The 57,671-nt window shown below is 36.9% G+C and carries 56 protein-coding genes and 1 tRNA gene (2 of these 57 cut by a window edge); 30 read left to right on the forward strand and 27 right to left on the reverse strand.

Going from position 1 to position 57,671, the window contains the following annotated elements:
* A protein-coding gene (locus tag LB465_RS06040) for a hypothetical protein (protein WP_224468187.1) crosses the window boundary here: on the reverse strand, positions 1-170 show its 5' portion. Its footprint begins 7 nt before the window's first position; only the first 170 of its 177 coding nucleotides appear in the window; the start codon lies at positions 168-170; its stop codon lies off the left edge, out of view.
* A gap of 181 nt (positions 171-351) precedes the next feature.
* Between LB465_RS06040 and fumC the strand changes: the two genes are divergently transcribed.
* Positions 352-1,749 (forward strand): class II fumarate hydratase, encoded by a 1,398-nt coding sequence (fumC, locus tag LB465_RS06045; protein ID WP_224468189.1) that lies wholly within the window; start codon positions 352-354, stop codon positions 1,747-1,749.
* A gap of 169 nt (positions 1,750-1,918) precedes the next feature.
* Here the strand turns inward: fumC and ccsA are convergent, their stop codons facing one another.
* Positions 1,919-5,107, reverse strand: coding sequence for a cytochrome c biogenesis protein CcsA (gene ccsA, locus LB465_RS06050; protein WP_224468191.1), 3,189 nt, complete (start codon positions 5,105-5,107; stop codon positions 1,919-1,921).
* 123 nt (positions 5,108-5,230) lie between these two features.
* Here ccsA and LB465_RS06055 point away from each other — a divergent pair, with 123 nt between their 5' ends.
* From LB465_RS06055 to LB465_RS06095, 9 genes are all read left to right on the forward strand, one after another.
* Positions 5,231-5,992, forward strand: coding sequence for a Rossmann-like and DUF2520 domain-containing protein (locus LB465_RS06055; RefSeq protein WP_224468194.1), 762 nt, complete (start codon positions 5,231-5,233; stop codon positions 5,990-5,992).
* Positions 5,976-6,488, forward strand: a complete 513-nt coding sequence (locus LB465_RS06060; RefSeq protein WP_224468198.1) for a KdsC family phosphatase — start codon at positions 5,976-5,978, stop codon at positions 6,486-6,488. Before LB465_RS06055 ends, LB465_RS06060 begins: the two co-directional genes overlap by 17 nt.
* Positions 6,489-6,815 (forward strand): DMT family transporter, encoded by a 327-nt coding sequence (locus LB465_RS06065; protein WP_224468201.1) that lies wholly within the window; start codon positions 6,489-6,491, stop codon positions 6,813-6,815.
* A gap of 8 nt (positions 6,816-6,823) precedes the next feature.
* On the forward strand, positions 6,824-7,738 hold the full coding sequence (locus LB465_RS06070; protein WP_224468203.1) for a geranylgeranylglycerol-phosphate geranylgeranyltransferase: 915 nt from the start codon (positions 6,824-6,826) through the stop codon (positions 7,736-7,738).
* A 72-nt stretch (positions 7,739-7,810) separates the two neighbouring features.
* Complete coding sequence (locus tag LB465_RS06075; RefSeq protein ID WP_224468206.1) at positions 7,811-8,401, forward strand: Maf-like protein; 591 nt, start codon at positions 7,811-7,813, stop codon at positions 8,399-8,401.
* A gap of 151 nt (positions 8,402-8,552) precedes the next feature.
* Positions 8,553-9,092 carry a mechanosensitive ion channel domain-containing protein gene (locus tag LB465_RS06080; protein ID WP_224468208.1) on the forward strand — a complete coding sequence of 180 codons (540 nt, stop codon included), beginning with the start codon at positions 8,553-8,555 and terminating at the stop codon, positions 9,090-9,092.
* A gap of 168 nt (positions 9,093-9,260) precedes the next feature.
* A complete protein-coding gene (locus LB465_RS06085; RefSeq protein WP_224468211.1) occupies positions 9,261-11,747 on the forward strand; it encodes a PIG-L family deacetylase in 2,487 nt (828 codons plus the stop codon).
* Between the two features lie 108 nt (positions 11,748-11,855).
* Positions 11,856-13,562 carry a sodium:solute symporter gene (locus LB465_RS06090; RefSeq protein ID WP_224468214.1) on the forward strand — a complete coding sequence of 569 codons (1,707 nt, stop codon included), beginning with the start codon at positions 11,856-11,858 and terminating at the stop codon, positions 13,560-13,562.
* 77 nt (positions 13,563-13,639) lie between these two features.
* A complete protein-coding gene (locus LB465_RS06095; RefSeq protein WP_224468216.1) occupies positions 13,640-14,608 on the forward strand; it encodes a Gfo/Idh/MocA family protein in 969 nt (322 codons plus the stop codon).
* A gap of 159 nt (positions 14,609-14,767) precedes the next feature.
* Here the strand turns inward: LB465_RS06095 and trxB are convergent, their stop codons facing one another.
* Positions 14,768-15,760, reverse strand: a complete 993-nt coding sequence (gene trxB, locus LB465_RS06100) for a thioredoxin-disulfide reductase (protein ID WP_224468218.1) — start codon at positions 15,758-15,760, stop codon at positions 14,768-14,770.
* Positions 15,761-16,012: 252 nt separating this feature from the next.
* Between trxB and LB465_RS06105 the strand changes: the two genes are divergently transcribed.
* Positions 16,013-16,639, forward strand: coding sequence for a trimeric intracellular cation channel family protein (locus LB465_RS06105; RefSeq protein WP_224468220.1), 627 nt, complete (start codon positions 16,013-16,015; stop codon positions 16,637-16,639).
* A gap of 35 nt (positions 16,640-16,674) precedes the next feature.
* On the opposite strand, the gene LB465_RS06110 is transcribed toward LB465_RS06105, so the two are convergent.
* The 9 genes from LB465_RS06110 to LB465_RS06150 all read right to left on the reverse strand — a co-directional run bounded on the left by LB465_RS06110 (position 16,675) and on the right by LB465_RS06150 (position 24,933).
* Positions 16,675-17,088 (reverse strand): DUF6691 family protein, encoded by a 414-nt coding sequence (locus tag LB465_RS06110; protein WP_224468223.1) that lies wholly within the window; start codon positions 17,086-17,088, stop codon positions 16,675-16,677.
* Between the two features lie 9 nt (positions 17,089-17,097).
* The gene (locus LB465_RS06115) at positions 17,098-17,655 is read right to left on the reverse strand and encodes a YeeE/YedE family protein (protein ID WP_224468225.1); all 558 of its coding nucleotides are present in this window, start codon (positions 17,653-17,655) and stop codon (positions 17,098-17,100) included.
* A 201-nt stretch (positions 17,656-17,856) separates the two neighbouring features.
* Complete coding sequence (locus LB465_RS06120; RefSeq protein ID WP_224468227.1) at positions 17,857-18,759, reverse strand: NAD(P)-dependent oxidoreductase; 903 nt, start codon at positions 18,757-18,759, stop codon at positions 17,857-17,859.
* Entirely contained in the window at positions 18,750-18,890 is a 141-nt protein-coding gene (locus LB465_RS06125; protein ID WP_224468230.1) for a hypothetical protein, read from the reverse strand. The genes LB465_RS06120 and LB465_RS06125 overlap by 10 nt, the downstream gene beginning before the upstream one ends.
* 53 nt (positions 18,891-18,943) lie before the next feature.
* Positions 18,944-20,485: an acyl-CoA carboxylase subunit beta gene (locus LB465_RS06130; protein WP_224468232.1), complete on the reverse strand. Its 1,542-nt coding sequence runs from the start codon at positions 20,483-20,485 to the stop codon at positions 18,944-18,946.
* A gap of 37 nt (positions 20,486-20,522) precedes the next feature.
* Positions 20,523-21,965 carry an acetyl-CoA carboxylase biotin carboxylase subunit gene (gene accC, locus LB465_RS06135; protein ID WP_224468234.1) on the reverse strand — a complete coding sequence of 481 codons (1,443 nt, stop codon included), beginning with the start codon at positions 21,963-21,965 and terminating at the stop codon, positions 20,523-20,525.
* Between the two features lie 49 nt (positions 21,966-22,014).
* Positions 22,015-22,500, reverse strand: a complete 486-nt coding sequence (locus tag LB465_RS06140) for an acetyl-CoA carboxylase biotin carboxyl carrier protein subunit (protein WP_224468236.1) — start codon at positions 22,498-22,500, stop codon at positions 22,015-22,017.
* Positions 22,501-22,682: 182 nt separating this feature from the next.
* Complete coding sequence (locus tag LB465_RS06145; RefSeq protein WP_224468239.1) at positions 22,683-24,023, reverse strand: MBL fold metallo-hydrolase; 1,341 nt, start codon at positions 24,021-24,023, stop codon at positions 22,683-22,685.
* Positions 24,004-24,933, reverse strand: a complete 930-nt coding sequence (locus LB465_RS06150) for a sterol desaturase family protein (RefSeq protein ID WP_224468241.1) — start codon at positions 24,931-24,933, stop codon at positions 24,004-24,006. Before LB465_RS06150 ends, LB465_RS06145 begins: the two co-directional genes overlap by 20 nt.
* A 223-nt stretch (positions 24,934-25,156) precedes the next feature.
* On the opposite strand from LB465_RS06150, the gene LB465_RS06155 reads away from it, so the two are divergent.
* Positions 25,157-26,149, forward strand: a complete 993-nt coding sequence (locus LB465_RS06155) for an aldo/keto reductase (RefSeq protein WP_224468244.1) — start codon at positions 25,157-25,159, stop codon at positions 26,147-26,149.
* A gap of 177 nt (positions 26,150-26,326) precedes the next feature.
* Here LB465_RS06155 and LB465_RS06160 read toward each other — a convergent pair whose 3' ends face one another.
* Both LB465_RS06160 and LB465_RS06165 read right to left on the reverse strand, forming a co-directional pair.
* Positions 26,327-27,565: an MFS transporter gene (locus LB465_RS06160; protein WP_224468247.1), complete on the reverse strand. Its 1,239-nt coding sequence runs from the start codon at positions 27,563-27,565 to the stop codon at positions 26,327-26,329.
* Between the two features lie 17 nt (positions 27,566-27,582).
* Complete coding sequence (locus tag LB465_RS06165; RefSeq protein WP_224468249.1) at positions 27,583-28,953, reverse strand: hypothetical protein; 1,371 nt, start codon at positions 28,951-28,953, stop codon at positions 27,583-27,585.
* Positions 28,954-29,094: 141 nt separating this feature from the next.
* Here LB465_RS06165 and LB465_RS06170 point away from each other — a divergent pair, with 141 nt between their 5' ends.
* From LB465_RS06170 to LB465_RS06190, 5 genes are all read left to right on the forward strand, one after another.
* Positions 29,095-29,451 carry a hypothetical protein gene (locus LB465_RS06170; RefSeq protein ID WP_224468252.1) on the forward strand — a complete coding sequence of 119 codons (357 nt, stop codon included), beginning with the start codon at positions 29,095-29,097 and terminating at the stop codon, positions 29,449-29,451.
* A 61-nt stretch (positions 29,452-29,512) separates the two neighbouring features.
* Positions 29,513-29,920: a DoxX family protein gene (locus tag LB465_RS06175; protein ID WP_224468255.1), complete on the forward strand. Its 408-nt coding sequence runs from the start codon at positions 29,513-29,515 to the stop codon at positions 29,918-29,920.
* A gap of 30 nt (positions 29,921-29,950) precedes the next feature.
* Entirely contained in the window at positions 29,951-30,367 is a 417-nt protein-coding gene (locus LB465_RS06180; protein WP_224468257.1) for a DsrE family protein, read from the forward strand.
* A 10-nt stretch (positions 30,368-30,377) separates the two neighbouring features.
* On the forward strand, positions 30,378-30,797 hold the full coding sequence (locus tag LB465_RS06185; protein WP_224468260.1) for a sulfur reduction protein DsrE: 420 nt from the start codon (positions 30,378-30,380) through the stop codon (positions 30,795-30,797).
* A gap of 10 nt (positions 30,798-30,807) precedes the next feature.
* Positions 30,808-32,457, forward strand: coding sequence for a bifunctional metallophosphatase/5'-nucleotidase (locus tag LB465_RS06190; RefSeq protein WP_224468262.1), 1,650 nt, complete (start codon positions 30,808-30,810; stop codon positions 32,455-32,457).
* 59 nt (positions 32,458-32,516) lie between these two features.
* On the opposite strand, the gene LB465_RS06195 is transcribed toward LB465_RS06190, so the two are convergent.
* From LB465_RS06195 to trhA, 8 genes are all read right to left on the reverse strand, one after another.
* Positions 32,517-33,134: a class I SAM-dependent methyltransferase gene (locus LB465_RS06195; RefSeq protein ID WP_224468264.1), complete on the reverse strand. Its 618-nt coding sequence runs from the start codon at positions 33,132-33,134 to the stop codon at positions 32,517-32,519.
* A 6-nt stretch (positions 33,135-33,140) separates the two neighbouring features.
* Positions 33,141-33,755, reverse strand: coding sequence for a class I SAM-dependent methyltransferase (locus tag LB465_RS06200; protein ID WP_224468266.1), 615 nt, complete (start codon positions 33,753-33,755; stop codon positions 33,141-33,143).
* A 2-nt stretch (positions 33,756-33,757) separates the two neighbouring features.
* Positions 33,758-34,789, reverse strand: a complete 1,032-nt coding sequence (locus LB465_RS06205) for a cytochrome d ubiquinol oxidase subunit II (RefSeq protein WP_224468268.1) — start codon at positions 34,787-34,789, stop codon at positions 33,758-33,760.
* Between the two features lie 68 nt (positions 34,790-34,857).
* A complete protein-coding gene (locus LB465_RS06210; RefSeq protein WP_224468271.1) occupies positions 34,858-36,177 on the reverse strand; it encodes a cytochrome ubiquinol oxidase subunit I in 1,320 nt (439 codons plus the stop codon).
* A 55-nt stretch (positions 36,178-36,232) separates the two neighbouring features.
* Positions 36,233-36,685 carry a methyltransferase family protein gene (locus tag LB465_RS06215; protein WP_224468274.1) on the reverse strand — a complete coding sequence of 151 codons (453 nt, stop codon included), beginning with the start codon at positions 36,683-36,685 and terminating at the stop codon, positions 36,233-36,235.
* Between the two features lie 25 nt (positions 36,686-36,710).
* Positions 36,711-37,508, reverse strand: coding sequence for a sulfite exporter TauE/SafE family protein (locus tag LB465_RS06220; RefSeq protein WP_224468276.1), 798 nt, complete (start codon positions 37,506-37,508; stop codon positions 36,711-36,713).
* Between the two features lie 70 nt (positions 37,509-37,578).
* Positions 37,579-38,211, reverse strand: coding sequence for a Crp/Fnr family transcriptional regulator (locus tag LB465_RS06225; RefSeq protein ID WP_224468279.1), 633 nt, complete (start codon positions 38,209-38,211; stop codon positions 37,579-37,581).
* 95 nt (positions 38,212-38,306) lie between these two features.
* The gene (trhA, locus tag LB465_RS06230; protein ID WP_224468283.1) at positions 38,307-38,948 is read right to left on the reverse strand and encodes a PAQR family membrane homeostasis protein TrhA; all 642 of its coding nucleotides are present in this window, start codon (positions 38,946-38,948) and stop codon (positions 38,307-38,309) included.
* Positions 38,949-39,135: 187 nt separating this feature from the next.
* Between trhA and LB465_RS06235 the strand changes: the two genes are divergently transcribed.
* Both LB465_RS06235 and LB465_RS06240 read left to right on the forward strand, forming a co-directional pair.
* Positions 39,136-40,353: an exonuclease SbcCD subunit D C-terminal domain-containing protein gene (locus tag LB465_RS06235; protein WP_224468286.1), complete on the forward strand. Its 1,218-nt coding sequence runs from the start codon at positions 39,136-39,138 to the stop codon at positions 40,351-40,353.
* Positions 40,354-40,356: 3 nt separating this feature from the next.
* Positions 40,357-43,380 carry an SbcC/MukB-like Walker B domain-containing protein gene (locus LB465_RS06240; protein ID WP_224468288.1) on the forward strand — a complete coding sequence of 1,008 codons (3,024 nt, stop codon included), beginning with the start codon at positions 40,357-40,359 and terminating at the stop codon, positions 43,378-43,380.
* A gap of 70 nt (positions 43,381-43,450) precedes the next feature.
* On the opposite strand, the gene LB465_RS06245 is transcribed toward LB465_RS06240, so the two are convergent.
* Positions 43,451-44,326, reverse strand: a complete 876-nt coding sequence (locus tag LB465_RS06245) for a cation diffusion facilitator family transporter (protein WP_224468290.1) — start codon at positions 44,324-44,326, stop codon at positions 43,451-43,453.
* Positions 44,327-44,494: 168 nt separating this feature from the next.
* Between LB465_RS06245 and LB465_RS06250 the strand changes: the two genes are divergently transcribed.
* The 11 genes from LB465_RS06250 (at position 44,495) to LB465_RS06300 (ending at position 53,919) form a co-directional block, all read left to right on the forward strand.
* Positions 44,495-45,757, forward strand: coding sequence for a carboxypeptidase-like regulatory domain-containing protein (locus tag LB465_RS06250; protein ID WP_224468292.1), 1,263 nt, complete (start codon positions 44,495-44,497; stop codon positions 45,755-45,757).
* Positions 45,758-46,109: 352 nt separating this feature from the next.
* A tRNA-Pro gene (locus tag LB465_RS06255) sits at positions 46,110-46,186 on the forward strand.
* Positions 46,187-46,399: 213 nt separating this feature from the next.
* Positions 46,400-47,074: a hypothetical protein gene (locus LB465_RS06260; protein ID WP_224468294.1), complete on the forward strand. Its 675-nt coding sequence runs from the start codon at positions 46,400-46,402 to the stop codon at positions 47,072-47,074.
* A gap of 124 nt (positions 47,075-47,198) precedes the next feature.
* Positions 47,199-47,489, forward strand: a complete 291-nt coding sequence (locus LB465_RS06265; protein WP_224468296.1) for a helix-turn-helix transcriptional regulator — start codon at positions 47,199-47,201, stop codon at positions 47,487-47,489.
* A gap of 33 nt (positions 47,490-47,522) precedes the next feature.
* Positions 47,523-47,678: a hypothetical protein gene (locus LB465_RS06270; protein WP_224468299.1), complete on the forward strand. Its 156-nt coding sequence runs from the start codon at positions 47,523-47,525 to the stop codon at positions 47,676-47,678.
* The gene (locus tag LB465_RS06275) at positions 47,665-48,849 is read left to right on the forward strand and encodes a virulence-associated E family protein (RefSeq protein ID WP_224468301.1); all 1,185 of its coding nucleotides are present in this window, start codon (positions 47,665-47,667) and stop codon (positions 48,847-48,849) included. Before LB465_RS06270 ends, LB465_RS06275 begins: the two co-directional genes overlap by 14 nt.
* 195 nt (positions 48,850-49,044) lie before the next feature.
* The gene (locus LB465_RS06280; RefSeq protein ID WP_224468303.1) at positions 49,045-49,914 is read left to right on the forward strand and encodes a toprim domain-containing protein; all 870 of its coding nucleotides are present in this window, start codon (positions 49,045-49,047) and stop codon (positions 49,912-49,914) included.
* Between the two features lie 125 nt (positions 49,915-50,039).
* On the forward strand, positions 50,040-50,336 hold the full coding sequence (gene mbpA / locus LB465_RS06285; protein WP_224468305.1) for a mobilization protein MbpA: 297 nt from the start codon (positions 50,040-50,042) through the stop codon (positions 50,334-50,336).
* Positions 50,333-51,205, forward strand: coding sequence for a relaxase/mobilization nuclease domain-containing protein (locus LB465_RS06290; RefSeq protein ID WP_224468307.1), 873 nt, complete (start codon positions 50,333-50,335; stop codon positions 51,203-51,205). The genes mbpA and LB465_RS06290 overlap by 4 nt, the downstream gene beginning before the upstream one ends.
* An 11-nt stretch (positions 51,206-51,216) precedes the next feature.
* Positions 51,217-51,675: a DUF6730 family protein gene (locus LB465_RS06295; protein ID WP_224468309.1), complete on the forward strand. Its 459-nt coding sequence runs from the start codon at positions 51,217-51,219 to the stop codon at positions 51,673-51,675.
* 666 nt (positions 51,676-52,341) lie between these two features.
* The gene (locus LB465_RS06300) at positions 52,342-53,919 is read left to right on the forward strand and encodes a SulP family inorganic anion transporter (RefSeq protein WP_224468311.1); all 1,578 of its coding nucleotides are present in this window, start codon (positions 52,342-52,344) and stop codon (positions 53,917-53,919) included.
* Positions 53,920-53,990: 71 nt separating this feature from the next.
* Here the strand turns inward: LB465_RS06300 and LB465_RS06305 are convergent, their stop codons facing one another.
* The 4 genes in view from LB465_RS06305 to LB465_RS06320 are tightly spaced (at most 21 nt apart) and all read right to left on the reverse strand, a layout consistent with a single transcriptional unit that may run on beyond the window.
* Positions 53,991-55,415 carry a TonB-dependent receptor gene (locus LB465_RS06305; RefSeq protein ID WP_224468313.1) on the reverse strand — a complete coding sequence of 475 codons (1,425 nt, stop codon included), beginning with the start codon at positions 55,413-55,415 and terminating at the stop codon, positions 53,991-53,993.
* Positions 55,416-55,432: 17 nt separating this feature from the next.
* Complete coding sequence (locus tag LB465_RS06310; protein WP_224468315.1) at positions 55,433-57,019, reverse strand: peptide chain release factor 3; 1,587 nt, start codon at positions 57,017-57,019, stop codon at positions 55,433-55,435.
* A gap of 21 nt (positions 57,020-57,040) precedes the next feature.
* The gene (locus LB465_RS06315; protein ID WP_224468318.1) at positions 57,041-57,655 is read right to left on the reverse strand and encodes a class I SAM-dependent methyltransferase; all 615 of its coding nucleotides are present in this window, start codon (positions 57,653-57,655) and stop codon (positions 57,041-57,043) included.
* Positions 57,652-57,671: the final stretch of a HelD family protein gene (locus LB465_RS06320; protein WP_224468320.1), read on the reverse strand. The gene runs 2,035 nt beyond the window's last position; only the last 20 of its 2,055 coding nucleotides appear in the window; its start codon lies off the right edge, out of view — the gene reads right to left on this strand; the stop codon is at positions 57,652-57,654. The genes LB465_RS06315 and LB465_RS06320 overlap by 4 nt, the downstream gene beginning before the upstream one ends.

Consider the following 57,671-nt stretch of genomic DNA (forward strand, 5'->3'; position numbering starts at 1 on the left):
TTTTCTTGTTTGGCCTTTTTTCTTGCTTCTTTCTTTTCTTTAAGCAGTTCAGCGACCGAACCGCCTATCCAATAGGGTAAAATAGCCATTAGGAAAATCATAAGCCAGAATCCCATGGTAATAATAACCAGGAAAGCCAGAAAACCGAGGTATTGATCGAATTCGAACATAATATCAAAATTTTTTGATCTGGTCAAATATACTAAGCTTTGATGGCTTATCACAATTTAATTTTAAGAAATTCATAACTCACTGAGTAAAATCAGAAAAATTATCGGCTAAATTCTTCGTATTTATACTTTTAAAAAGCCGCTAACTTGTAAATTTGTGTCACAACTAATAATAAACTTTATGGATTATAGAATAGAGAAAGATACAATTGGAGATGTAAAGGTGTCGGCTGATAAACTCTGGGGTGCTCAAACCGAACGTTCCCGCAATAACTTTAAAATTGGACCTGCCGGAAGCATGCCGCTGGAAATAGTTTACGGTTTTGCCTACCTTAAAAAGGCTGCGGCTTATACTAATTGTGAATTAGGTGTTTTGCCAGTAGATAAAAGAGATTATATTGCCCAGGTTTGTGATGAAATTCTTGAAGGCAAACACGACGACCAATTTCCATTGGTAATTTGGCAAACCGGAAGCGGTACCCAAAGCAATATGAATGTAAACGAAGTTATTGCTAACCGTGCACATCAACTTGCAGGTAAAACCTTAGGTGAAGGCGATAAAACACTTCAGGCGAATGACGATGTAAATAAATCACAATCATCTAACGACACCTTTCCTACAGGAATGCATATCGCGGCATATCAAAAAATCATAAAAGTGACACTTCCGGGCGTGAGACAACTTCGTGATACTTTAAAGAAAAAGTCTGAAGAATTTAAAGAAGTGGTGAAAATTGGACGTACGCATTTTATGGATGCCACTCCCCTAACGCTCGGGCAGGAATTTAGTGGCTATGTTTCTCAACTTGACCACGGGATTAATGCCCTTGAAAATACGCTTCCGCATTTAGCCGAATTAGCACTTGGTGGGACCGCAGTAGGAACCGGATTAAATACGCCAAAAGGATATTCAAAACGAGTATCAGAATTCATCGCAAAATTCACTGAATTACCTTTTATTTCCGCAGGAAATAAATTTGAAGCGCTCGCTGCACACGATGCGTTTGTTGAAACCCACGGAGCCTTAAAACAATTAGCGGTTTCCTTAAATAAAATAGGGAATGATATTAGAATGCTTTCTTCTGGACCACGAAGTGGGATTGGTGAGATCAATATTCCTGCAAACGAGCCTGGATCTTCTATTATGCCCGGCAAAGTAAATCCTACGCAATGTGAAGCTTTAACTATGGTTTGCGCACAGGTAATGGGTAATGATGTAGCAATTGGAGTTGGTGGAATGCAGGGGCAATTTGAATTGAACGTTTTTAAACCGGTTATGGCAGCTAACTTATTACAAAGCGCCGAACTTATTGGTGATGCCTGTGTATCCTTTGATGTTAACTGCGCTCGCGGAATTGAAGCAAATACCCCGAGAATCAAGGAACATTTAAATAATTCCCTGATGCTGGTTACTGCTTTAAATACCAAGATTGGCTACTACAAAGCTGCTGAAATTGCGAATAAAGCACACGAAGACGGAACTACACTGAAAGAAGCTGCCGTTGAATTAGGCCACCTCACTGAAGAACAATTTGATGAGTGGGTTCAACCTAAAGATATGGTGGGGAATATTAAGTAGTTTTAATATTTCTAAGAATTAAAAAGGGCTGTTTGAGAAGTTTTGAAATCGTCATCCTGAACTTGTTTCAGTATCTAAGTTGTTAAGCAAACAATTAGAAGCTAAACCAGGTTCAGCTTGACGAAAACGAAATATTTTTAAACAGCCCTTTTTCTTTTAATTCAATAACTTATTTCTCTATTTTCTTCTTGCTTTTCTTCGCATAAAATTTCTGGAATCTCCAGTAAGAAACTGCTCCCAGCACGGCTACTACAGCAATGGCGTAATAAATAAATGTTGGAGTAATTACTTTATCTCCGCTAGCATAAGAATGTAAACCAGCTAAATAGAAGTTTACTCCAAAGTAGGTCATCATAATACTTGCAAAAGAGACTACAGCCATTAAGTTAAAGAACCATCTGCTACGTAATCCAGGAACCAGTCGCATATGTATCACAAAGGCATAAACCATAATACTAATTAAAGCCCAGGTTTCTTTAGGATCCCAGCCCCAGTAGCGTCCCCAGCTTTCATTAGCCCATTGGCCTCCAAGGAAGTTTCCAATAGTTAACATTACCAAACCAACAGTTAAAGCCATTTCAGTAATAATGGTGATCTCTTTAATATTGAGATCCATCTTCTTTTTATTTTTTTCCGTAGTAAAAATCATTAAAAGTAATGCCACAGCTCCCAGGATCATTCCGAGGGTAAATGGACCATAACTTCCAACAATTACAGAAACGTGTATCATTAACCAATACGAATCTAATACTGGCTGTAGGTTTGCGATTGATGGATCCATCCAGTTCCAGTGCGCGATCATTAAAATCATTGAAGTTACAAAAGCAGTAGAGGCAATGGTTAAAGTACTTTTTCTTCCAAAAGCCAACCCAAAGAACATCGTAGCCCAGGCAACATATATCATAGACTCATAGGCATCACTCCACGGCGCGTGGCCAGAAATATACCACCTGGCAATTAAACCTAAAGTATGTAAAACAAAAAGGACTATTATTACTCCGGCACTAATTTTAACCAGCCAGTTAATGATAGTATTTTCTTTAAAAATCTTCACAATTACAATAACCAGCATAAAGAGGCCGGCTACCATGTACATCCAAAACAGGTTCCTGAAAATATCGTATTTGTTATAAGTGATCTCTGCGTTAATTTTATCTTTGGAAGGCAATACTTCTGACCCGAATTTCTTCTGAAATCCTTTTATACTTTCAAGAAACTGGTTGGCTTTCGAGTAATCTCCGGTCTCGGTTGCGTCAGAAAGTGACGTCATATACAACGGAAGGATCTGTTTAGTGTACACCGAATCCATTCCTTTGAAAGCACCTGCTTCGTCCTCTAATTCAGGATAAGAAACCCATTTATTATTTTCTTGCTCCGGAATTGGGAAAATTCTTAGAATCTTACCCTGAAGCGCACGGTATAATAAATTCACCTTTTTATCGGTATTTATAAAATCCTTCTGAAATTTATTGGGAACAGCTGCCTGGTAGGCCTCTTCCAAAAGAGGAGCAAGTTTATAATTCCCCATATCGTCAAAGAAACTACTTAATGTGAGGTATTTTTTCCCTTGTTCTACGCCAAGAAGATTATGCAAACTGTCATTATGTTTCTCAACATATATAATTGGCACATTATACCAAATCATCGGGTTTTGAGTCAAAGAAACTAAAACCTGATCTGAACTTAAACCTTCGTAAGAATCAGATTTACTTAATTTCCGAAGCAATTCTGAAGAATAGGTATTAGCGGGCTTCATTCTTCCGCCGGCATCCTGAATTACCAACCGGCCAAATTTAGCTGCGTGTTCTTCGCTTATGGCGTTGCTTTTAATAATGGAATCTACTTCCCTTTTAGCCGATTCAGCGTGTTCGTGCTCATCGTCCGGCATTTGGGCAAACATAGAACCTGCAGCCATAAAGAAAATAAGTACCGTAGATAACTTTTTCTTTTTTTCTTTTACTTTCTCCAGCATATCCTTAAGGTTTCCAAACCGCGAGCCTTTATCAAATAAAATGAGCATCAAGCCTAAATAGAGCAGAAAGTAACCTATATAAGTGACCCAAGTTCCCCAGAAATCGTGATTTACAGAAAGTACTGTACCGCTTTCATCTGGCATAAAACTAGCCTGGAAAAACCTAAAACCTTTGTGATCTAATACATGGTTCATATAAATTTCATAAGGAAAATTCTCTTTTCCTTCTTCCACAATTTCCACCTTACTTTTAAAAGAGGAATAACTATTTTCAGTCCCGGGATATCTATCGGCAATAAAATCGTTGAGTTTTATGGCAAAAGGCAATTCTATCTCTTTACTTCCATAGTTTAAATAAAATTCAAGTCCGGCAAGTTCTACTTTTTGTGGTTCGCTGGGTATTCCCTGCCCTCCCATTATGGTTACTGTTTCAGATTCTCCTTGAGAAGAAACCTTTACAGTTAGTGCATCGCTTTGTCCATCGGTTTTTTCTGGTGTTCTTATAATATCGTATTTTCCTTTAACTACCGGCTCAGGAATTACAAATTGCATCGTACCTATATTATAAAGAGAACGCAGCATCAGGTTCTGTGTAGAATCTTTAAGCAAATTTCCTTTCTCCTGGTCGGCCATTCGCATATAATCTCCCTCAAATGGAGAGTTTATAGTATATTTCCCACTTTCTTCGTCATAATTAATATTAATCGCACCCTCTGTAGGTTCATTCAGCGCAAATAAAACATTATGAATATTTTGAACTTCTCCTTCCTTTAAATAATGATCGTGACGCCCACCGCCTCCAGCTTCAACGAGTTTAAGATGATTTTCTCCATCTTCAGCAGGTACTAATTCTTCTTTAGCACCATAAATAAAGTTGGTAGCTTCAATAGTAACCGGCTGCCCGTTATAATCGGTATTCAGTACGTAATCATTCTCGGTTTCCGGAGCAAAAAGTACTGGTTCTTCTAAAACCCTTCGGCGAGGTTCGCCATCAATTTCACCGTCTATAAAGGCTGTGAAATAGGTCTTTTCTGAAAGCATGATATTGGTAGTTTCACCTTCAGTAATAGGCATCACCCCTTCGTAACTAATATACCGGGTAATAAACGCACCCACTAAAATTAAAACAAACGATAAATGGATTAAAAGTGAAGACCATTTTTCGCGCTTATGAAGATTGTAACGTTTAATATTTCCGGCGAAATTGATTACAAAAAACACCATAATGGCTTCAAACCACCAGGCGTTATAAATTAACACTCTCGCGGTTTCAATACTATACCAACTTTCTATAAATGTCCCGAACGCCATGGCTATTGAAAAAACCACAAATAAGACTGCCATTATACGTGTAGAAAATATGACAGAGGCTATTTTATCCTGCATGAAGTAACTCTTTTTACGGCTGCAAATTTAAGGAATTTTAACGGTTTCATACCTTAAAAACTGAGACATTCTCCTACACGAATGTTAATTTTATTGCCTGATTATTTTTAATAATTTAGCCGAATGAAAGAAGTGGTAATTTTAGGTGCCGGGAATGTAGCTTTCCACCTTTTCAAGGCGTTTTCTGAAGCGGAAAATACCAGGGTAATCCAGGTATATAATCATCGGGAAGAAAGCTTGAAGTATTTTGAAGAATTCACCGATACCACAATTAATATAAGCGACTTAAAACCTGCCGATTTCTATTTACTCGCTTTAAAAGATGATGTGATTTCTGAAATTGCCGATAATTTAAATGATCTTCCGGGTATTGTTTTACATACTTCGGGTGCGGTAAGTATAAATGCTCTGGAACGGTTGGATAATTTCGGGGTGTTTTATCCGCTGCAAACTTTTTCAAAAAACAAATCGGTAAGTTTTGCTAAAATTCCGGTTTGCATCGAAGCAAATTCAGCTAAAAATCTAGAAAAAATAAAAAATCTGGCTTCAGAAATCACAGAAGATGTTCGCGTGATTAATTCTGAACAACGCAAAGCTTTACACCTGGCTGCGGTTTTTGTGAATAATTTCAGTAATCATCTATATAATATCGGAGCTGAAATTTGTGAAAAACACAAGGTAGATTTCAGCATTTTAAAGCCACTTATAAAGGAAACGGCTTCAAAAATTGAAAGTTTATCACCACAGAATGCACAAACCGGCCCGGCTTTAAGAAATGACCAACAAACAATCGAAGCACATTTAGCACTTTTGTCAACTAATTATAAAGATATTTACAGCCTTTTAACTCAATCTATTCAGGATTTCCATGGAAAAAAATTATAAAGAATACCTAAACCAGATCAACACTTTTGTATTTGATGTCGACGGCGTTTTGACCGATGGTAGTATACAAATTAGCTCCGAAGGCGCTCTCTTACGAACAATGAACATAAAAGATGGGTATGCGCTTAAAGCAGCAAAAAATGCCGGTTATACTGTTTGTATAATTTCCGGCGGAAAAAACGAAGGCGTTCGTAAAAGGCTTAGAGATCTTGGAATTACCGATATTTATCTGGGTATTCACGATAAAGTAGAACAAATGGATGAATTCTTCGATATATATGAAATAAACGCCGAAGACGTTCTCTATATGGGAGACGATATTCCCGATTATTACCCAATGAAACTAGTTGGTTTACCTTGTTGCCCGCAAGACGCTGTTGCCGAAGTAAAAGAGCTATCAAAATATGTTTCGCATAGAAAAGGCGGTAAAGGTTGTGTTCGCGACGTGATTGAGCAGGTAATGAAAGTGCAGGGAAAATGGATTGATAAAGAATAAATGAACTGGATAATACTTATTCTCGCCGGACTTTTTGAAGTAGGATTCGCTTTTTGTTTGGGAAAAATGAAAGTGACTTCCGGTAGCAGTTCTAACCTTTGGTTTGTTGGTTTCTTATTTTCCCTCACTATAAGTATGCTCTTGCTTTACAAAGCCACCCAAACTCTGCCAATAGGTACGGCTTATGCAGTTTGGACGGGAATTGGTGCTGTAGGCACTGTACTCCTGGGAATTTTTGTTTTTAAGGAACCAGCGCATTTCTGGCGTATCTTTTTTTTAAGCACCTTAATTATTTCCATTGTAGGATTAAAATTTGTTTCTGAATAATTATAAATATGATAGCATATCTAAAACTAATAAGGTGGCCCAACCTTATTTTTATAGCGCTCACCTTAATCCTGATTAAATTTTCATTTTTTGAGAAATTTGGCGCTGCTATTATGCTCAGCACTTTTGGCTATGCTTTGCTTATCCTCGCCACGCTTTGTATCGCGGCTTCAGGATATGTGATTAATGATATTTACGATGTGCAGGCCGATAAAATAAACAAACCTGAGAAGCTGATTTTAGGTAATAAAATTTCAGAGAAAAAAGCGAATAATTTATTTATTATCCTGAATATTATCGGAGTGGGAATTGGTTTTTATTTGGCCAATTTACTCGGAAAACCGGGTTTTGTTGCAATTTTTATTTTTTCTTCGGCATTATTGTATTTGTATGCCAGTTACTTAAAGCAAATTCCTGTACTCGGGAATATTTTAATCAGTTTACTTGTAGGCTTTGTGGTGCTCTTACCATCAATTTTCGATCTTTTTCCCGCAATTAATGCTCAAAATAAACAAATTCAGTCTCTCTTATTTTCAATTTTACTCGATTATGCAATTTTCGCCTTTTTGGTAAATTTATTACGGGAAATGGTGAAAGATCAGGAAGATGTAAAAGGAGATTACAATGCCGGAATACAAACGCTACCCATTATTCTTGGTCATAGTCGTACTAACAAGATCATTTTTGGGATTGGTATTTTACCGATAGCTGCAATTGTTTATTATAGTTACAATTACCTGTTTGAGAATAGCTTTCTGGTAATTTACACCTTGATTTTTATTCTTGCTCCACTACTCTATTTCCAGGTTCGAATTTGGGAAGCAAAAAAGAAAAAAGACTATTCGCACTTGAGTTTAATGCTGAAAATTATTTTATTTTTCGGACTTATCTCTATCGGATTTTATCAGTTTCTGCTCACTTAAATTGAAATAGTGAAATTCGATACATTTTATAATTTCAACTAACAGCTCCATAGAAGCTCAAAAAATACAGTTATGCTGAAAGACCTCTTGAAAAACAAAGAAATAATTCTTGCTTCCGGCTCACCCAGACGTCATCAATTCTTTAAAGACCTGGATATCCCTTTTAAAGCCGATGTTAGACCGGTTAAGGAAATTTGCCCGGATTATCTGAAAAAAGAAGAAATAACCGATTTTCTGGCACAATTAAAAGCCGAAGCTTTTCAGAAAGAATTAAAGCAGGATCAAATTTTAATTACCAGCGATACCATTGTTTATAATGAAGAAAAAGCAATGGGCAAACCTGAAACAGCCTTGGAAGCCAAAGAAATGCTGAAATCACTCTCGGGCAAAACCCATAGTGTTTTTACTTCGGTTTGTTTTACTACTCAAAATCATCAGTCAACGGTAAACTGCGAGACCAAGGTAACTTTTAAAGAACTTACTTCCGGAGAGATCGATTATTATGTAGATAACTTTAAACCATTTGACAAGGCCGGAGGTTATGCCATCCAGGAATGGATTGGACTTATTGGAATTACCAATCTGGAAGGCAGTTATTTTAATGTAGTTGGTCTTCCCACTCATTTGGTTTACAACGAGCTTATTGATCTATCATCAATTTAATTTTTAATAATCTGATTTAAAATAATTTAAGTATTAATAACTAAAGCATAACATCAATATAAAACAACAGATAAAAATTTTAAATAAGTCGATATCTTTTATTTGATAATAGCTTTTAAAAATTACCTTTATATAAAAATACTGCACAAAAATGTATGAAATTTTCACCCAATATAGAACTGAAATCACCTATACGGTAGTTACTGTATTTTTATTATTAATTGTTCAGTTTTTGCTAAAAAAAGCGGCGCATCGGGTTGGTAAACGCAGTGAGATAGACTTTACCAGAACACGGCTGATGTTTCAGTATATCAATATCCTTATTTTGTTTATTGCTGTTTTTCTTTTAGCTATTGCCTGGGGAATAGGTGTCACTGAACTTTCCCTAATATTTTCCTCGGTTTTTGCTGTGCTTGGAGTTGCGCTTTTTGCTATTTGGTCTATTCTTAGCAATATTACTTCGGGAGTAATTCTTTTCTTTTCATTTCCATATAAAATTGGCGACAAAATAAAGATCCACGATAAGGATATGCCTATTGAAGCTATTATTGAAGATATAAAAGCTTTTCATTTACACCTCAGGACTTTAGAAGGAGAATTAATTACATATCCTAATAACTTAATTCTACAAAAAGCGGTTTCCCTTATTGCAAAAGATGTTTACTTGGATGAGGATAAAAGTAGCCTTTAAGTGAAATTATCGCACAGCACCCATTGAAGCATTAATAGGAGTATTTTAATTTCGAGATAAGTCCCGGAGCATTTAAATCTCGATTTTCGAGTTAAAGCAATTAATTTTCTATCTTCAGGCGACTAAAGTTTTTATATTTGGTTTTCTTACTTAATCGCCTTGAAATTTATGCGCAAACTATTTAGTTTACTTTTCTGTTTTTTCCTGTTGAATTTACACGCACAGGAACCCGAAAAATTAAATGCTTCTGAAATATTCCAGGAAATAAAAAAATTGAATTTCCTCGGTTCTGTATTATATATTGGTGCCCATCCCGACGATGAGAATACCCGATTGATCTCTTATTTTTCTAACGAAAAAAATGCCAGAACAGCTTACCTCTCACTAACCCGTGGCGATGGTGGCCAAAACCTTATCGGTCCCGAATTAAGAGCGCAACTGGGACTTATTAGAACCCAGGAATTATTAGCCGCAAGGCGTATAGACGGTGGCGAGCAATTTTTTACCCGCGCCAACGATTTTGGTTACTCCAAAACTCCCGAAGAAACACTGGAAATATGGGATAAAGAAAAAGTGCTAAGCGATGTGGTGTGGGTAATTAGAAATTTTAAACCTGATGTAATTATAAATCGGTTTGACCACCGTACTCCCGGCAGCACTCACGGTCATCATACTTCCTCTGCCCTTTTAAGTATGGAAGCATTTGATGCTGCTGCTAATCCCAATAAATTTCCCGATCAATTAGATTTTACCGAAACACATCAAACAAAACGGGCTTATTTTAATACTTCGCCCTGGTTTTATGGTGGTCAAGACGCTTTTGAAGAAGCCAGCAAAGACCGATTTATAAGTTTTGATACCGGAGTGTATTTTCCACTCATCGGACTTTCAAATCCTGAAATTTCCTCTTTAAGCCGAAGTCAGCACCAATCCCAGGGTTTTGGCAGTACTGGTTCCCGCGGTCGGCAAATGGAATATTTAGAACCGATTAAAGGCGATACCATCCGCTCGCAAGATGTTTTTGAAGGCATTGATACTTCCTGGGACAAATTAGAAGGTGGCACTGAAATTGGTAAAATTCTTAATGAGGTTGAAGAAAATTACAGTTTTACAGATCCCGCAGCGAGCCTGCCAAAATTACTGGAAGCTTATAAATTAATACAGGAATTACCCAATGAACATTGGCGCGAATTAAAAACTAAAGAGATTAAAGACATTATTTATGCCAGCGCCGGTTTGTTTTTAGAAGCAGCAGCGGCGCAGGCATCTGCTACTGCACAGGATAGCGTTTCTGTAAACCTGGAGGCCATTAACCGCAGTGATTTCCTGGTAACTTTAAGTTCGGTTGAATTAAGTCCGAATAATTCTAAAATTAAGCCAAATATAAAGCTGGAGAACAACGAGGACTGGCAAAATGAAATCCCTTTAAAAGTTCCAAAAACCACGCCTTACACTACTCCTTATTGGTTAAAAGAAGAATCTAAAAATGGGATGTACATCGTAAAAGATCAGGAATTAATAGGCCTCCCGGAAACACCTACCCTTACCAAGGCAGTTTTTCATCTTGATTTTAATGATGTTTCCCTGAGCTTTGAAAAACCTATCGTATATAAATATAACGATGCGGTTTTTGGAGAAACCTATCAGCCGTTTGAGATTATTCCTGAAGTTTCCCTCACTTTTGAAAACGATGTAATGATCTTTGAAAATGAAGAAACAAAAAAGGTTTCTCTAAAAATTACTTCAGGTAAAGCGAATATTCATGGGGAAATTAGTCTTTCAGCAGGAAAAGCTTGGGAAATCAAACCGGAAAATCACAAATTCCAACTTCAGCAAAAAGGAAGTTCCATAACAGTTTCTTTTGAAGTTACTCCTCCAAAAGATCAAGATGAAACTTATATAATTCCCACAGCAACTCTAAACGGAAAGGAATTTTCAGAAAAACTCGTTAATATAGACTATAAACACATTCCTAAGCAAAACCTGGTAGTTCTTTCAAAATTAAAGGTTGCGCGATTGGAAATCGAGAAAAAAGGAGAATTGATTGGTTATATTGAAGGGGCTGGCGATGTTGTTCCTGAAAGCCTGGAGCAAATAGGTTATCGTGTGAATAAATTAAATGTAGCTTCAATTTCACAGGCTTCGCTCCAAAAATATGATGCAGTGGTACTGGGAATACGTGCATTAAACACTGTGGAAGCTTTAAAATATAAACAACAAGCCCTTTTTGATTATGTAAAAAATGGTGGTAATCTTATTGTACAATACAACACCAATCGCGGCTTGATAACTGAAAATATTTCTCCCTTTCCGCTGGAATTGTCTCGCGAAAGAGTTACCGATGAAACGGCTGAAGTCCGGTTTTTAGCTAAAGATCATCCCATTCTAAATTCTCCTAACAAAATCACCAAAAACGATTTCGAGAATTGGGTGCAGGAACGCGGACTCTATTTCCCGGGTTACTGGAGTGAAGAATTTACGCCAATTCTTTCTATGAACGATAAAAATGAAACTCCCAAGAATGGAAGTTTAATGGTTGCAAAATATGGAGAAGGTTATTTTATTTACACCGGCTTAAGCTTTTTTAGACAATTCCCTGCCGGCGTACCTGGTGCATACAGGCTTTTCGCAAATATGATTTCAATAGGAAAATAATGGAAAAACCCGAAAAATTTACCTGGAAGAAATCGTATACATTCGTTCTATTGGCCAACGCAGCCTACATAGTTCTTTTTTATTTTATAATGACTCAATTCACCTAATATGCAATTAATAGACTGGATTGTTCTCTTTGGCACACTCGCTTTTATAGTAATTTACGGCATTTATAAAACCAGAAAGAAACAAGGTGCCGAAGATTACATTCGCGGTGGCAACGAAACCCGGTGGTGGACAATCGGACTTTCAACAATGGCAACACAGGCCAGTGCTATTACTTTTCTTTCTACCCCGGGCCAGGCTTTTCACGACGGGATGGGTTTTGTACAATTCTATTTTGGGCTGCCCCTGGCAATGGTAGTGGTTTGTATGTTTTTTATTCCTATTTATAAAAGGTTGAATGTTTATACTGCCTACGAATATTTAGAATCCAGGTTTGATAGAAAGACGAGAACTTTAACTGCGGTTCTATTTCTAATTCAGCGCGGTCTTGCAGCGGGATTAACCATTTTTGCACCCGCCATTATCCTTTCGGCAGTTTTGGGCTGGAACCTCTCGGGATTAACGATTCTTATTGGTTCTTTAGTTATCATTTACACGGTTGCCGGTGGAACAAGGGCTGTTAGCGTTACTCACAAACAGCAAATGGCCGTGATCCTTACCGGAATGTTTGCGGCATTCTTTATTATTTTAAGCTATTTACCCGAAAATATCAATTTCACTAATGCTCTCGAAATAGCCGGCGCCAGTGGTAAAATGGATATTCTGGATTTCTCTTTCGATTTTGAAAACCGTTATACTTTTTGGAGCGGAATTATTGGCGGGAGCTTTTTGGCACTTTCTTATTTTGGAACAGACCAAAGTCAGGTGCAGCGTTATTTAAGCGGAAGATCGGTTAACGAAAGTAGAATGGGAATGATTATGAACGGTATGCTAAAAGTGCCGTTACAGTTCTTTATTTTGCTCGTAGGTGTATTGGTTTTTGTATTCTACCAGTTTAACAACGCTCCTTTAAATTTTAATCCGGCTGCGACTGAAACCGTTTTGAATTCCGATTACGGAAATCAGTATCAAGATTTAATGCTGGAGCACGATGAGATACAGCAGGAAAAACAAAACCTGCATTTACAATTTGCCGAAAACAATAACTTTACCCCCGAAAATAATTCAACTTATCGTGAAAACCTGGCCACTTTAAATGCTTCTGAAAATGAAACCAGGCAAAAAGCAAGGAAATTAATAGACGCCTCAGACAAAGACGCCGAGAGCAACGATAAAGATTACGTATTTATTCATTTTATTCTGAATAATCTACCACGAGGATTAATTGGCTTATTATTGGCGGTAATCCTATCGGCAGCAATGTCTTCTACCGCTTCCGAATTAAATGCGTTGTCCTCCACCACTTCCATAGATCTATATAAACGAAGCCGAAAAACTGAAATGTCTGATGAGCATTATGTAAGAGCTTCAAAATGGTTTACGCTACTTTGGGGCGCAATAGCCATTGCATTTGCAAGTTTTGCTAATTTGTTCGATAATCTTATTCAGTTGGTAAATATTATCGGTTCTATTTTCTACGGAAATGTTTTGGGAATATTTTTACTGGCATTCTTTATTAAAATTGTAAACAGTAATTCGGTTTTTGTGGCCGCTATAATTACCCAAATTATAGTTATAATTCTTTTTAAATTTGATGTGATGCCCTATTTATGGCTCAATCTGGTAGGCTGTTTATTAGTGATGGGTATCGCTTTAATCCTGGAATTATTTATCAAAACCCCGGAACACAAAATTAAAAAGAGCTCGTAACCTAACCTGCCCCGTTCCATCCAGGCGTTTGGGCATTTGGTAATAAAAATTAATGTCGAAGATAAATTCTGTATAAGATGAAAAATATAAAATGGGGTATTCTTGGCCTCGGAAAAATAGCCGGAAAATTCGCAACCGGATTAAAAGATGTTGAAGGCGCCGAAATTTACGCCGTAGCCAGTAGATCAAAAACCAAAGCTGAAACTTTTGCAAAAGAGCATAACGCCACTAAATTATTTTCGAGTTACGAAGCGATGCTAAAAGATGAAGAATTAGACGTGGTTTATATCGCTACCCCACATGTTTTTCATCATCAGCAAACCTTACTTTGTCTTGAGCATAAAAAAGCAGTTTTGTGTGAAAAGCCTTTTGCAATGACCAAAGAACAGGTAGAAGAAATGATTGCAAAAGCCAAAAAGGAAAATGTTTTCCTTATGGAAGCCATGTGGACGCAGTTTCTACCGCATTTTAAGTTTGTGATGCAGCAAATTAAATCTGGAAAATACGGTAAGATCAAAAACTTAAAAGCCGATTTTGGATTTCCCGCACCGGTAGATTTGGATAAACGACTTTATAATAAAAACCTGGGTGGCGGCAGCTTACTGGATATAGGCATCTACCCTATTTTTATGGCAATGAGTGCATTGGGAATTCCGGAAAAAATTAAAGCAAAAGCCAGTTTTCATGCCACCGGGATTGATGAGGATTGCGATATGATTTTTGAATATAAAGACGGCGTAGAAGCCGAACTGGGAAGTTCTATTGTAAAGCAAACTCCCACCACTGCGGTTATTCAATTTGAAAAAGCAACAATCACCCTTAATACAAGATTTCACGAACCTTCAAGCCTAACCATACAAACTCGCGAAAACGAAGAAATTAAAGAATTTGATGTGAACTCTAACGGCTATAATTTTGAAGCCGAACATGTTCAAAAAATGCTACATGAAGGCAAAACCGAAAGCACCGAAATGACTTTTGAAAAAAGCCTGCAATTAATTGATTTGCTGGATAAAGTTAGAAATCAAATTGGATTGGAATATTAGCTTATAATAGCAATGACTAACTTATCGTCATCCTGAACTTGTTTCAGGATCTAATCTGATTAGGTTTTTTGAGTTTCTTTTATATTTTTTTTCTATAAAACAAAAACCTCACAGGTTTTGAAAACCTGTGAGGTTTGAATTATAATAATTTCAGAAAAACTAAGCTTCCACCTTCTTTGTGGTTTTCACTTCTTCTCCTTCTTCGCTTTCCACTACGGCTAAGTAACGTTCAGCATCCAAAGCTGCCATACAACCGGTTCCAGCTGCGGTTACTGCCTGACGGTAAATCTTATCCTGTACATCACCAGAAGCAAAAACTCCCGGAATATTGGTTTTAGTAGACTTTCCTTCAGTAATTAAATACCCGGTATCGTCCATTGTTAATTTACTTTTAAAGATATCGGTATTTGGTTTATGCCCAATAGCTATAAACAATCCGGTGATCTCGATTTGCTCCTTCTCCCCGGTTTCTTTATTTAGCATTCTAAGCCCTTCTACCACCTGCTCACCAATTACTTCGTCAACTTCAGTGTTATATCGAACATCTATATTTTTAGTGTTGTTCACTCGATGTTGCATCGCTTTAGAAGCACGCATCTGGTCACCTCTTACCAACATGGTTACCTTACTGCAAATATTAGCTAAATATGTAGCCTCTTCAGCAGCGGTATCTCCACCTCCAACTATCGCTACATTCTGACCTTTATAGAAAAATCCGTCACAAACGGCACAGGCCGAAACCCCACCACCACGTAAACGTTGTTCACTTGGCAGGCCTAGGTATTTTGCGGTAGCACCGGTAGAAATAATAATTGCTTGGGCTTCAACCCAAGTAGAATTATCTACACAGGCTTTATGAATTCCGCCGTGTTTATCACTAAACTCAACCTCAGTCACCATCCCAATTCTTACTTCGGTACCAAAACGTTCGGCTTGTTTTTGAAGATCCATCATCATTTTTGGTCCATCTACGCCATCGGCATAACCGGGAAAGTTATCCACTTCGGTTGTTGTGGTTAACTGTCCCCCGGGTTCCATTCCGGTGTACATAACAGGTTTAAGATCTGCCCTTGCTGCGTAAATAGCCGCGGTATATCCCGCCGGTCCAGATCCTATGATTAAAGTTTTTATCCTTTCAATTTTATCGCTCATTTTATCTTGTTTTTCTTATTTACAAAAGTAATAACTTTCAATATAAACTTAGGTTAATCTTATTAAGTTTTACTCGATAATCGAGATTTTAATGCTTTTAGACCTTTCCCGAAAACGAATACATTTGCCCGATTTTCAATTGTGCCTACCATCGGGTTAATTTGTTATTCAGTAATAATTTGAATGTATAGATTTCATTCAGAATATAAAAATTAACGGCTTCCATAATTTAACTATACCTTTGTTCCCTAAATGGAACTTACCTTATTTAACATACTAGATATCCTGGGAACTATAGCTTTCGCTATTTCGGGAGCATTGGCAGCTATGGACCGGCGTCTGGATCTCTTTGGTATTTTCATTATCGGGTTCGTTACGGCCATTGGTGGCGGCACTTTACGTGATACTTTAATTGGAAATACGCCAGTCACCTGGATGGAAAACACTATTTATATTTACTTAATTGGCGGCGTTACCATTCTTGCTATCATTTTTAGAAACAAAATCAATTACCTTAAAAAATCACTCTTCCTTTTTGATACTATCGGCTTAGGGGTTTTTACCATTACCGGTGTTGAAATTGGTATTAGAAACAGTCTTGATCCCATAATTTGTGTTGCTCTTGGCGCCATGACGGGTACCTTTGGAGGTGTGATTCGTGATATCCTTTGTAACGAAATTCCTGTAATCTTTAGAAAAGAAATTTATGCCACCGCCTGTATTTTTGGCGGACTCGTTTTTGTAATTATGCACGACCTTGGCGTAAAACAGGATATTATTTACCTCACCACCTCGCTAATTGTAATTTCAATTCGGCTTATCGTAGTAAAATACCATATCTCACTTCCCTATTTCTATATTTCTTCGGAAAAAAAATAATCCCGTTTCCCCTTCTAAAATTTAATAAAGTACTCTTAATGTGGAAGTTTCTTCCGAAGCAATCCATAAAAGAAAGTTCCCAAAAGCGATCCAAGAAACACAATTAAAATCGGCAAAAATCCTGCGCCAATTAAGGTGAAAATTGGTCCCGGGCAAGCGCCTGCAAGTGCCCAACCTAATCCAAAGATAATTCCGCCGTACATATACCGGCTAAAACTTTTCTCCTTCGGAATAAATGAAATCCGTTCTCCATAAAAAGATTTCAGGTTTTTACGCTTTATAATTTGAACGCCAATAACTCCTAAAAACAAAGCAGAACCAATAATTCCATACATATGAAACGACTGAAACTGGAACATTTCATAAATCCTGAACCACGAAGCAGCTTCAGACTTGAACATTACAATTCCAAAAAATATACCTATCAATAAATATCCTATACTTCTCATAAATTCAATTTAAAATATTAGTGGAAATAATAAATGTACCATCACCAATCCACCGATAAAAAATCCGATAACGGCGATTAAAGAAGGTAATTGCAAGTTACTAAGTCCAGAAATTGCGTGCCCGGAAGTACAACCACCGGCATAACGTGCGCCAAAACCAATTAAGATTCCACCAACCAATAGAATGATAAGCGCTTTAATTCCGCCAACTGCTTCCCAGGTAAATAATTCGGTGGGCAGGTAAGCTTCACCCGCACTACTAAAACCTAAATCTTCCAGAATACTCACCGTATCAGGATTTATAGCTACAGAAAGGTCATTGCTCAGCAAATTAGCGCCTATAAAACCGCCAATAATAGCTCCTGCAACCACAATTAGATTCCAGCGCTGAGACTTCCAATCAAAATCGAAGAAATCGGCTTTAGAATCTGCGCCACACATTGTGCACATCGTTCTAAGGTTTGAAGACATTCCAAAACCTTTACCGATAAAGATGAGCAAAAACATTATTATTGCTATAAGCGGACCCGATACATACCAGGGCCAGGGTTCAAAAATCCATTCCATATTTCATTTTTTTAATAAGCTGCAAATTAAAAGGAATTTACGAAGGAAGACAGTAACAATTGTTACAGGTGACAATAATTTCAGAGAAAGTTAGTATTTATAGAACTAAAGAGATTGTAATCTTTTTAGAACCTGAAATAAACCCGCCTGAACGGATAGGCAGGTTCAGGGTGACTTACTTATTTTCAGAATTCTCTTTAGCTAATTGAAATATGATTTTAAATTCTCCAGCACTTTTTCAGATAAACGTCTTTGGGTTTCGGCACTCCAACCGGCGCTTTTTTTATGAGAAATTACCCGATTTAATTCTTTTGTTTCTTTGGAAAGCGAAGCCCCACCATCACCATCAAAAATTGCAAAGTTGCCTTCAGACTTTATCCAGCTTACAAAGGCTTTTTCTTCAAAAGGAAGCCCAAGAGAGGTATTGATTAAAATTTTTCCTGTACCAAAAGTTTTAAATTCCTCTTCTCCCAATAATTTTGTATTCTTAGGAAGGTGAAGTGAGATTATTTCAGTGGTTTTCAACAATTCTTCTAAAGATAAATATTGAAGTCCTTTAGCTTCCCAATTATTCTTTTTACTTCTACTGAAATAGTAAAGATCGGCTCCAAGTGGTAACAATGCTTCTGCTAACATTTGCCCAGTGGTGCCCAAACCAATAATTCCAATCTTTTTATCGGTAAGTTCTACCGGCATTTTTCGCCATTGGTGTTCACCAAAACCATGCAGTAACCGAATCAATTCAGAAACTATAAATTCTATAACCCCGGGATCTCCATAATCAAAAATCCCTTTGACGGTAATTCCCCGGTCCCTGGCGAAATCTACCGCTACGTTTGCCGATTCATCATCATACAGGCTGCAAGCCATTCCGATGTATTTAAGATGACTACATTTTTCAATAACACTTTTTGGAATTTGGGTCTTCCATGAAACTATAACAGCTTCTGCGTCCCCAATTCGTGCTATAAGTTCCTTTTCTGAATCTGGACTGTCTTTAAAAACCTCAACCTCAGCTTCACTGTACTGCTGGAGTTCTTCAATAGCCCAGTCTTCTAATTTAGTATGATCTACACATACAATCTTTTTGAATTTTACTCCCATTCCGGTAGTGTAGTTTCATCATAAACCTGGTTCAGTAATATGCCGTCTTCACGAATCTTTCTGGAAGTTTCAAATTCCAGTTCTAACTTTTTTCTTTCGAATTTTATATTTGATCTAGTAGTCTCAGACACGCTCATTATTTTTTTAGGTTTAGCATTTTAAATATGATTAAAAACAAGATATTCTATAAAGGAATATTTCCGTGCTTTCGCTTGGGTCTAAGCACTTTTTTATTTTCCAGCATACTAAAGCCTTTCAACAATTTTCTTCTTGTTTCCCATGGCATAATCACCTCATCAATAAATCCGCGTTGTGCGGCCTCAAAAGGATTAGCAAAAGTTTCAGCATATTCAGCTTCTTTTTCGGCTAGTTTCGCTTCGCTATCCTCAGCTTCCTGAATTTCCCTTCTAAAAATAATTTCACTGGCACCTTTAGCTCCCATCACCGCAATTTCGGCAGTTGGCCAGGCAAAATTAAGATCTGCGCCAATGTGTTTTGAATTCATCACATCATAAGCACCGCCATAGGCTTTTCGGGTAATTACGGTCACTTTTGGAACCGTGGCTTCGCTAAGCGCGTACAACAATTTTGCACCATTTAGAATAATTCCATTCCATTCCTGATCGGTTCCAGGTAAAAATCCAGGGACATCTACCAAAACGAGCAAAGGAATATTAAAACAATCACAAAAACGTGTAAATCGTGCCGCTTTTTTAGAAGAATCTACATCTAAAACGCCGGCAAGGCTCATTGGCTGGTTGGCAACAATCCCAACACTTCTTCCGCCCAAACGCGCGAAACCAACGATTATATTATCGGCATAATCTTTATGAATTTCAAAAAATGAATCTTCATCTATAATTCCGGTAATCACCTCGTGCATGTCATAAGGTTTATTGGAACTATCGGGAACTATGCTATCAAGGTCCTTTCTAATTTCGTCGCCCAACTCATAAGGAAGTTTCTCCGGCGCTTTTTTATTGTTCTGAGGCATATAGCTCACCAGCTTTTTAATATCTTCAAGACAGGCGATATCGTTGAAAGAAGTGATATGCGTAACCCCAGATTTCGTAGCGTGGGTTGAAGCACCACCCAATTCTTCTGAAGTTACTTCCTCGTTAGTTACCGTTTTCACCACGTTAGGCCCCGTCACGAACATATAACTGGTATCCTGGACCATTAGCGTAAAATCTGTCATTGCGGGGGAATAAACCGCACCACCTGCACAAGGGCCCATAATCGCTGAAATCTGCGGAATTACTCCGGAAGCTTTTACATTTCTATGAAAAATATCGGCATAACCACCTAAAGATTTTACACCTTCCTGAATTCTTGCTCCACCTGAATCGTTAAGCCCAATCATTGGCGCACCAACTTTTACGGCAAGATCCATTACTTTACAAATCTTCTCGGCATGGGTTTCTGAAAGCGAACCACCAAAAACAGTAAAATCCTGCGCAAAGACATAGACCAGTTTTCCGTTTATAGTTCCGTAACCTGTAACCACCCCGTCGCCATAGATTTTTTGATCTTCCATTCCAAAACCAGTGGTCCTGTGGGTTACCAAAATCCCTATTTCTTCAAAAGAACCTTCGTCCAGCAAATAATCTACGCGTTCACGGGCGGTAAGTTTCTTTTGGGCGTGTTGTTTGGCAATACGCTTTTCACCACCACCAAGGTGCGCCTGTTTAATCTTATCCTCCAATTTTTCTATATTCTGACTCATCAATATTTTTTTAACTTTAACTTAAACGATTCGAACATTAATTTTGCGGAATGCGCAATTGTTTCCTGTCCTTAAGGTATTGTCTTAAAGCCACCAGGGCAGCTAGTTTTGCCTCTTCTTCAATTTCAGCTTCAAGTTTCTCGGCGGAATAGTAATTCTTTACAAAATGCGTATCGAAATTTCCGCTTCTAAAGGCTTCGTGCTCAAAAACAAATTTTCCAAACGGAAGCGTAGTCATCACGCCCTCAACTTCATATTGCTCTATGGCTTTTAGCATTAATTGAATCGCTTCCTCACGGGTTTTTCCATAAGTAATCAATTTTGCCAGCATCGGGTCGTAATAAATAGGAACTTCCATCCCTTCTTCAAACCCGTTATCTACCCGTATATTATCACCCTTCGGAATACTGTATTTTTCCAGTGTTCCAACACTTGGCATAAAATTATCCATTGGGTCTTCGGCATAAACCCGAAGTTCTACTGCGTGTCCTTTTATAGTTAGATCTTCCTGAAGCAATTTCAATTTTTCGCCACGGGCAATCCTTATTTGCTGTTCTACTAGGTCTATTCCTGTAATGTATTCGGTTACTGGATGCTCCACCTGCAAACGGGTATTCATTTCCAGAAAGTAAAAATTTTGGTTTTCATCGAAAAGAAACTCCACGGTGCCGGCACCAACATAATCGCAAGCTTTTGCCACTTTTACCGCGGCCTTACCCATTTGTTTTCGCAGTTTTGAATCCAGCACTACAGATGGTGCTTCTTCCACCACCTTTTGATGCCTACGCTGCACGCTACATTCCCGTTCAAAAAGATGAATATAATTTCCGTGGGAATCAGCTAAAACCTGAATTTCTATATGCCTTGGAGAAGAAACATACTTCTCAATAAAAACCGAACCATCGCCAAAAGCCGATTCAGCTTCGCTAATTGCGCGCTTCATCTGGTCTTCCAGGTCTTTTTCTTTTTCAACAATACGCATTCCTTTACCACCGCCACCAGCAGAAGCTTTTATTAAAATAGGAAAACCGATCTCTTTAGCAATTTTTTTCGCCTTTTCGGGATCGGTAACCGCTTCGTCAATTCCGGGGACCATTGGGATATCGTAATCCTTCACCGCATCTTTCGCAGCAAGTTTGCTTCCCATAATTTTAATGGCTTTAGAACCGGGACCAATCCAGGTAATCCCGTTCTTCTCTACATTTTCGGCAAAATCGGCATTTTCACTTAAAAATCCGTAACCGGGATGTATCCCGTCTACACCGAGTTCTTTAGCTACTTCAATAATTCTATCGCCTTTAAGATACGATTCGTTGGAAGGCGCTTCCCCTATGCAAACCGCCTCATCGGCAAACTTTACGTGGGGCGCATTTCTATCGGCCTTAGAAAACACTGCAACGGTCTTGATCCCCATTTTCTGAACGGTTTTCATTACCCGTAACGCAATCTCTCCCCTATTGGCTACTAATATTTTCTTCATTATTTTTTATAAATTTTGTTCCACTAATAACTGCAACCTGTTCACTGAATTATTCCATTTCAATTAACAACTGGTTCTTTTCCACTGTTTGCCCATTTTTTACGGTAATGGACTTCACCACTCCGTCTCTGGGTGCGGTTAGCGTGTTTTCCATTTTCATCGCTTCCAAAACCAGTAAATAATCGCCTTCTTTTACTTCAGCACCTTCTACTACGTTTACTTCCAGGATAAGCCCTGGCATTGGTGCTTTGATATCGTTGATCATTTGAGCTGTTCCCAGGGAAAGTCCCATCTCTTCAATGAGCAAATCCAGCTCGTTGGAAATTGCTACTTTGTAAGTGTTAGAATTGATCTTGATGTCGTACTGACGTTGAAGAAAATTTTCGGTAAAAACCTCAGCCTTAAAACTGCGATTTTCCTGTAACAAGTGATAATGCTTATCGGTAATTTCTTGTGTATCTAAAGCCGTAATCTGGTCTCTGGTAAATTCAAATTCAAATACATCATTTACTTTAACCTTATATTTTTTTTCCATATTTCGTAGTTTTCAAATCTAATTTGAAGCTTATGTTGTAAATATAGAAAAAGTTTGGAGCAATTACTTATGAGTTTTCAAGATTCAGGCTTAGATGAGGACAATTGAATTTACAATAAAATATAAAAAAAGCCCTGCAGATTCAAATATCTACAGGGCTTGTAATAATTGTTGTTATGAAATTATGAAAACTCTTTAATCGCTTCACTTAGGTCAAAAACTTTGGCATTCTTAAATTTGTTTTCAAGAATACTGCTTCCTGCAGCTGAGCGATATCCACCGGCACAGTGTACCATGAAGGGTTTATCCTCTGGTAATTCATCTGCACGATCTCTAAGCTCATTCAAAGGAATTGCTTTGGCATCATCAAAGATCTTACCTTCTTCAATCTCGCTTTCATTTCTTATATCTACGATGGTATAATTATCCTTATTAGATTTAAAATCTTCCAGTTTAAAATCATCTGATGATTTTGAAACTTTTTCAGATAAAGTCACTACTCCTTTCATTTGCTTTTCATAACCGATTTTAGCAGTTCTTTCTAGCAAATCGTCAATTTGATCTACGCTTTCAACAACAAGGTAAAATTCCTCTTCCGGCTCAATAATAGCGCCTAACCAGGTTTCATACTTATCGCCTTCCGATCTTGCCATTATATTAATACTGTTTGGCAAATGTCCTTTTTTGTAAACATTGCCATCACGAGTATCTACAACGGTTGTTCCTTCTTCTTCTAAGGAATCTACATAAAGTTTAACCGGAACTTCATATTTTGCCTTTTGAACATTTAAAGCACCTTTTCGGTTTATTTCCACATTAAATCCAAAATATGAAGGAATAAAGGGTTGATCCTTTAGGATTTCTTCTAAAAACTCTTCTTCAGTTTGGTCTTTAAAAGCCCAGTTTCCCTGGCGCTCATTTCCTAATGTACTGGAAGAAGCGTCACTCATATTTTTCCCGCAAAGCGAACCTGCACCGTGAGCAGGGTAAATTAATGTATCATCTGGCAAATCGTTAAATTTGGTTTGCATTGTGTTGTACATTTGTTTAGCCAATTCTACACGCTTTGCTTTCATATTACCAGCTTTTTCGCGTAAATCTGGTCTCCCAACATTTCCAATAAAAAGCGTATCTCCACTAAACATAACGGTTTCGCCGTTTTCTTCAGCAATAAAAGTTAAACTATCTGGCGAATGGCCGGGAGTGTGTAATGGCTTTATACTTGCGTTTCCAATTTTCACTTCATCTCCTTCATCAAAAGGTGTGTGCGAATATTCTACGCCAACTTTTTCACTAATATAAATTGTTGCACCGGTTTCCTTCTGAATCTGCAAATGCCCACTCACAAAATCGGCGTGAGGGTGAGTTTCAAAAACCGCCACGATCTTTGCATTGTTCTCTTCGGCAAATTTATAGTATTGCATAGGATTACGGCTTGGATCTACCAAAGCCATTTCTCCATTGCTTATCAGCGCGTAAGAATAATGCGCAAGTGGTTCGTCTTTAAACTGTTTTATTTTCATTTTCTGTCTTTTTTAAATTATAAACTGATTTCTGTGTATTATTTTTTTTAAATGGAAATACCATTTGATTTTTAAAATCTTGCGGAAATTCTTCATCTCCTTCAAAACCTAATTCTATATCTTTTCCTTCCTGAGGAATATATGCTGTCCCAAACAAGTAATCCCAAATACTCAAGCTTAAGCCGAAATTCATTCCATAAGGTCTGTCTTCCGGAAGGGCTTTGGAGTGATGCCAGATATGCATTTTAGGATTATTCAACAGATATCCGAAAACACCATAATTCCAGCCCACATTCGCGTGATTTAAATGCCCAATGAAAACTGCAAACATATGCACCACAAAAAATTCCTGAATTCCAAAGCCAATCATTGCCAGCGGAATATACTGCACGGTTTTATAAATAATGGTTTCCATAAAATGAAACCTAAACTGTGCGGCAAAGCCCATTTCCTTAGCGCTGTGGTGCACTTTGTGAAACTCCCAAAGCCACGGCTGTTTGTGCAACTGCCGGTGAACATTCCATTGTATAAAATCGGCTATAATGAACATTATTAGCAATTGTACCCAAATCGGGAAGTTTTGTACTTCTATGGCCACAATATTGGTAATTCCGAATAGGCCAAGGAAATCGTTAAACAATTCCACGGCAACGTTCGAGATCGCATTATAACCAACCAGCGAAAACAGGAAAAAATTAAATAAAATATAGAACGTATCCAGCCAAAAATCCTTTCGAAAAATCTTTTGATCTTTTCTCCAGGGGATTAATATTTCCAGCACCCAAACTAAAAGCGACAATCCAATTAACCAATAGAAATAATTGGTCCAGGAAGGATTGCTAATTTCGTTAACCAGGTAATTAAAATACCCGGTAAAAGAATCGGCAATTATGTTTAAGTACTTTTCCAACCGATTTATTAAGTTTTACAATGCAAAAATATAATAATCCTACACTAAGGGCAGTAACTTTTGTTACAGTAGACAAAACCTCCGTAACTTATTAAATTTTGAGGTTCTTAACATAGGTAACCATTATAATGTTAGTCTTTGTTAAATGCCGAATATTTTAGCCTTTTCTATTTATTTTTATTGCTGAAAATTTCAAAAAAATCAACTATAAAATTATAATTAAATGAGTCAGTTTAAGTTACAACATACGTTTGGATTAGGCGGAGTTGCCATCGGTAATGGATTTAATGAATTAAGCGATGATGAAGCCGAAAAGACATTGGAAGCCGCCTGGGAAGCCGGAGTAAGATATTACGATACTTCGCCCTGGTATGGTTTGGGTTTGAGCGAAAGGCGTTTTGGACATTTTCTGCATAATAAAAAACGAGAAGATTATGTGCTTTCCACTAAAGTTGGTCGAGTTTTAAAAGCTACTAAAAATGTCCCTGAAGTAATGTGGAAAAACCCATCACCATTTGATTATATATATGATTATTCTGCTGATTCTGTAAGGCGTTCTGTAGAAGATAGCTTGCAGCGCTTAGGCGTAGAAAGTATAGATTATGCTTTTATCCACGACCTCTCCCCAGATCATAACGATGAATACGAAGAAGGCACAACCTGGGAAGACCATTTTGAAGTTGCGAAAAAAGGCGCAATGCCAGAACTTGAAAAAATGAAAGAAGAAGGTTTGATCAAAGCCTGGGGACTAGGTGTAAATACCATTGATCCCATTCTAAAAACTTTAGAAGTCGCAAAACCAGATGTTTTTCTTTCTGCTATTCAATATTCTTTGGTTCATCATAAAGAATCTCTGGAGCGTTTATTACCAGCAATAGAAAAAAGTGAAGCCACTTTAATAAATGCGGCACCTTTTAATGCAGGCTTGCTTGCCGGACAAAAACGTTATAATTATGCCGGGGAAATGCCAAATGATATTTCAGATCGATATAAAAAGATCCTTGAAATTGCTAAAAAGCATAATGTAAACCTTGTAGCAGCTTCGCTTCAATTTTCTTTAGCACCCAAAACGGCAGGAACGGTCCTGGCCGGTGCAAGTAAACCCGAACAGGTTCGTGAAAATATAAAAGCCCTGGAAGAAAAAATTTCGGGAGAATTCTGGTCAGATTTAAAAAAAGAAAAACTAATCGAAGAGAAAGCAGAAGTTCCTGCATAAAATATTAAGCCACGAATTCAGGAATACTTTTTATTTGTGAATTCGTGGCTTTTTTACAAGTTATGATCAAAGCTCAAATTGCAAGCTTATTATTATATGTAAAATTCATTATTATCAATAGTTCTTTCAGAAATAAATCCTGTACTAGTTCACTTTAAAATTCAAATGAGGTGGAAATTAACTCTTAAATTTCAATAATTTCCGGGTTTTATTATCTCTATAATCCATTCTAATAAAAATAATAGCTGCTGAAATTAAAGTAAGAATACCAATTAACATAATCGCGGCCTCAATACTTACCAAATCGGCAATTACTCCAGTTAGCACTGCTCCTATCGCATAACCTAAATCTCGCCAAAGTCTGAAAACACCGATACTTTTTGCCCGGTCTTGTGGATGGGTATAATCGGCAATAGTTGCCAGAAAAGTTGGGTATACCATTGCGGTTCCCCAGCCGAGTAAAGAAGAAAGTATCACAAAATGTGTCATTGTTTCGGCCCAAACCAAAATCACCAAAACTATTGCTTGTAAGAGCATCCCGATAAACAGCATATCTTTCTTACTAAAAATATCGGCCATCCTACCGGTAAACAATTGCCCTATGCCCCAAACTGCGGGATAAAGCGCTGTAACAATTCCTATTTGTTCAAGATTAAAACCTTTTCCGGAAAGTAAGATTGGAAATAATCCCCAGGCCATCCCGTCATTAAGATTATTGATTAAACCTGCCTGACTTACAGAACCAAGGTTTTTATCTTTCCAGGTAGTATCCCAAAAAATATTCTTTAATCGAGACATCCCGCTGCTGCCTTCTTCTTTAGCTACGTGATGTCTGGTGTCTTTTACAAAGAAAATACTGAAAAGTAATCCCAATAACATTAATACAATCCCAATATAAAACGGATAAGGCCTTAAACCATATTCTGAAGCGATCCAACCAGTTAAAAATGCCACTACAGCTACCGCAAAATACCCGGCAAATTCGTTTAATCCCATGGCAAAACCACGCTGCTTTTCACCTACAAGATCAATCTTCATAACCACGGTACTACTCCAGGCCAATCCCTGGTTAATTCCCAGCAAAACATTGGCAACAATAATCCAGTTCCAGTTTTCGGCATAAATTAGGATAAACGGAATAGGAATGGCAAAAATCCATCCTAACACCAGAAGGTTTTTTCTTCCAAATTTATTAGCAAGAGCACCCGCGTAATAATTGGAGATTGCTTTTACCACTCCAAAAACCACGATAAACGATAAAATAGCGCTAGTTGCCGCTATGCCAAATTCTTTCTCGGCAATTTCGGGTAAGATACTACGTTCCAGACCTACCATCCCACCAACAAAAGCATTCACCAGAACCAGCAAACTAAATTGCTTCCAGTTTTCTTTTAATCCTAATTTTATATTTTCCATTCGGTAAGCTTTGAAATTTAAAAGTTAAAGTTCGTCACAAAATTCAACTGGTTAAAATTACTCTTATTAAAAATGCTTTGAGCATCGGTGTGGTTTTGATTTTTTCTATAAATCCATAAAATATCAAAACTCAGGCCTTCGAGAAATCCACTGGCATAATAACTTAAATGACTATTTACCTGAAAAGATTCATCTACATTATATTTATTAAATTTAAACTTACCGGTTTCCGGGCCTTGCAATTGTTGCATCTCCATCCCAATATGAAAATCGGGCTTTGGTAAGTGATATTGAGCCTTAATTGTAAAAACATCTATATTTCCCAAACCTTCCAGGCGCGATCTTGGAATTGAAGTAAAAAATTGATCCCGCCCTAGTTCCTTCGGAAATAAAAATCGGCCCGAATCAAAAGCGTGGGTATAGGCAAACGTTAAATTTAAACCGGCATTCTCCCAATTAAGCTGTGAACTTAAAACCTGTCCATTTTCATCGGGTTGAACATATCGCTTTAAGAAATCCAGGTCTTCTGAATAAGAAAAAGGATTTTGATATACATATTGAATTCCAAATTTAAAATCTGCCAGGTCATAGCCGGCTTCTGCCCAAATCGTATTCATCACTTTATCCAGATAAAAATCATAAAATTTCAGCTCAAAATTCTCGCTTTTAAAATTATAATTTATAATCCCAATTCCAGAAGAAGGATAGGATTCATGATATTCAGCCATTTCTCCATTAGGCTGAAATCCGTTATAGAAAAGTCCTATTGTTTCTTCCATAGAGAACCACTCGGTAGTTGAACGAGGCGAAGCTCCATCAAGCCAACCTAAATTAACCTGATGTTTTATACCGAAATTTAAGTGTGCCCAGGCACCACGATGGGCAAAGGGTTTCATTCGGCCGTCGCTATGGTTTAAAAGCGGAGTAAATTCAGTTTCCAATTTTCCATAACTTAAATAAGAATTCCCAAAACGATAGCGAATAAATAGTTCCTCTAACCTATCAAGATCATTGAAATTTCCTTTGTTTATCACATCATAAAGTTCATATTCCCACTTTGCATTTTTACCCGTGACTGCGTCTTCTATTCCCAGATCACTGCCAAAAGTCTTAAAAGTAAAAATTCCCTTTACCCCAATCTCAAAACCTTTAAAATTTCCCGTTGTGAATCCCACTGCACCGCCGGTTGCATTAGTATAATAATTTTGTAAATCGCCCCGGTTAATGGTATTCATAAAATAATTACGAAAGTGGCCATGAAAATGGGCATTGATAAAAATATCCTTCAATTGAGGGTCTTCCTCTTTTAAAGATGTTTTGTGTTGTGCATTCAAATAAAAGCTCAGGAAAAAAGCAAAAACCAGAGGGGTTAACTTTATATTCTTCAAAATAAAAGATTATTAGATTTGGAATGCAAAAGTCTTTTAATTCTGGAGCTACTACTGTAACAAGGGTTACTTAGCCTTCAATTATGTGTGTAACATTAGTCACAAAACGCTTCACTTGTTTGCTTTATATTTGAAAATTAAATGAAATTAAATACTTACATAGCGATTTTTCTTACCTTGGTTTTCTTCGGAAAATTCCTGCTGCTGGACACAAAGGTGCTCAACAGCATTTTAGGTACCGATGAAATTGCATTAGTAAATACGTTATGTAAGAAAAAAATTAAGAAATCTGTAGATACGGTAAATCTTTCACAGAAATCTTCGGTACTCGTTATTAATTCTGAGGCATTGTGTAATGCCCCATTCTACATTCCAAAAATTAACTTGTCCGAAGTTGAACAAATAAATAATTTTCAGGATTTCAGTTACTTAAATCCTTCTGTTATTTCCACCTATTTTTCTAAAAATTACCCACCTCCGAAGTTATTAGTGGCATAATCGAATCAAATTCCGGATCCAAATCTGGATAAATATGATTTTTCACTAATCTTAAATTAACATGAATACAAAAATTTTAGTAAGTCGTCGCTCTATACAAGTCTTTAGAGTGATGCTCAGCGGGATATTTCTCGTGGCCAGTTTACATCATTTACTCAATGTAGATAAAACGGTGCAAAGAATAGATCAGGCTAATTTTAAAGGAATTGCTTACTTCTTTGGGCATCCCGAATTTATGGTAATAATATCAGGCATTGTTATGCTTCTAGCGGGCTCCAGTTTGCTTATAGGCTACAAAACACGCTGGTCATCAATAATTTTACTGGCGGTTTTAATACCTATTACTCTAACCATACAGGTTGGACAAATAACCACATTAGGCCCCCTATTTAAAAATGTTGCGATTTCAGGCGGACTCCTGTTTTTTATACTAAATGATTTTAAAGATCAACAAATAACAAAAATATAACCGACTGTTTCAGTCACAAAAATTCAAAAAATGAAAAAGATAATTCTAATTTTCACAGCTTTTATAATGCTGTTTTCAGTAAATACGCAAGCACAAAATCACGATACAGAAAAGAATAACTACGTGGTTTTAACCAAGAAAATTCCGCAATTACAACCTATTTTAATTACTGCGGAAGAATTGAAAAAAGAAGACGGACATCATTTTGGTGATTTCCAAATTATCGTTTGTGGTCAAACCGTGAAAGGTTTAACCGATAAAGAGGAAATGAAAAAATTCACCGAAAGGGCTAAAAAGGCCGGAGTTGCAATAAAAGCCTGCGGATTTTCCCTGAATAAATTCGAAGTAAATCCCGATGAAATTCCTTCAGAAATAGAAATCGTAGAAAATGGTATTCTATACAATTTTCAACTTCAGAAAAAAGGATATTTCAGTATAGAGCTTTAAAAAAAGAGAAATGAAAAAATTAACAGGAATATTACTAGTGTTCTTAACCTTAGGTTTTTCAATGAATGCTCAAATGGCAGCTGGAGATCATAAGAATAATTACATAGTATTAACAACAAAGATCCCTCAAATGGAACCAATTATCCTTACCGCTAATTCTTTGAAAGAGGAAGACGGTGAGAAATTTGGCGACTTCCAGATAGTCTTGTATGGACTCAATATTAAAGGGCTTACTAACATAAAAGAAATGGATAAGTATGTAAATAAAGCTAAGGCTACAGGTGTACAAATAATGGTTTGTAAACTTTCCCTGGCTAAGCTAAAAATTAATTCCACAGATCTTCATCCATATATTAAGGTCGTAGATCACGCATTTACTCATGCTATTGAACTACAAAAAAATAAAAACTATTACAGTCTTGAATTATAAAATAATAAATATGAAATTTAATTTAAAAGCAGTTCTTGGGATGTTAACCGTCCTGGTAAGTGCAGGTCTCACCTCTTGTAAAGAATCAAGCAAAGAGGATTCATTAAGTAAAGATGCTAATAAATCAACTAAAATCACCATTTTACAAACTGCCGATATTCACGGGCAACTGGACTCTCACCCCGAATTATTCTGGGAAAATGAAGAAATAGTTTTTAAAGAACGTGGGGGCCTGGCGCATATTCAAACCTTATTTAAGGAAGAACGGGCAAAAAACCCGAATACGGTGATTTTGGATGGAGGCGATCTAATCCAGGGAAGCGGTTATGCCGCGTTGTCTGAAGGGAAAATTTTCCCCGACATCATTAAAAATATGGATTATGATCTTATTGTACCCGGAAACTGGGAAGTGGTTTACGGCAAACAGGTGATGATGGATGTTTTACAGGCTTTTGAAACACCTGTAATTGTTCAGAATATGTTTCATAATGATAATAAAAAAGAGCTTTTCCCTCCTTACTGGATCAAAGAAATCGAGGGTGTAAAACTCGGATTTATAGGTATTAACGATCCCGATGTTCCTGTGCGGCAAAACCCGATCTTTAGCGAAGGAATTGCTTTTAGCGGACTGGACGATGGTGTGGAAGAATTGATCCAGAAAGTAAAAAACGAAGAAAAAGTTGATGCGTTGTTTCTCGTAACACATTTCGGGATTTTTAAGCAGGTAGAACTTGCAAACAACCCAATAGCAAAGGATGTAGATTATATTTTTGGAAACGATACCCACGAACGGGTTCGGGAGCCTATTGAAGGTAAATACGCCAAAGTTACCGAACCCGGAGCTTTTGGTTCCTTCGTTGGGAAATTAGATCTTTATTTTAAAGATGGCGAAATTGTAGACCAGGAATATGAATTGATGGATGTGGATCCTAAAAAATATCCAGCCGATCCTGAAATCGCCGAGTTGGTTAAGAAGGCTAAAGCTCCTTACAAAGAACATTTGGAAACCGTAATTGGTTATACTGAAACTCCACTTTACCGCTACTTAACCGTAGAAAACCCAATGGATAATATGATTACCGATGCTGCACGCTGGAAAACCGGCGCAGATATCTCCATCTCTAACGGATTTCGATTTGGAAATCCTATAGTTCCCGAAAACGGAAAACCGGCTCCTATCACCCGGGCTAATTTATGGAACTTATTACCGGTAAATGAAAAAGTAAAAACGGGAAAAGCCAGTGGAAAGCAGATCAAAGACTGGTTGGAAAATGAAATGCATAATGCATTTGCCCAAAATTCAAAAGAACGCTTTGGTGGCTGGCTGGTAAGATTTTCAGGAATGAAAGTCAATTTTAATTCTCAAAATGAAAAAGGTAAACGAATACAATCGGTTACTGTGAAAGGTGAAGAGATGCAGGATGATGAATATTATACCATTTCAGCCTGCGTGAGACCAGGCGACCCGATAGATAACCTTTGCCGAATGCCAAATGTAAAAGATGTTGAGGTAAAAGATTATACCATTCACGAACTGGTAGAAGAATATTTGCAAAAAAATTCGCCTGTGTCCCCTAAACTGGATGGACGCGCTTATTGCGAATATTTAGGCGAAAAATCGTTTTCAACAGTTCCCGGAACCGATTATAAATTTCAATAAATAAATAAACCTCACAAGTCTCCGATAGCTTTATAGCTTGAGACCTGTGAGGTTTATTTTTAAATTATTGGCTTTTTAGCCACAAACCGAATTACAGCAGCTTTTCCCTGGTGATATTTACCTTCTGAAAGCTCCGTTATTCTGTCTTCAAATTCTTCAAATTTATAACCGCCAAAAATAGTTTGTAATTCTTCTTTGGAAAACAACATTTCAGCGTTCTTAGGTCCACCCGACTGAGGATTTTCTTTTTGAATATCTATTTGTTCTTTGCTAAAAGCTTCAAAGATAACAACTCCATCAGGCTTTAATAAACTTTTAAATTCTTCAATATAGTTTTGTTTATCCTCTGGAGAAAAATGGGCAAAGATTAAAGCTATAACATCAAATTGCTCCTTTTTATAACCCAACTCAGGCAATCTCCCTACTTTATAATCAATTTTGACGCCTTCTTCTTCAGAAAGTTTTAAGGCTTTCTCTTTTCCTTTTTCACTAATATCGAAAGCGGAAACTTCCCAGTCTTTAGAAGAAGCATAAACAGCATTCCGTCCCTCCCCTTCAGCTGGAAACAGGATTTTTCCCGGCGCTATTTCACCAATTTTATTCTTAAAATATTTGTTCGGGGCTTTACCGTACACATAATCTTTTTCAGCATATCGCTCGTTCCAAAAATCTTTCATAAGCTTTTATTTTTTTCTAAAACAACAAAAAGTGAAATTTTGAATAGCCCCGGTTGGGGTTTTATGATCTATATTTTCTGAGCTTAAAAGCTCAAATTTATTTTGTAATAATTCCTGAAGATCTTCTTTTGAATATTGTTTAATTGTTCTTCCGCTGCATTTTTCGGGACCGTTTTTTGAAAAGGTCGCTAAAATTATAAATCCGCCTGAAGCTACTGAATTTTCTAAGTTTCGTATATAATTTTCAATTTGGTGTTCTTCGGTTAAAAAATGAAAAGCAGCACGATCGTGCCAGAGATGATAAACTTGAGTTACTTCAAATTCTGTAGCATCAGCAACTATCCAGTTTACCTTTTGAGCATCATCCTTTAGACGATTTTTTGCTTTTTCGATTGCTTTTTTAGAAATATCAAAAACAGAAATATCCCGATATCCCTCTTTTAATAAATAGTCTACTAGATTTGAATCTCCTCCTCCAACGTCTATAATTTTAGAACATTGAGGTAAATCCAAATCTTTTATAAGCTGCAAAGAGGTTTCGGGTTTCTCCTGGTACCAACTTGCATCTTCATAAGATTTCTTTTGGTAAACCTCTTCCCAATGTGATTTTGTTTCTTTCATAATTAATCTTTTTCCGGTTTTTCCAGCACTTTAATCATATTGAAAGATTTCATTAAATGAAAAAGACCAGGTAAAATTACAAATCCGCCAATTAGTAACATAATCGCTAAATTGCTTATGGTAGATTCAGGAGCAATATTATTTAGCAGACTAATTTCTTCTTCTGCAGTAATGATAATATAAGGAAAATGAGCGTAAAGGGCGGCGAAAAGTATTAAAACAACCTGAAAACCCGCTAAATACCTACTCGCAACTCTATATTCCTTTTTAATAAATTTCCAAAGCGGAAATAATAAGATTCCCGATAAGCCCACGCAGGCTAGTGAAACCGGATTTTGAATAAAATCTTCAGCAAATTTAATCCCGGTGAAATATCCATAACTGATAAGAATAACGCCTAGCACTACCAATACTAACGTGAAAAATGCTGAATTCTTAGCGTAATGCTTTCTGGCTTTTCCGTCAGCTTCCCCAATTAAAAACGTTGAAGCTAAAAAGGCACAAAGTGCGGCATAAAATAAACCTACAAGTAAGGCGAAAATATTCAGCCAATGCTGCATAAAAAGGTCGTAAAAACCGAAAGTCTCATAATCTTCGGTAATAATTATTTCTCCACCAATTAATGCTCCGAAAGACATTCCCAGGAAAATTGGGGTCACAAAACTTCCAATTCTAAAAAGCCAGTTATACCAAAACTGAGATTTATCTAAAACCGCATCGTAATGTCGAAAAACAAAAGCTACACCACGCAAAGTAATTCCTAGTAGCACCAGGCTTAAAGGAATATGCAGGTAAATAATCATTAGATTAAAATAAGCCGGAAAAGCCACCCATAGAATAACCAGCATAATTATTAACCAGATATGGTTAGCTTCCCATATTGGTCCCATTACCCGATAAATTGTATCGCGGGTATGTTCTTTATTTCTGGCCGAAGAAAACAACTCAACGATCCCGGCACCAAAATCGGCGCCCCCCAGAAGCACATACAATAGAAGCGAAAACAATAGAAAAAACAGAACGATATAAAGCATAATTAATCTTTGGTTTTATTCCCACCAGTGGGCTTAATATTACACGGCTAGTCACGATCAAAAAAACTTTAAGTGGTCTTATCCTCATCCTCAGGTTCCTGATTTAAGGATTTAATTTGTCGGTTCATCAACCAAGTTACCGTTATGGCCAAAACGGTATAGAGAAAAAGGTAATAGAAGAAGCTATATTTCATACCCGGCATTGGGGTTACAGCATCTTCAGTTCTCATAATTTGGTGAATAATCCAGGGTTGTCTTCCAACTTCGGTCACTATCCAACCAGCTTCAATAGCGATAAAACCAAGCGGCGCAACTACAATAAACAATAACCAGTAATATTTATTTTGAAGCCAGTTTTTCTTTCTTAAACTGATAAAATAAATCAATCCTGCAAACATCAGCAAGGTACCTATGCCAATCATAGTCTGGAACGCATAATGTACAATTGCCACGGGTGGCAGTTCATCATCAGGAAAATCGTTTAGTCCCTTTACTTCGGCATCAAAATCACCAAAAGCAAGAAATGATAAAGCTTTTGGAATTTCAATTTTATGTGAAATAGTTCGATTTTCTTCATCTACAATTCCGCCTATGTAAAGCGGAGCTCCTTTTTGAGTTTCATAATGTGCTTCCATAGCGGCGAGTTTCACCGGTTGACGCTCTGCCACGTCTTTTGCTGAAAGATCGCCACTTATAGGTTGTAGAAAGGCTGCAACGGCCCCAAAAACAATCGCGATTTTAAAAGCTTTGGTATGTAATTCTACATTTCTTTTGCGAAAAATCTGAAAAGCGTGAATTCCTGCCACTCCAAAACTGGTTGCAACAAAAGCAGCCAAAGTCATATGCAGTGCCTGGGTAAACCAGGCCGGATTTAAAAATGCCGCAACAGGATCTATATTAGTAAATTCGCCATTAATATATTCGAAGCCGGATGGCGCATTCATCCAGCCGTTAGCCGAGACAACAAGAATTCCTGAAGCAACCCCGGAAACTCCGATAATAATTCCGGTAAACCAGTGAAATTTTTCTGGCAGTTTGTCCCAACCATAAAGGTAAAAACCAAGAGCGATGGCTTCAACGAAAAATGCGGCACCTTCCAGAGAAAACGGCATTCCTATAATGGGACCGGCGTGTTTCATAAATTCTGGCCAGAGCATTCCCAGTTCAAAAGAAAGCGCGGTTCCCGAAACAGCCCCGGTAACAAAAAAGATTGCCACTCCCTTTAACCAGGCCATGGTCAATCTTTTATATATCGGATTTCTTGTTTTTAGCCATTTATGGTGTGAAACCACCATAAAAAAGGGCATTACCATACCAATACAGGCAAAAATGATATGAAAGCCTAAGGTAAAAGCCATTTGTAGGCGGGCGTAATCTAAATTCTCCATTAAGTCTTAGTTTATTGATTTCAAGCCATTTCAAAAAGACTAATCAATATAATTTTCAACGAATAAATTTAGGGAAAAATCTTCCCGTGTCCTGCCGGTAATCACGATATTTTGAATACTTTAAGCATAATTGTTCTTCTTCGTATTCTGATTTAAACCAGAATAAAATTAGCAATAAAACCGTAATTCCTATCTTAAAGCCGGACGCGAAATACAGGGATAGAAAAAATAAAAAAATTATAACTCCGGAATAAATAGGGTGTCTAACATATTTAAATAATCCGGTTGTAATTAACGTTGCATTTTTCTTTGGCTTCGGAAAAGGAGAGAGATTAGTATTGAGTTGAAGTATTGAAATTATAATTATAAAAAAACCAATACCACTTAAAATTAAAAAAACCGGCTGAAACAATTCCAACCGGTTAAATTCTAAAGCTTTAATATCAATTACCCAGGCTATAAAAAGCACAAATTGCATCCCGACAAAAAAGTAGTTTTTAAATGGCATCGCATCAGTTTTCTATTCCCTGAATTTACGAAATTTCAGCCCAAATAATATAAACACCCATTATTAGCACAAACCAGCCAAAACCTTTTTTCAGTTTTTTCCCATCTATAAATTTATTGAGATAAATTCCTATAAACATTCCCACCATGGCAAGTCCGGAGAAAATTGCCAAGAACAGCCAGTTAATTTCCATATTTTGAATATCTCCAATAAAACCTATCAGCGATTTAATGGCAATAATTAACAATGACGTCGCCACGGCTTTTTTCATTGGAAGTTTAGCCAAAAGCACTAAGGCAGGAATAATTAGAAATCCGCCACCGGCACCAACGATTCCGGTAAGTACTCCAACCACAATCCCTTCAATAATAATTAGGGGATAATTATAAGTTATTTCAACATTTTCTAATTTTTCCTTACCATTATCGCGAATCATAGAAATTGAGGCCAATACCATAATAATGGCAAAAAACAACATTATTCCAATGTTCTTCGTGATTTCAAAATCTCCAATACTAAAAAGAGATTCTGGAATTGCAGGAACCATCCACTTTCTTGTGGAATAAACAGCAATAAAAGCAGGAATGGAAAACACGATAGCCGTTCTAAAATCTACCAGTTTTTTCTGCATATTTTTAAACGCGCCCACTAGAGCAGAAGCTCCTACCACAAAAAGAGAATATGCTGTGGCAGTTACGGGATTAATTGCAAGTAAATAAACCAATACTGGAACCGTTAATATTGAACCGCCGCCACCTATAAGGCCTAAGACCACGCCAATTACTAATGCTCCAAAGTAACCCAGTATTTCAAGTATTTCCATATCTAAATTTTATTATGGCGCAAAAGTACCTGCAATATGGGTGTTTTACAGTAACAAGGGTTACACAGGTTTAAAGTTCTAAGACTTCTATGCTATTTCGTTGAAGTTTTATCCTTTCGTCCAGTTCAAGTTTTTTCAACAACCTAGAAATCACAACCCGTGAAGTATGTAAATCGTAAGCTATTTGTTGATGGGTAACTGCAATTACTTCACTCTGATTTATCTTCGCTTTATCCTGAAGATATTTCATTAAACGCTGATCCATATTCATAAAGGCAATGGTATCAATGGTGTCCAACATTTCTGAAAGACGAGCGTGATAACTTTCAAAAACAAAATCACGCCAGGATTTATACTTTGAGGTCCACTCTTCCATTTTTTCTATGGGAATCATAATCAACTTTGTATCGCGTTCAGCAATGGCCCTGATTTCACTTTTGGTTTGGCCCAGACAACAAGAAAGCGTCATTGCACAGGTATCGCCTCGCTCCAGGAAATACAAGAGAAGTTCATCTCCATCCTTGTCCTCCCGCATGATCTTAATAGCTCCTTCAACTAATAAAGGCATCATTTTTACATAATCCCCAATCTCAATAATTTTTTCTCCGGCTCCAACAACCTGAAGCTTACCAACGCGGTTAATTTCTTCAATTAGTTCGTCTTCAAAAATAAATCCGTAGGCTTCCTTTAATTCTTGTAGCATATTGCTGAGCTATTTATAAATTCTGAAAATACAATTTTTTCAAAAACTAAAATTAGTATTTAAAATGGGAATGTGGAGCATTTTTAGCCGAAAGTCTATCCCGGTAATACATAAAAATAAATAGAAAGGTAATGGCAAAATGTACCAAAAAGCACGAAAATATGAAAGATGGCGTGGTTAAACTTAAGCTTATCCAAACTAAATAACACAGCTCCAATCGTGTAAGAAATTCCGCCGGCAAACAGCCACCACAAACCTTCTGAACTTAAGTTATCGTAAAGAGGCTTAATAGCGAAAACAATAATCCAGCCCATCACTACATACATTACGGTAGACAGGGTTTGATATTTGCCAATATAGAAAAGTTTAAGGATAATACCGGTAAGGGCACAGCCCCAAACTACACCAAAGATGATCCATCCCACCCAGCCTTCTAAAGTCACCAGCGCAAAGGGCGTATAGCTACCGGCAATAAGCACATAAATTGAAGCGTGATCCAGAATATTTAGCCTGTACCGCCAGTTTTTATTCGTGGCAGAGTGATATAAAGTAGAAGCCGCATACAACAGAATCATACTCGCACCAAAAATACTAAAGCTCACCAGGTGTACCGTTTCGCCAAGTTCGTTGGCTCTTAATATCAATAAAACAAGACCGAGTATACTTAAGGCAAAACCAAAAGCGTGCGAAATCACGTTTAATTTTTCTTCAAAAGGCTCGTATTGATTAAATGACATTTTAAAAAATTTTGAAAAGAGAATTTCAGCTAAAAAAATTATAATCTATACCTAAGTGGTTAAAAAACCTCACAGGGTAGTTAATGATATAAAATTAATAAGTTTCAGCATTAATTGGAATATTTTAAACGGGCAATTTTTATTATTTTCGGGCTTTCACACCTGCATAAATCCTTAACCTATTCCTATGAAAATCCTGCATACCGCCGACTGGCATATTGGTAAAAAGCTGCATAAACATAGCCTGCACCCAGATTTTGATCTTTTTACAGATTGGCTTTGCGATTGTATTGCCGAAAATAAAGTGGAAGTTTTACTGGTTTCGGGCGATGTTTTTGATCTTGCCAATCCTTCTTCAGAAGCCAGGCAACAATATTTTAAAGCTTTGATGAAGCTGAAGCGTTTGGATTGCAAGATCGTTCTTACCGGTGGAAATCACGATTCGCCTGCGATGCTAAACGCGCCGCAAGAAGTTTTACGTGAACTGGATATTCATATTATTGGCGGTTTGCCAGATGAAATTTCAGAATGTATTATTCCTATCAAAAATAAAGAAAATAAAACCGAACTGCTCATCGCTGCCCTCCCCTATTTACGCGATGCCGATTTGAGAACAGCCAGCCAGGGAAATTCTTATGAAGACCGACTGGAAGCCTTACGGAAAGGGATTCAGCAAACATTTTTAGATACCGCTGAAATTTGTAAAACTCAATATCAAGGAGTCCCTGCCATCGCTATGGGGCATTTATTTGCTGCAGGAGCCGAAACTTCGGAAAGCGAGCGCGATATTCAAATTGGGAACCAGGCAGCTTTTAATGCGCTTCAATTTGGCGATTATTTCAATTATATCGCGCTAGGACATATTCATAAACCCCAAAGAGTGAACGCGGCCACGCCTACTTTTTACAGTGGATCGCCCATTCCGCTTTCATTTAGCGAACGAACCAATAAAAACCGTATTCTACTCCTGGATACAGCAATCGGTTGGGAACCACAGAATATTGAAATTCCTGTTTTTAGAAAATTGTTAAAGATCACAGGTGACCTGGAAAGTCTTCGGCAAAAACTGCTAGAACTAGAACCTTGTTCCGGACTCGCTTCTTTAATTGAAATTGAATTGAAAGAAGAAAATTTTGACTCCAATAAAATATATGAACTGGATCAATTAGTAGATAATTTTAAGGTGGAAGGCTATGAGATCGTAAAACACCGCGCCACTTTTGAAAATAAAATTAGTGGTAGTGGTGAACTTTATGAGAAAAAACAACAGCTGGAAGACCTTCAGCCTTTAGATGTTTTTCAGAAATTAATAGACCGACAGGAAGAAGATGAAGATACCCGCCAGGAATTATTAAGCGCTTTTAATGAAATCCTTGAAGAAGTGCACCAATCAAAACGAGCTTAAATAATGAAAATCCTAAGCATAGCTTTTAAAAATATCAATTCCCTAAAAGGCGAAAACTATATAGATTTTGAAGCTTCCCCTTTTTCGGGAAATACACTTTTTGCGATAACCGGGCCTACGGGGAGCGGAAAAAGTAGTATTCTGGATGTGATCTCCCTAGCACTTTTTAATCAGGTGCCGCGATTGGGGAAAATCAGTAAAAAGGAGATCAGGGAAAAAGGCGCCATTCTTACCCGAAACCAGAAAGAAGCTTACGCGAAAGTGACTTACCAAACCAATGCTGGGCGTTTCACATCTTCCTGGAGTATTGAGGTGAACCGAAATGGAAACCTGAACGATTATAATATGGAAATTGCCAACCTTCAGGATAACTCGCTGTTGGACCTTAAAAAATCTGAGGTTCCGGCGAAAAACGAAGATCTTATCGGGTTAAATTACGACCAGTTTATTAAATCGGTTTTATTAGCACAGGGCGATTTTGCAAAATTCCTTTCAGCCAAAAAAGAGGAACGTGGTGAATTGCTGGAAAAGATTACCGGCACCGGGATTTACCGCCAACTCGGGATTATGGCTTTTGAACGTTTTAAAACTGAAACTTCTGAAATTGAAAAGCAGCAAGACGAGATAAAATTGATTAGCTCCTATTTACTTTCTGAAGATGACCTGGAAACTTTCAATAAGGATTTAAAGGAAAAAACTGCCCAAACTGAAAACTTGCAGAAGGATTTAAAGTTGATTGAAAAACAACTGGAATTAAAGCAGACCATTAAAAAACAGGAAAAGGAAATAAGCGGTTTAGAGACAGAAGAATTAAAACTGAAGGAGCAGCTAAAAGAATTTGAAAATGAATATGGCAATAGCCTAAAGCAACACGAAAAGCTACAACCAATTGTTGAAGAATTGCAAACCTGGAAACGCTATCAACAGGAATTAGGAGGTTTAAAAGTTAACCTGAATAAAACTTCAGAAAAAATTGAGTTGAATAAAGAAAACACAAGCAACTTTATTCTACAGGTAAAAAGTTTTATTCACGAGGAAGTTTCCGCAGAAAACCTAAAGGAAAAACTGAATGAATTTACGGAGAAAATAAGGAAGCTTCAGGAAGAAAAAACTTCGTTGGGACGCGATTATAAAAGTAAGCTCCAATTATTTAAAACCGAAATTAGAGAATTAAACCTTGAATTTTCGGAGAATGATTTAAAAGTTGGAAAAGAAATCCTACAGAACCTTAAAACTGAAAAAACTGAACAAAAGCAACAGCTGGAGATTGAGTTAAAAGCAGTGGATTTAGAAAATATTACTACGGAAAAAAACAGGCTAAAAACCGAATTGGATAAAAGTCGTGACGCCCAGAAGTTTTCAGAAAAAAATCTTGAACAAAAGCAGAAACACTCAGATCTCAAAAAAGAAATTGAGTCCCTTCAACCGGAATTGAAAAACCTTCCAAAGATTATTCAAGAAGAAAAAAATCTGCTTATTTCCCTGAAAAAGGATTTAGAAATCCTTCAGCTAAAAAAGGAAAATCAGCTAAAAACCGCGCAATTAGAAGACCTTAGGAAATCACTTAAAACCGGGGAAGCCTGTCCGCTTTGTGGATCTAAAGAGCATCCTTATTCTGAACATCTCCCCCATTTTGAAGACGATCTAGCAGTGAAAATTGCAGTAAAAACTTCAGAAATAGATGAGCATAATTCAAAGCTCACCCAAGCCCAATCCAAATTATTACATTTGGAAGAGTCATTGCAAAAGGCTAAAAAACAATCAGGTGAAATTGAGGCTGTGATTAACAAAAATGAAGAGGATTTCAAGAAAAGATATCCTGAATTTGACGAGCTAGAAACTATAAATTGGGACACTCAAATTTCTTCGTTAAAAATTGAAATTGAGAGTTTAGAAAGCTTTGAAGCTATAAATCAACAATTAAAATTAATTGCAACCGGATTACCCATTTTAGAAGAGTTAGAGAAAATACTTCAGCGAGGGAAATCACTGCAGCATCAACTTCAGGAGCAATATTCAGGAAAAAATATTGGTGAGGATAATCAGCGATTAATGGATAATTGGAATTCATTGCTTCAAGAAAAAAAATATCTTCAGGAGTACGAAAAGGATCAAAAAGAACAGTTTCAGCAGAAATCGAAGATTTTTAATGAGTTAGAGGAAAAACTGCAAAAGCAGGTTTTAGAAAAAGAATTTGAAAGTATTGAAAATGCATATCAGTCACTTTTGCCGGGAAATAAATTTTTTGATTTAAAAAAGCAAAAAGATAATTTTCTAAAACAAAAAAGCATTGTGGAGACTGGCATTTCTACCCTTAATAAACAATTAGAACAGTTTAAAGAAAATGAAAGTGAGCGTTCTATTGAGGACTTAACTGCCGAACAAAAACAGAAACAAGATAATTGTAACTCAACGAAATCAACTTGTGAAGAATTGAGAAGAAAACTGGGCAACAATACTGAATACCTTTCCCGATTAAAAAGCCTTGAAAATCAAATTTCAGAAAAGGAAAAAGCTTGCAAACGCTGGCGGCTATTAAATACACTAATTGGCGATAGACAAGGCAAGAAATTCAACGATTTTGCGCAAGATCTCACTTTATCCCAGCTCATCTATCTCTCGAATATCAGGTTAAAAGATTTAAGCGAACGCTATAAAATCGATAAAGCGATGGATGGAGAAGACGACGGATTGGTAGCAATAGATGAAGATATGGGCGGGCAAAGACGATCGGTTAAAACGCTTTCGGGTGGTGAAACCTTCCTTTTAAGTTTATCACTCGCCCTGGCATTATCTGACCTGGCCTCCAGAAACGTAGAAATAAACAGTCTTTTTATCGATGAAGGTTTTGGAACTTTAGACCCAGAAACTTTAGACCAGACGCTGGATACCCTGGAAAAACTTCAGGCAGAATCTGGAAAGACCATTGGAATAATTAGTCACGTAGCTTCGTTAAAGGAACGAATTGGCACCCAAATTCAACTTACACGGAATGGGCAGGGATATAGTAGTTTGGTGGTGAAATAAGGCTACGGGTTTGGAGTTGCTGAGTGTGGGTTGCGGGTTGCGGGTTGTAAACATAAAATGAGAACTATAATTACTCCAACCGGCAGGATTCAGAATCTAACTCAAATTGGATGGTAAAGTGTTCAAAATTATATGCTTTCAAAGCATTCAATACTTCAGATTTACGATTTAGATATTCATCAAAATTATTAATATTTTCCAGTTTTACGTGGGCGGTAAATACGTGATGCTCTCCCTCCTGCGACCAGATATGTATGTGATGTGATGAAGCCACCCCGGGGATATCTTCAATTTGTTGTTTTACTTCCTCCAGATTGATATCGCCAGGTGTTCCCTGAAGGAAAATAAATAGTGTTTCTTTTAATCTTTTAAAAACATTCCATAAAATATAGAGTGTGATAACCAAAGATAAGGCTGGATCCAGATAATGAATATCTTTAAATTGCAAAATAATTGCTACCACGAGAATTGAGGCCCATCCCAGAACATCTTCCATAAGATGCCAGGAAATCACTTTTTCATTTAAAGTTTTACCACTGCTTAATTTCCAGGCGGCAAACCCATTAACCGCTACCCCGATAAACGCAAAGATCATCATTCCTTCGGCATCAGAATGTTCAGGAGCCATAAGTCTTCCCACCGCTTCATAAATTACATAAACCGAACCTGCAATAAGTATCAAGCTATTAAGTAAAGCTCCTAGCAGAGAAAATCTTCGATATCCAAAAGAGAATTTTGAGTCGCTTTTTTGTTGGGATTTATGATCCAGGTACCAGGAAGTTCCCAGAGAAAGACTATCGCCAAGATCGTGAATTGCATCTGAGATAATAGCAATACTATTTACATAAATCCCGCCGATAAATTCAAGAATGGTAAATCCGAGGTTTAGGAAAAAAACAAGTTTGAGATTTTTCCCTGAAGAATTCTTATGATGATGGTGCCCCATACTTTTGGAAAACTTAAGTCAATTGCGTTTCTCTTCGAAATTAGTCATTTTTAGTGTATTTATAAACCTTCTTCATCTTAAGTGAATAATATAGTGCTCAATTGAAATTACGTTATTAAATTCCTTTAAAATTTCGTATATTAGAATGAATATCAAAAACTTATAGCTGTGAAAAATTTAAAATCCCTAATGCTTTTTTTAGTGGGTATGCTAATTTGCTATACTCCCCTACAAGCTTTGCCATTTTTGCAAGATTCTGATCAGGATTATGTAGAATATAAAGGTGAAGTGATCAACTCTAATAACGAGGATGTGATCGTAAACGCCCATTTGTCGGTAAATGAAACCAATATATCAACGGTTACGAATTCCGAAGGAAAATTTTCGCTTAAAGTACCATCAGGAACGAGTCCTGCTACGGTAAATATTTCTTATCTGGGCTACCAGAGTAAAAACTTACCCCTTAGTTATTTTAAACCTCAAGGTACAATTATTTACCTGGATCCTGTGGTTGAAGAACTTTCAGAAGTTAAAGTATATGAAGCCGGGGATGCCCGCCGTTTAGTACGCACAATGCTGGATAACAGAGGAGCGAATTACATTGACGACCCTACCCAAATGACCGCTTTTTACAGAGAAAGTATCAGTAAAGGAAATAGAAATGTTTCTTTAAGTGAAGCTGTAGTGAAAATTCATAAAAAACCATACAGTGATTTTGGCGAAGAAGATATAGAACTTGTTAAAGCTCGAAAAACAGCCGATTATGAACGTTTAGATACCCTTGCCTTAAAATTGCGTGGTGGTCCTTTTAATACACTTTTTATAGATGTGATGAAATATCCCGATTATCTTTTTTATGAGCGTGACCTTGATAATTATGAGTTTAGTTTTGAAGAACCAACTCAAATCGATAACCGATACTTATATGTGGTGAGTTTTGAAGATATGAATAAAGATATGCCCTGGTTTTTCGGGACGCTGTTTATAGATGCAGAAACTCAGAGTCTGGTAAGAGCAAAATTGAATATAAATGTAGATAACAGACGTGCAGCCACCAATATGTTTGTAAATAAAAAACCGGGAGGTACCAAAGTTTACCCTATTGAAGTAAAGTATGACATAGATTATCATCAGCAGGATGGAAAATGGTATTTTGGTTATTCTAATGCGAAACTTCTTTTTGTAGTGAACTGGAGGAAAAAATTATTTAATTCCAGGTATCAGGTAGATTCTGAGATGGCCGTTACAAACTGGCAACCTCGAACTGAAGATAGAATAAAAAAAGGTGATAACTTTCTTGATAAAAGAGTAGTAATGGCCGATGATATTTCGGGTTTCACCGATTTACAATTTTGGGGAAGCAATAATATTATAGAACCCGATAAATCTATACAAAACGCGATAGAAAAAATTCAGCGTAATATTCAATAGAAAATTGTCTAATTAACATACAGGAGGTCGTTTAACAAGCGAATTTTGCTTTTTAAACAACCTCCTTTTTTGATTTAGAATGAAGATAATAAATTACTGAAGCTTAGAAAATGGCTTTTTAAAATATAAGAATTCAAGAAAACTGAAATCTGACTATCAGACACTTAAAATAATGTGTTACTTAAGTTTTTAAAAAATGGACTTTTCGCTTTGATAATAGTAAATAAGCACTTTAATTTGTGGCTTGAATTCAATAGATGACTTATGGTCTTTGCTCAAAACAAGTCACTAAATTCAGGAAGTCTTTTTCATAAAGAATTTTGAAAAAATTGAAATGAGCTAAATTATTAATCGGGATGTGGCGCAGTCTGGTAGCGTATACGCCTGGGGGGCGTGGGGTCGCAGGTTCAAATCCTGTCATCCCGACCAATGAATACGGGGCTTCCGAGAAATCGGAAGCCTTTTTATTTTCTATCCGTACAACATACGTACAACAATTTTTCAAGTCTTCTTTTTAATGCAAAATCCTATACAAGATTTTATTGAAATAAAAATTCCCTCTTAAAATTAATTTGAACCTTCCCGGGAATGGATGATTATTTTTCTTTTAACTATATTTAATAGACTATAGCGCTATTAATTATGGAAAAGTTTATCCTTGAATCTGGAAAAGCACTGGCTAGATTAAGGTCTGGAATAAATGATTTCATTGAAGATAAAATAGAGGGAAATGCCTCCAACTTAATTCTTTTTATCCTTGCTTTTTTTATCCTGTTTGTTTTAAGTTTCAGTTTGATTTTTGGTGTAAAACCCATAATAGATGGTTATGTCTATTTTCTAATTCTTCTTATAGTACTGGCGGTAGTTTTGATTTGGCTGGCCATATTCTATGAATCAAATAAACACGTGGAGACCGACCGGCATAATTTTAAGTTGGAACCTATTAATAAATTTCGGATAAGGTTTGAATACATCAATCTCAATAAAGACTCAAAAGAGCAGTTCTTTAGATTGCTTAAAGGAAGACGTGTTCAACAAAAGATCAATTTTACCGTTGGTAATAAAAGCGGGGACTCTGCCAACCACCGAATTCTTTTTGTTTTGTTCGATGAACTATTAGTTGGTGGCATTCAGGATTTTTCCGGAGAACGGAAACGTGACTTTTTTCAATTGCTGATGGATTCCTTTTTGATGAACAACGAACCGCTTAAAGAAAACACTTTAAAAACCAGTTTTTCCGCCTGGAAAAACGACCAGGAAAAAATTAATTCCCGAAACCAACGGAAATTCATCCGACAGATGCTTAATAAAGAATAATTATAGCATAATCCCCTTTTTATTTGAATTATCCTATTGATTTATAGGTATTTACTTTCCTAAGTTTGTCCTGTACAAAATCGTAAAAGGCCTTTTACTCATTTTTAATTTTAACCATATAGTTATGAATGAGCAGGAACAAGTAGTGGGTTTATTGGAGGATATTAAAGTTCTTCTTTCTCACACCAAAAAAGTAATGAACGTGGAAGATCTGGCACTATATACCGGACTCTCCAAAAGTAAGATCTACAAGCTTACGCATTTGAAGCTTATCCCGATGGGGAATAATCCTAACATTCGTCAGAAGTTTTTCGATAAGGAAAAGATCGATGCCTGGCTCCTGGGAGAACCGGACTTGTCCGATACTTTCCTTGAGGATCAGTTCAATAAGAGCCTGATAAAAAACCGGAAATAGGCACTTGCCTTTTACTCATCCTTTAAAAATTTTATGATGAAAAAGCTAACCTTTATCCAGGTGGGCATTAATTACTATACAATGGTAGTGACGCCTATTATTTCTTGGAATATCAATGAAGTTCCGATACTCTATAATATACTTTCAGGAATAGAAGGTTTTAAAGCTTTGGGTTATGAAGAAATTTGAATCCAAACTTTATCAGGTTTCTGAGCAGAAGAAAAAAACGATCTACGACGCCGTGGATGAGTATGTTTCTGATAAATATGATATCAGGTTTAACGAAATCTCCCACGAGTTTCAGATACGGATTAAGGAGTCAAATATCTGGGAAGATTTTGAAGTGAATTCTCTACTTATAGAATTAGCGAAATCGAACATAGAGATCAATCCGGGTAAACTGGACATCTATTTACGGTCGAACCTGATCCCCAGATTTAACCCGATTGCGGAATACTTTGATAAGCTTCCAAAATGGGTGGGTGGAGATCATATAAGAACACTCGCTTCATACCTTCCGGCTAAAGAACCTGAGCAGTTTCTTTATCATTTTAGGAAATGGCTGGTAAGAACAGTTAAGGGTGCATTGGATGAAAATTACTTCAATAAGCAATGTTTGGTTTTAGTGCATTCAGAACAAAATTCTGGAAAATCTACCTGGTGTAGATTTCTCTGTCCACCGGCTTTATCAAAGTATTTTGCTGAAGATATGACTACGGATAAAGACGCCAGGATTCAACTTACCAGGAATTTCATCATCAATTTAGATGAATTATCTGTGCTGGCCAGAAAGGAAATAAATGCGCTTAAAGCTTATTTCTCTAAAACGATGATCAATGAAAGGCTGCCTTATGATCGCAAAAACTCCAACCTGCGAAGGACCTGCAGTTTTATAGGATCGACAAACAGGGCAACCTTTCTTAATGATGAAACCGGTTCAGTGCGTTGGCTATGTTTTGAGCTAAATGGTAAAATTGATTTTGCTTACTCCAGGGTAGTTGATATAGATAAAGTATGGGCTCAGGCTTATTACCTGGCCTATGTGGATGAACAATTTAACCCGGAACTGACCCTGGAGGATATCATTGCAAATGAAGAAAGGAACAAGACTTATCGGGAAGCCAGTATGGAAGAAGAGCTGCTCTGTAAGTACTATCTCAAGAGCTTAGATCCAGCCGACTTTAAAACGGCATCAGATGTAGTGTTACAGCTCAATTGTATTAATCCGAGACTGAATATTTACAATATGGGTAGAGCAATGAGGGCTCTGAACTTTGAAAGGATAAAATCAACCCAAAATGGAAGATATGGCTACCTGGTCAAACAGCGGTTCAAGGCCTCTCCTTTAGAAGTTTTATAAAATCTATTTACCCTAATTACCCAAACCTTGGAAAGGGCTGTTAACAAAGGGGGTTTCACTGGGTAAATAGAATTTAAAACTATCTACCACAATTACCTTTTTGGGTAGATAGGGTAGATAGGAAAAACAGCAAAAAATGAATTAAAACCCCTGGTTTTACTGGGCTGGGTAAATAGGTAACTTAAAAATTAAAAAATGGACTTAAATAACTTATCGTGTAAAAGTGCCCGTAATATTTGCATCGTAAAAACGCTTGCAAAATTAGGGCACTTTCCCACCAGGACAACGGAAAAAGAAGCTTGGTTTCAGAGTCCCCTGCGGTCAGAAACCCAAGCCTCTTTTAGCGTCTCTTTAATTAAAAACTTATGGTTTGACTTCGGATTGGGAATAGGAGGGAATACCATAGATCTAATTATGCTTATAAAATCCTGGTCAGTAAGGGAAACCCTGGAATTTTTAAAGAACGAAATGGGATCTCTTTCTTTTAGCCCGCCAAATATTGAACATCTTACTAAGGAACCAGAAATTAGTATACTGGACGTTCAAATTATTCACCTGAAAGCATTAATTGATTACCTGAACTCACGTAACATACCTTATGAGATTGGTAAAAAATACTGCAGACAGGTTTGGTACCGCTGTAAAGGAAAACGCTTTTTTGCACTTGGCCTTGAAAATTATAAAAGAGGCTGGGAACTTAGAAATAAATACTTTAAAACCTCCAGTAGCCCAAAGACCTTTTCTTTTTTTGAAAGAGGATCCAAACAGCTAATCATCACGGAAGGGATGTTTGATTTTCTTTCCCTGGCAACGATTGATGAAGACTTAGTGCAAAACTCAGACTGCATCATTTTAAATTCCCTGGCTTTTTTGGAAAGGATTAAAATGTTCATCCCTAAATATGAAAAGGTCCTCATCTATCTGGATAATGACCCGGCAGGTAAAAAAGCAGCCGGTTCGCTTTTAAACCAGTTTGATAATATAACCGATTGTAGCAATTCCTACACTGACTATGTAGATCTGAATGAAAAATTGAAAGCTGAAAAATTCTTGACTTTAAAATAATGATGTGTGGGTAACTGGTAAATGCCTATCGGAGAATTCAGTTGAAAGGGAAAAGCAAGATGTGTCATTGTAATGACAATCTTGCTTTGCGCCCGGTGGTTGCAAAGATTAAAAAAAGAAAAAAAATGAAAAGGGAATACATCCAGGTTCGATGCTCGATCTACGAGAAAAAGCTACTCCAAAGAAGAGCGGCCAGGGCAGGAATTTCCCTTTCAGAATATATCCGAGCTACGGCCTTTGATAAAAATATTGTAGAACGGATCACTCCGGACCAATTAGAGACTTACAAGATGCTGGTACAATACAAGAACAATTTTACCCGCATTGGAAATATGTTTAAAAAGCGGGATCCAAAGCTGGCTAGCGCCGTGGAAGACCTAGCGAAAGAAATCAGAACACACTTAAAGAACTTTAAAAAATGATAGGGAAGGGACACGCCGTATCCGGCACCAGGGTTTCCATATCCTATGGCTGGAACCAGGAGAAAGAGGCTGAAGTCGTCTTAAGAGAACACGTGGCCGGAGATACTCCCGCGGAGATAGCCGAAGAGTTTAGGATTATCCAGTCGCAAAACCTGCGATGTACCAATAATACCTTAAGTTTTATCGTAAGCCCAACGATTGAAGACGGTAAGGATCTAAGCAAAAAGGAACTGGAAGTCCTCGCTAAAAAGTTTTTAAAGGAGATGAATCTGCAAAACAATCAATCCATTGGATTTGTTCATAGAGATAAAGCGCATACCCACGTTCATATTTATACCAACAGGATTGGCTTTGATGGCAAAGCCTACAATGACAGCTTTATCGGAAAACGAAGCCAGATCGCTGCCGATAATGTTGCAAAAGAATTAGGGCTTACCCGGGTTCGGGAAGTACAGCAGGAAAGACTTAATGAGTTAAAGGGCCTGCGACAGGAAATCAAAAATATACATGACCGTGTACTTCAGTCGAGGCCAAAATCCCTGGATGAATATATAAGCAAAATGAAAGCCCAGAGGGTGGAGGTTATTCCCACCATCAATAAAGCCAATCAACTACAGGGGTGTCGGGTGGAATACAAAGGAGTGAATCTTAAAGCAAGTGAAGTAGACCGGTCGATGAGCGGCAATAGGTTAATTCCCGCGATCTCGCAGAACAGAAGTTTAACAAGAGGAATGGAAGCACCAAAAAACCTGCAGGTCTTAAATAAGACGGTGCAGCTAAGCAGTAACCTGTCTACCAAAATAGCCAAAGAGCTTGTAAAAGGAGCAGTAAAAATTATAAGGGATACCGGAATAGGATATGGATATTAAACAGTTGAGTTATGAAAAAACTAGATGAAATTATGGAACTAATGGCCGATGAAATGGAGGATTTCAAAACTGCTGTGCTGGAGCTTCAAAAGCTTTCGGAACAATTAGTTAAGATGAGCATCCCCATTAGCACGGAAGCATTGGAAAAGAATTTGAACACATTCCTGCTAAAGCAGCAAGCGGAAAAAGAAAAAACAGATGAAACCCTGAAGGAGATAGATAAAAAATTAAAACACGCCAGGATCATACCCAATTATCTGCTGATCCTTTTAGGAATATTTGGGATTCTTGCTTTGGGATCTGTGGGGTATTTTGGTTACACCGATAAAAAAAATGTAGAAGAGAATTTTGAAGTCTACCAAATGATTATGGAATCACAGAATAAGTCATACGAAGATTATTTTACAGCATACCCGGAAATCCACGAGGCATACTGCAAGTGGCTAGAGAGTGGATACCAGGGTTTGTAATGACAAATGGTTATGGTTAAAATTCCGTGAAATTTGCGTCAAATGCCCTGAAACCCTCAGTAAACCCGTTGAAATTTGCGGCAAAAAATTAGTAAAAAATAATAGAAATTTTTTAGATCAGTGGATAATGAGTGGATATTCCAGTAAATGGGCTTAAAGGCCCTGATAACAGGTTCAAATTTACTGGTTTGGTAAAAACAGAAGTAGGTGGCGCCCCTATGCTGTTTTTACTTAACACTTAACTTCCCGTACGCTATAAAAACAGCATAGGATCCGGCGCCAATTATGGTAGATATTGGGGCTATAGGACTTAATGAATCCAATTAGCACATTATCTTGTTGAGAATTGAACCTCAATTATGATTAAAAGTATTAACAGAGCGATTAAATTATAAAATACATTTTGCGATATTTTTCATTTTTATTATATTTATCATAATTTAAAGTCTATTTATTATGAAATACACAAAATCATTACCTAAAATTTACTGGGTTTATATTTTTTTCATATTCACAGCTATACTAGCTTTCTTGATTTCCAACTAAGGGCATTTTTGTATTCCGTTTACCAATAGAAAAGATGCGTATTTTCCAAACTCTTTAATGTTTTATTAACGTTAAACCTATTAAATATACTATTTTCGCGGCTTAAAAATTTTTAAGCTTATGAAAGAGAATTTTGAGTTTATGAAAAAACATTTTGTGACCGATATTTCTGCCGGTCTGGTGGTTTTTCTAATTGCTTTACCCTTATGTCTAGGTATCTCACTTGCTTCTGGAGCACCTTTGTTCTCAGGTATTATTGCAGGTATTGTGGGAGGTATTGTTGTAGGGTTTTTTAGTAATTCAAGTATCAATGTTAGTGGTCCTGCTGCCAGTGTGGCTCTTGTTATATTTACCGCCATTCAAACTTTGGGTAGTTTCGAAGCTGTTTTGGTTGCCGTAATTTTATCTGGTGTATTCCAGATTATTCTTGGTTTTTTAAAGGCAGGTACGGTAGCATATTTCTTTCCAAATGCTATGATTAAAGGTATTTTAGCATCTATCGGATTAGTACTTATTTTAAAACAAATTCCCCACGCGTTTGGCGTAGACCACGTTTTTGAAGGAATAGAAACTTTTAAAAATAATGATGGCACCAATACATTTTCTGGAATAATGAAGGTCTTTAATGAAATTAGTTATGGTGCAACCACAATTACTATAGTTTCATTAATTATTTTAATAGGATGGGATAACCCCCTGTTCAAGAAATTTAAGTTCTTTAAGTTTTTTCCTGCTGCACTAGCCGCAGTTGTTGTGAGTATTTTATTAAACGAATTATTCAAATCATCTATTCCTAGCTTTGCTTTAGAACCCTCTCACTTGGTTACACTTCCAGTAGCGGATTCGTTTGGTGATTTTTTTGGCTTTTTCCAGTTCCCTGATTTTACTGTGATAAATAATCCTGAAGTTATAGGCATTGCACTTGCTATTACTTTTATTGCCAGTTTAGAGTCGCTATTGAGTACAGAGGCCGGTGATAAATTAGATCCTTATAAAAGAAGAACCTCTACTAACCGTGAATTAAAAGCACAGGGTATTGGTAATATTGTAGCAGGCTTTATAGGTGGTTTACCAATTACAGCGGTAATTGTAAGAACAACTGCCAACGTTAGCTCTGGTGGTAGAACAAAAACTGCAACTATTACTCACGGTATAATAATGTTTGTGTGTGTGGCCTCTATTCCTATGCTACTTAATTTAATTCCATTAGCTGCTTTATCGGCAGTACTATTTGTAGTAGGTTATAAGTTAACCAGTATCCCAATTTACAAATCGGTATACAAGCAAGGAAAAAAGCAATTTCTTCCTTTTATTATTACCATTTTAGTGGTAATGTTTACCGATCTAATTACCGGTATCCTGGTGGGGGGAGCTATTGCGGTATTCTTTATTCTACGTGATAACTATAAAAATGCATACGTAACCCAGGAAAAAGTTGAAGAAAAAGATGGAACCAGAACTTTAAAACTCGCACAGGAAACTACTTTCTTAAATAAAGCTGATATTATGCTTTATTTAGATCACCTTCCTAAAAAATCTCACTTGATAATAGATGGAACAGATGCAAAATTTGTACATCACGATATTTATGAGATCATTGATGAATTTAAGGAAACCGCTAAATACAAAGATATTAAGCTTGAGGTAGTTAACCTGGAGAGGAATCTTACTGAAAAATTTTGGAGAAAACAGAGTTAATATTGTTTCAGTAAAATAGAAAAGGCCCGCATAATTAGATGCCGGCCTTTTCTATGCTTAAAAATCTTTATTTAAGTGGTTTGGAATAATTGCTCTTCCTGTATCTGTTTAGCGGTTCTTTCAGGAAGCATGGATTCCCAGCCTTTTTCTCCTTCTTTGATCATTTCGTGTACTTTTCTGGAATGGATATCAAGGATTTCAGGTTCATAATTCTTTATATCAACAACCCGCTTATTGTCTTTAAAATATTGGTAGAGCTCTTTCATTCCTTCAGGAATATTAATATTTTCACTGTTCAGTATTTCCTCATTTTCTTTTAAAGGATAGAGATAAATTTTTAAATTTTTAAAAAATAACTTACCGAAAGCTTCCAAAATTCCGCCACTCAAATTCTTATAATATTCAGGGTTAAAAATATCTGTTAGCGTATTAACGCCCATAGTAAGTCCCATTTGTTTTTTGGTGTGCTGGGAGAAATATTCTACAACTTTATAATACTCCTGGAAATTTGAGATCATAACGGTATGCCCAAGGGAGCATAATAACTGGGCCCTATCCAGAAAGTCTTTTTCGTTGATATCGCCTTCAGACTTGAGGTTGTTCAGGGTTATTTCAAAAATAACTACAGTATCCTCTTCTTCCACTTTTTTCTCTTGAAGAAACAGCTTTAAAGATTCTTCATACATATTCATATTCACCCTGGTTACCGGTCTAAAACTACCTCTTAAAGTGAGAATATTTTTTTTATAAAGTATACTGGCAGGTAAAACATTATTACCATCGGCCCCAAACATTACAGCTTCTGTTATTCCATTTCTAAGCAGTTCAAGGCTCATTAACCGGTTATCTACATTCTTAAAGGAAGGTCCGTGAAAATTTATGGCGTCTATTTCAATTTTATCGGTGTCAATATGGTCGTAAAGACTTTTTAATAATTTCTTTGGATTATCGTGGTAATAATAGGAACCGTAGATTAAATTGACCCCTAAAAGTCCTAGTGTGATTTGCTGCTGGGCCGCATTATTTTCGTGAAACTGAATGTGAATTAAAATTTGATTGTATTCAGTTTCTGGCTGGGTTTGAAATTTTATTCCTAACCAACCATGACCTTTATATTTTTTTGCGAAATCTATTGTAGCTACAGTATTGGCATAGCTGAAGAATAATTTTTTTGGATGTTTATCCCTAGAAATTCTTTCTTCAATCAGTTTGGTTTCAAAGTTAAGCATATCTTTTAATCGAGCCTCGGTAACATATCTGCCTTGTGGTTCCAGGCCATAGATTGCATCGCTAAAATCCTTATCGTAAGCGCTGATGGTTTTAGCAATAGTGCCGGATGCACCACCAGCCCTAAAAAAATTCCTTACAGTTTCCTGCCCGGCACCAATTTCAGCGAAAGTGCCATAGATATTCTTATTCAAATTTATCCTTAGGGCCTTATTCTTAATAGATCTGCTGGACTCAAATTTCTTTTCTCCCTCAATTATATTTTTCATATGCTATATTTTGATTTTTAAAATTCGGAAATTTCCTGGAAATTGATCTCCGGATAGGTTTTAATTGCCATTTCTAAAGTGAATGCTGAATCTGCAAAGAATACCAACTGATTCTCCTTATCTCGTGCCAAATATTTTCTTTTAAGTCTTTTAAATTCTTTAAAGTTTTCTGAATTATCATTGCCTGGGTCTATCCAACAAGATTTGTATACCTTAAGGTCTTCGTAAGTACACTTCGCCCCATACTCGTGTTCCAAACGATATTGGATCACTTCAAACTGCAGGGCTCCCACCGTACCGATAACCTTACGTCCATTGATTTCAAGCACGAATAACTGAGCAACTCCTTCATCGGTTAATTGCTTTATACCCTTTTCCAGTTGTTTAGTTTTCATGGGGTCAGCATTATTGATGTATTTAAAATGCTGCGGGGAAAAACTCGGGATTCCTTTAAATAAAATTTCTTCTCCTTCTGTAAGGGTATCCCCAATTTTTAGATTACCAGTATCGTGTACCCCTACAATATCACCCGGATAGGAAATGTCTACAATTTCTTTTTTCTCCGCAAAGAATGCATTGGGACTAGAAAATTTCATTTGTTTGGATTTTCTTACGTGTAGGTAAGGGGAGTTTCTTTTAAAGGTACCAGAAACAACTTTTATAAACGCCAAACGATCTCTATGTTTTGGATCCATATTGGCGTGAATTTTAAAAACAAATCCTGAAAAATTCTCTTCATTGGCTTTAATCTCGCGAGTCGAAGACGTCTTAGCTTCCGGAGGAGGGGCTATCTTCACAAAACAATCCAGTAATTCCCTTACCCCGAAATTATGCAAGGCCGATCCGAAAAAAACCGGATGTAATTTCCCCGACCTGTACAATTCATAATTAAAGTCCGGGTATACCCCTTGCACTAAATCAAGTTCTTCTTTGAAGGTATCAGCTGTTGTTGCTCCGATGATTTTTTTTAATACCGAAGAGTTTAAATCGTGTATTTCTATGGTTTCCTCAATATCTTTTTTGGGATCGCCGGTAAAAAGATTGATATTTTGCTCCCATATATTATATATGCCTTTAAAATCATACCCAATACCAATTGGAAAACTCAAAGGAGTTACTTTCAATCCCAGTTTAATTTCAATCTCATCCAATAGCTCAACGGCATCTTTTCCTTCCCTGTCTAGTTTATTTATAAAGACTATGATGGGAATATTGCGCATCTGGCATACCTCCACTAACTTTTCAGTTTGTTGTTCGACTCCTTTTGCTACGTCTATAACAACAATTACACTATCAACCGCCGTTAACGTCCTATAAGTATCTTCCGCAAAATCTTTATGCCCTGGGGTATCTAAAATATTAATCTTTATATCCTTGTATTCAAATCCTAAAACAGAAGTGGCTACAGAAATCCCTCGTTGTCTTTCGATTTCCATAAAATCACTGGTAGCCCCCTTCTTTACTTTATTGGATTTAACCGCACCCGCTTCCTGAATAGCTCCTCCAAATAACAGTAGTTTCTCTGTCAAGGTAGTTTTTCCAGCATCGGGATGGGATATAATTCCAAAGGTTCTTCTTCTCTTAATTTCATCATCTAACTTCATTCAGATCTAAAATTTATTTTATTACTCCAGAACAATCAACCTCTCATCAATATCTAATTTACTGAACCCTATATTTTCCTTTATAAACTGAAAAGTTTCTTTTTGGTAAATAAAAACGTGGGTGGGATCCATTCTATAGCGCCAATTTTTAAAATCAAGGTCATCATTATAGAGTAACGTCATAAGGATTAAAGCCCCTTCAGGCTTTAATAATGATTTTAATTTCAAAAATTCAGCTCTGGGATTGTAAAAATGTTCCACTACTTCGCAAGCAAAAATATATTCGTACTTTTCTTCCAGAAGGTCTGGATAATTAGCAAAGTAAGGATCATACTTTTTAACGATATAATTATGCTGTTCCAACATACTGGAAATTACCGGACCAGTTCCTGAGCCAAAATCAAGCCCTATATCTAAGGGACTAAAATTTTTGAGTATATAATTGGTAATTGGGGACGTAAATTTTTGATAGCGTTCATCGGTAACATCATTATTATGTTCCAGATATCTTGATTTTTCATAAATGCTATCCGGCCACAATTCCTTTCTCTTCACCAAAGCCTTACAGGTATCACATTCGTAATATTCCGAATCCTTTTCGTTATTTAATAAGTTCTGACACAAAGGACAAATCATTGCTTAATTTTTAAAA

The sequence above is a fragment of the Salegentibacter lacus genome, from assembly GCF_020164555.1.
Taxonomy (GTDB): Bacteria; Bacteroidota; Bacteroidia; order Flavobacteriales; family Flavobacteriaceae; genus Salegentibacter; species Salegentibacter lacus.

Coding starts and splice junctions, on each gene's coding strand:
- fumC (WP_224468189.1), top strand. CDS start 352: ATGGATTATAGAATAGAGAAAGATACAATTGGAGATGTAAAGGTGTCG.
- accC (WP_224468234.1), bottom strand. CDS start 21,965: ATGAAGAAAATATTAGTAGCCAATAGGGGAGAGATTGCGTTACGGGTA.
- LB465_RS06095 (WP_224468216.1), top strand. CDS start 13,640: ATGAAAAATATAAAATGGGGTATTCTTGGCCTCGGAAAAATAGCCGGA.
- LB465_RS06280 (WP_224468303.1), top strand. CDS start 49,045: ATGGACTTAAATAACTTATCGTGTAAAAGTGCCCGTAATATTTGCATC.
- LB465_RS06185 (WP_224468260.1), top strand. CDS start 30,378: ATGAAAAAATTAACAGGAATATTACTAGTGTTCTTAACCTTAGGTTTT.
- LB465_RS06205 (WP_224468268.1), bottom strand. CDS start 34,789: ATGCTTTATATCGTTCTGTTTTTTCTATTGTTTTCGCTTCTATTGTAT.
- LB465_RS06140 (WP_224468236.1), bottom strand. CDS start 22,500: ATGGAAAAAAAATATAAGGTTAAAGTAAATGATGTATTTGAATTTGAA.
- LB465_RS06090 (WP_224468214.1), top strand. CDS start 11,856: ATGCAATTAATAGACTGGATTGTTCTCTTTGGCACACTCGCTTTTATA.
- LB465_RS06075 (WP_224468206.1), top strand. CDS start 7,811: ATGCTGAAAGACCTCTTGAAAAACAAAGAAATAATTCTTGCTTCCGGC.
- LB465_RS06145 (WP_224468239.1), bottom strand. CDS start 24,023: ATGAAAATAAAACAGTTTAAAGACGAACCACTTGCGCATTATTCTTAC.
- LB465_RS06155 (WP_224468244.1), top strand. CDS start 25,157: ATGAGTCAGTTTAAGTTACAACATACGTTTGGATTAGGCGGAGTTGCC.
- LB465_RS06180 (WP_224468257.1), top strand. CDS start 29,951: ATGAAAAAGATAATTCTAATTTTCACAGCTTTTATAATGCTGTTTTCA.
- LB465_RS06305 (WP_224468313.1), bottom strand. CDS start 55,415: ATGAAAAATATAATTGAGGGAGAAAAGAAATTTGAGTCCAGCAGATCT.
- mbpA (WP_224468305.1), top strand. CDS start 50,040: ATGAAAAGGGAATACATCCAGGTTCGATGCTCGATCTACGAGAAAAAG.
- LB465_RS06220 (WP_224468276.1), bottom strand. CDS start 37,508: ATGGAAATACTTGAAATACTGGGTTACTTTGGAGCATTAGTAATTGGC.
- LB465_RS06265 (WP_224468296.1), top strand. CDS start 47,199: ATGAATGAGCAGGAACAAGTAGTGGGTTTATTGGAGGATATTAAAGTT.
- LB465_RS06200 (WP_224468266.1), bottom strand. CDS start 33,755: ATGAAAGAAACAAAATCACATTGGGAAGAGGTTTACCAAAAGAAATCT.
- LB465_RS06295 (WP_224468309.1), top strand. CDS start 51,217: ATGAAAAAACTAGATGAAATTATGGAACTAATGGCCGATGAAATGGAG.
- LB465_RS06130 (WP_224468232.1), bottom strand. CDS start 20,485: ATGAGTCAGAATATAGAAAAATTGGAGGATAAGATTAAACAGGCGCAC.
- LB465_RS06260 (WP_224468294.1), top strand. CDS start 46,400: ATGGAAAAGTTTATCCTTGAATCTGGAAAAGCACTGGCTAGATTAAGG.
- LB465_RS06070 (WP_224468203.1), top strand. CDS start 6,824: ATGATAGCATATCTAAAACTAATAAGGTGGCCCAACCTTATTTTTATA.
- LB465_RS06225 (WP_224468279.1), bottom strand. CDS start 38,211: ATGCTACAAGAATTAAAGGAAGCCTACGGATTTATTTTTGAAGACGAA.
- LB465_RS06065 (WP_224468201.1), top strand. CDS start 6,489: ATGAACTGGATAATACTTATTCTCGCCGGACTTTTTGAAGTAGGATTC.
- LB465_RS06170 (WP_224468252.1), top strand. CDS start 29,095: ATGAAATTAAATACTTACATAGCGATTTTTCTTACCTTGGTTTTCTTC.
- LB465_RS06120 (WP_224468227.1), bottom strand. CDS start 18,759: ATGGGAGTAAAATTCAAAAAGATTGTATGTGTAGATCATACTAAATTA.
- LB465_RS06290 (WP_224468307.1), top strand. CDS start 50,333: ATGATAGGGAAGGGACACGCCGTATCCGGCACCAGGGTTTCCATATCC.
- LB465_RS06195 (WP_224468264.1), bottom strand. CDS start 33,134: ATGAAAGATTTTTGGAACGAGCGATATGCTGAAAAAGATTATGTGTAC.
- LB465_RS06215 (WP_224468274.1), bottom strand. CDS start 36,685: ATGCCATTTAAAAACTACTTTTTTGTCGGGATGCAATTTGTGCTTTTT.
- LB465_RS06190 (WP_224468262.1), top strand. CDS start 30,808: ATGAAATTTAATTTAAAAGCAGTTCTTGGGATGTTAACCGTCCTGGTA.
- LB465_RS06115 (WP_224468225.1), bottom strand. CDS start 17,655: ATGGAATGGATTTTTGAACCCTGGCCCTGGTATGTATCGGGTCCGCTT.
- LB465_RS06160 (WP_224468247.1), bottom strand. CDS start 27,565: ATGGAAAATATAAAATTAGGATTAAAAGAAAACTGGAAGCAATTTAGT.
- LB465_RS06060 (WP_224468198.1), top strand. CDS start 5,976: ATGGAAAAAAATTATAAAGAATACCTAAACCAGATCAACACTTTTGTA.
- LB465_RS06080 (WP_224468208.1), top strand. CDS start 8,553: ATGTATGAAATTTTCACCCAATATAGAACTGAAATCACCTATACGGTA.
- LB465_RS06235 (WP_224468286.1), top strand. CDS start 39,136: ATGAAAATCCTGCATACCGCCGACTGGCATATTGGTAAAAAGCTGCAT.
- LB465_RS06270 (WP_224468299.1), top strand. CDS start 47,523: ATGATGAAAAAGCTAACCTTTATCCAGGTGGGCATTAATTACTATACA.
- LB465_RS06310 (WP_224468315.1), bottom strand. CDS start 57,019: ATGAAGTTAGATGATGAAATTAAGAGAAGAAGAACCTTTGGAATTATA.
- ccsA (WP_224468191.1), bottom strand. CDS start 5,107: ATGCAGGATAAAATAGCCTCTGTCATATTTTCTACACGTATAATGGCA.
- LB465_RS06245 (WP_224468290.1), bottom strand. CDS start 44,326: ATGGGGCACCATCATCATAAGAATTCTTCAGGGAAAAATCTCAAACTT.
- trhA (WP_224468283.1), bottom strand. CDS start 38,948: ATGTCATTTAATCAATACGAGCCTTTTGAAGAAAAATTAAACGTGATT.
- LB465_RS06085 (WP_224468211.1), top strand. CDS start 9,261: ATGCGCAAACTATTTAGTTTACTTTTCTGTTTTTTCCTGTTGAATTTA.
- trxB (WP_224468218.1), bottom strand. CDS start 15,760: ATGAGCGATAAAATTGAAAGGATAAAAACTTTAATCATAGGATCTGGA.
- LB465_RS06110 (WP_224468223.1), bottom strand. CDS start 17,088: ATGAGAAGTATAGGATATTTATTGATAGGTATATTTTTTGGAATTGTA.
- LB465_RS06240 (WP_224468288.1), top strand. CDS start 40,357: ATGAAAATCCTAAGCATAGCTTTTAAAAATATCAATTCCCTAAAAGGC.
- LB465_RS06105 (WP_224468220.1), top strand. CDS start 16,013: ATGGAACTTACCTTATTTAACATACTAGATATCCTGGGAACTATAGCT.
- LB465_RS06055 (WP_224468194.1), top strand. CDS start 5,231: ATGAAAGAAGTGGTAATTTTAGGTGCCGGGAATGTAGCTTTCCACCTT.
- LB465_RS06315 (WP_224468318.1), bottom strand. CDS start 57,655: ATGATTTGTCCTTTGTGTCAGAACTTATTAAATAACGAAAAGGATTCG.
- LB465_RS06275 (WP_224468301.1), top strand. CDS start 47,665: ATGAAGAAATTTGAATCCAAACTTTATCAGGTTTCTGAGCAGAAGAAA.
- LB465_RS06300 (WP_224468311.1), top strand. CDS start 52,342: ATGAAAGAGAATTTTGAGTTTATGAAAAAACATTTTGTGACCGATATT.
- LB465_RS06210 (WP_224468271.1), bottom strand. CDS start 36,177: ATGGAGAATTTAGATTACGCCCGCCTACAAATGGCTTTTACCTTAGGC.
- LB465_RS06175 (WP_224468255.1), top strand. CDS start 29,513: ATGAATACAAAAATTTTAGTAAGTCGTCGCTCTATACAAGTCTTTAGA.